This window comes from Chroococcidiopsis cubana SAG 39.79, from assembly GCF_003991895.1.
Lineage (GTDB): Bacteria > Cyanobacteriota > Cyanobacteriia > Cyanobacteriales > Chroococcidiopsidaceae > Chroococcidiopsis > Chroococcidiopsis thermalis.
The window spans coordinates 115,344-163,136 of the sequence record NZ_RSCK01000010.1; the positions used below are offsets into that span (position 1 = coordinate 115,344).

Annotated in this window: 43 protein-coding genes, 3 tRNA genes and 1 pseudogene (1 of these 47 cut by a window edge); 27 read left to right on the forward strand and 20 right to left on the reverse strand. The window is 45.1% G+C overall.

Features of this window, described 5'->3' with window-relative positions:
• The 3 genes from DSM107010_RS09290 to DSM107010_RS09300 form a co-directional block, all read left to right on the forward strand.
• On the forward strand, positions 1-91 hold the end of the coding sequence (locus DSM107010_RS09290; protein WP_015155189.1) for a ferritin-like domain-containing protein. Its footprint begins 674 nt before the window's first position; 91 of the gene's 765 nt are visible here — the last part of the coding sequence; its start codon lies off the left edge, out of view; its stop codon occupies positions 89-91.
• A 97-nt stretch (positions 92-188) separates the two neighbouring features.
• Positions 189-893 (forward strand): Nif3-like dinuclear metal center hexameric protein, encoded by a 705-nt coding sequence (locus tag DSM107010_RS09295; RefSeq protein ID WP_015155190.1) that lies wholly within the window; start codon positions 189-191, stop codon positions 891-893.
• A 456-nt stretch (positions 894-1,349) separates the two neighbouring features.
• Positions 1,350-3,056, forward strand: a complete 1,707-nt coding sequence (locus tag DSM107010_RS09300; protein WP_015155191.1) for a GspE/PulE family protein — start codon at positions 1,350-1,352, stop codon at positions 3,054-3,056.
• 49 nt (positions 3,057-3,105) lie between these two features.
• On the opposite strand, the gene DSM107010_RS09305 is transcribed toward DSM107010_RS09300, so the two are convergent.
• The 3 genes from DSM107010_RS09305 to DSM107010_RS09315 form a co-directional block, all read right to left on the reverse strand.
• The gene (locus tag DSM107010_RS09305; RefSeq protein ID WP_106168704.1) at positions 3,106-3,315 is read right to left on the reverse strand and encodes a hypothetical protein; all 210 of its coding nucleotides are present in this window, start codon (positions 3,313-3,315) and stop codon (positions 3,106-3,108) included.
• Between the two features lie 37 nt (positions 3,316-3,352).
• Positions 3,353-3,436, reverse strand: a tRNA-Leu gene (locus DSM107010_RS09310).
• The gene (locus DSM107010_RS09315; RefSeq protein WP_015155193.1) at positions 3,415-4,290 is read right to left on the reverse strand and encodes a M48 family metallopeptidase; all 876 of its coding nucleotides are present in this window, start codon (positions 4,288-4,290) and stop codon (positions 3,415-3,417) included. The genes DSM107010_RS09310 and DSM107010_RS09315 overlap by 22 nt, the downstream gene beginning before the upstream one ends.
• 46 nt (positions 4,291-4,336) lie before the next feature.
• Between DSM107010_RS09315 and DSM107010_RS42135 the strand changes: the two genes are divergently transcribed.
• Positions 4,337-4,468 (forward strand): hypothetical protein, encoded by a 132-nt coding sequence (locus tag DSM107010_RS42135; protein WP_256498136.1) that lies wholly within the window; start codon positions 4,337-4,339, stop codon positions 4,466-4,468.
• Here the strand turns inward: DSM107010_RS42135 and DSM107010_RS09320 are convergent.
• Positions 4,457-4,843: a hypothetical protein gene (locus DSM107010_RS09320; RefSeq protein ID WP_015155194.1), complete on the reverse strand. Its 387-nt coding sequence runs from the start codon at positions 4,841-4,843 to the stop codon at positions 4,457-4,459. The two genes, DSM107010_RS42135 and DSM107010_RS09320, sit on opposite strands and share 12 nt — an antisense overlap.
• A gap of 515 nt (positions 4,844-5,358) precedes the next feature.
• Between DSM107010_RS09320 and glgA the strand changes: the two genes are divergently transcribed.
• Entirely contained in the window at positions 5,359-6,837 is a 1,479-nt protein-coding gene (glgA, locus tag DSM107010_RS09325) for a glycogen synthase GlgA (protein WP_015155195.1), read from the forward strand.
• Positions 6,838-6,961: 124 nt separating this feature from the next.
• On the opposite strand, the gene DSM107010_RS09330 is transcribed toward glgA, so the two are convergent.
• Both DSM107010_RS09330 and wecB read right to left on the reverse strand, forming a co-directional pair.
• A complete protein-coding gene (locus tag DSM107010_RS09330; RefSeq protein WP_015155196.1) occupies positions 6,962-7,750 on the reverse strand; it encodes an SAM hydrolase/SAM-dependent halogenase family protein in 789 nt (262 codons plus the stop codon).
• 6 nt (positions 7,751-7,756) lie between these two features.
• Positions 7,757-8,857, reverse strand: a complete 1,101-nt coding sequence (wecB, locus tag DSM107010_RS09335) for a non-hydrolyzing UDP-N-acetylglucosamine 2-epimerase (protein ID WP_015155197.1) — start codon at positions 8,855-8,857, stop codon at positions 7,757-7,759.
• A gap of 98 nt (positions 8,858-8,955) precedes the next feature.
• On the opposite strand from wecB, the gene DSM107010_RS09340 reads away from it, so the two are divergent.
• On the forward strand, positions 8,956-9,336 hold the full coding sequence (locus DSM107010_RS09340; protein ID WP_106169146.1) for a hypothetical protein: 381 nt from the start codon (positions 8,956-8,958) through the stop codon (positions 9,334-9,336).
• A gap of 107 nt (positions 9,337-9,443) precedes the next feature.
• Here the strand turns inward: DSM107010_RS09340 and DSM107010_RS09345 are convergent, their stop codons facing one another.
• Entirely contained in the window at positions 9,444-9,824 is a 381-nt protein-coding gene (locus DSM107010_RS09345; protein ID WP_015155199.1) for a hypothetical protein, read from the reverse strand.
• Between the two features lie 626 nt (positions 9,825-10,450).
• Here DSM107010_RS09345 and DSM107010_RS09350 point away from each other — a divergent pair.
• Positions 10,451-11,839, forward strand: coding sequence for a type IV pilus twitching motility protein PilT (locus tag DSM107010_RS09350; RefSeq protein ID WP_015155200.1), 1,389 nt, complete (start codon positions 10,451-10,453; stop codon positions 11,837-11,839).
• A gap of 154 nt (positions 11,840-11,993) precedes the next feature.
• Positions 11,994-12,815 carry a circadian clock KaiB family protein gene (locus tag DSM107010_RS41155; RefSeq protein ID WP_015155201.1) on the forward strand — a complete coding sequence of 274 codons (822 nt, stop codon included), beginning with the start codon at positions 11,994-11,996 and terminating at the stop codon, positions 12,813-12,815.
• 197 nt (positions 12,816-13,012) lie between these two features.
• On the opposite strand, the gene DSM107010_RS09360 is transcribed toward DSM107010_RS41155, so the two are convergent.
• The gene (locus tag DSM107010_RS09360) at positions 13,013-13,822 is read right to left on the reverse strand and encodes an ABC transporter permease (RefSeq protein WP_015155202.1); all 810 of its coding nucleotides are present in this window, start codon (positions 13,820-13,822) and stop codon (positions 13,013-13,015) included.
• A gap of 87 nt (positions 13,823-13,909) precedes the next feature.
• A complete protein-coding gene (locus DSM107010_RS40900) occupies positions 13,910-14,062 on the reverse strand; it encodes a hypothetical protein (RefSeq protein ID WP_206751819.1) in 153 nt (50 codons plus the stop codon).
• Here DSM107010_RS40900 and DSM107010_RS09370 point away from each other — a divergent pair.
• Complete coding sequence (locus tag DSM107010_RS09370; RefSeq protein WP_015155203.1) at positions 14,007-14,534, forward strand: DUF3172 domain-containing protein; 528 nt, start codon at positions 14,007-14,009, stop codon at positions 14,532-14,534. The genes DSM107010_RS40900 and DSM107010_RS09370 overlap by 56 nt on opposite strands.
• Positions 14,535-14,604: 70 nt before the next feature.
• Here the strand turns inward: DSM107010_RS09370 and DSM107010_RS09375 are convergent, their stop codons facing one another.
• Both DSM107010_RS09375 and DSM107010_RS09380 read right to left on the reverse strand, forming a co-directional pair.
• Positions 14,605-15,168: a zinc ribbon domain-containing protein gene (locus tag DSM107010_RS09375; protein ID WP_015155204.1), complete on the reverse strand. Its 564-nt coding sequence runs from the start codon at positions 15,166-15,168 to the stop codon at positions 14,605-14,607.
• A gap of 200 nt (positions 15,169-15,368) precedes the next feature.
• Positions 15,369-17,012 (reverse strand): ArnT family glycosyltransferase, encoded by a 1,644-nt coding sequence (locus DSM107010_RS09380; protein ID WP_127022838.1) that lies wholly within the window; start codon positions 17,010-17,012, stop codon positions 15,369-15,371.
• A gap of 173 nt (positions 17,013-17,185) precedes the next feature.
• On the opposite strand from DSM107010_RS09380, the gene DSM107010_RS09385 reads away from it, so the two are divergent.
• Positions 17,186-17,962 carry a class II aldolase/adducin family protein gene (locus DSM107010_RS09385; protein WP_015155206.1) on the forward strand — a complete coding sequence of 259 codons (777 nt, stop codon included), beginning with the start codon at positions 17,186-17,188 and terminating at the stop codon, positions 17,960-17,962.
• An 11-nt stretch (positions 17,963-17,973) separates the two neighbouring features.
• On the opposite strand, the gene DSM107010_RS09390 is transcribed toward DSM107010_RS09385, so the two are convergent.
• Positions 17,974-18,684 carry a LuxR C-terminal-related transcriptional regulator gene (locus DSM107010_RS09390; RefSeq protein ID WP_106166446.1) on the reverse strand — a complete coding sequence of 237 codons (711 nt, stop codon included), beginning with the start codon at positions 18,682-18,684 and terminating at the stop codon, positions 17,974-17,976.
• Between the two features lie 116 nt (positions 18,685-18,800).
• Between DSM107010_RS09390 and DSM107010_RS09395 the strand changes: the two genes are divergently transcribed.
• Positions 18,801-19,244 carry a DUF6220 domain-containing protein gene (locus tag DSM107010_RS09395; RefSeq protein WP_106166441.1) on the forward strand — a complete coding sequence of 148 codons (444 nt, stop codon included), beginning with the start codon at positions 18,801-18,803 and terminating at the stop codon, positions 19,242-19,244.
• A gap of 95 nt (positions 19,245-19,339) precedes the next feature.
• The gene (locus DSM107010_RS09400; protein ID WP_241994167.1) at positions 19,340-19,828 is read left to right on the forward strand and encodes a protein tyrosine phosphatase family protein; all 489 of its coding nucleotides are present in this window, start codon (positions 19,340-19,342) and stop codon (positions 19,826-19,828) included.
• A gap of 79 nt (positions 19,829-19,907) precedes the next feature.
• Here DSM107010_RS09400 and bchH read toward each other — a convergent pair whose 3' ends face one another.
• Both bchH and DSM107010_RS09410 read right to left on the reverse strand, forming a co-directional pair.
• A complete protein-coding gene (gene bchH / locus DSM107010_RS09405; protein ID WP_106166440.1) occupies positions 19,908-23,714 on the reverse strand; it encodes a magnesium chelatase subunit H in 3,807 nt (1,268 codons plus the stop codon).
• 168 nt (positions 23,715-23,882) lie between these two features.
• Positions 23,883-26,666, reverse strand: a complete 2,784-nt coding sequence (locus tag DSM107010_RS09410; protein ID WP_106166439.1) for a DUF3536 domain-containing protein — start codon at positions 26,664-26,666, stop codon at positions 23,883-23,885.
• 550 nt (positions 26,667-27,216) lie between these two features.
• On the opposite strand from DSM107010_RS09410, the gene cax (DSM107010_RS09415) reads away from it, so the two are divergent.
• The 5 genes from cax (DSM107010_RS09415) (at position 27,217) to DSM107010_RS09435 (ending at position 32,066) form a co-directional block, all read left to right on the forward strand.
• Positions 27,217-28,314, forward strand: a complete 1,098-nt coding sequence (gene cax / locus DSM107010_RS09415; RefSeq protein WP_106166438.1) for a calcium/proton exchanger — start codon at positions 27,217-27,219, stop codon at positions 28,312-28,314.
• 6 nt (positions 28,315-28,320) lie between these two features.
• Entirely contained in the window at positions 28,321-29,412 is a 1,092-nt protein-coding gene (gene cax / locus DSM107010_RS09420; protein WP_106166437.1) for a calcium/proton exchanger, read from the forward strand.
• A gap of 79 nt (positions 29,413-29,491) precedes the next feature.
• The gene (locus DSM107010_RS09425; RefSeq protein WP_106166436.1) at positions 29,492-30,400 is read left to right on the forward strand and encodes a DMT family transporter; all 909 of its coding nucleotides are present in this window, start codon (positions 29,492-29,494) and stop codon (positions 30,398-30,400) included.
• Positions 30,401-30,714: 314 nt separating this feature from the next.
• The gene (locus DSM107010_RS09430; protein WP_106166435.1) at positions 30,715-31,200 is read left to right on the forward strand and encodes a globin domain-containing protein; all 486 of its coding nucleotides are present in this window, start codon (positions 30,715-30,717) and stop codon (positions 31,198-31,200) included.
• A gap of 509 nt (positions 31,201-31,709) precedes the next feature.
• Complete coding sequence (locus tag DSM107010_RS09435) at positions 31,710-32,066, forward strand: YybH family protein (protein ID WP_241994168.1); 357 nt, start codon at positions 31,710-31,712, stop codon at positions 32,064-32,066.
• Between the two features lie 86 nt (positions 32,067-32,152).
• Here DSM107010_RS09435 and pyk read toward each other — a convergent pair whose 3' ends face one another.
• Positions 32,153-33,919, reverse strand: coding sequence for a pyruvate kinase (gene pyk, locus DSM107010_RS09440; protein ID WP_106166433.1), 1,767 nt, complete (start codon positions 33,917-33,919; stop codon positions 32,153-32,155).
• Between the two features lie 191 nt (positions 33,920-34,110).
• Here pyk and crtR point away from each other — a divergent pair, with 191 nt between their 5' ends.
• Complete coding sequence (gene crtR / locus DSM107010_RS09445; RefSeq protein ID WP_106166444.1) at positions 34,111-35,043, forward strand: beta-carotene hydroxylase; 933 nt, start codon at positions 34,111-34,113, stop codon at positions 35,041-35,043.
• 7 nt (positions 35,044-35,050) lie between these two features.
• Here the strand turns inward: crtR and DSM107010_RS09450 are convergent, their stop codons facing one another.
• On the reverse strand, positions 35,051-35,695 hold the full coding sequence (locus DSM107010_RS09450; RefSeq protein WP_106166432.1) for an MBL fold metallo-hydrolase: 645 nt from the start codon (positions 35,693-35,695) through the stop codon (positions 35,051-35,053).
• 175 nt (positions 35,696-35,870) lie between these two features.
• On the opposite strand from DSM107010_RS09450, the gene DSM107010_RS09455 reads away from it, so the two are divergent.
• The 3 genes from DSM107010_RS09455 (at position 35,871) to DSM107010_RS09465 (ending at position 39,003) form a co-directional block, all read left to right on the forward strand.
• Positions 35,871-37,346, forward strand: coding sequence for a site-2 protease family protein (locus DSM107010_RS09455; protein ID WP_015155219.1), 1,476 nt, complete (start codon positions 35,871-35,873; stop codon positions 37,344-37,346).
• 87 nt (positions 37,347-37,433) lie between these two features.
• Positions 37,434-38,801: an FADH(2)-oxidizing methylenetetrahydrofolate--tRNA-(uracil(54)-C(5))-methyltransferase TrmFO gene (gene trmFO / locus DSM107010_RS09460; RefSeq protein WP_015155220.1), complete on the forward strand. Its 1,368-nt coding sequence runs from the start codon at positions 37,434-37,436 to the stop codon at positions 38,799-38,801.
• A gap of 129 nt (positions 38,802-38,930) precedes the next feature.
• A tRNA-Arg gene (locus DSM107010_RS09465) sits at positions 38,931-39,003 on the forward strand.
• Positions 39,004-39,150: 147 nt separating this feature from the next.
• Here the strand turns inward: DSM107010_RS09465 and DSM107010_RS09470 are convergent.
• From DSM107010_RS09470 to DSM107010_RS42140, 4 genes are all read right to left on the reverse strand, one after another.
• Positions 39,151-39,408: a hypothetical protein gene (locus DSM107010_RS09470; RefSeq protein WP_015155221.1), complete on the reverse strand. Its 258-nt coding sequence runs from the start codon at positions 39,406-39,408 to the stop codon at positions 39,151-39,153.
• Positions 39,401-39,733 carry a hypothetical protein gene (locus tag DSM107010_RS09475; protein WP_015155222.1) on the reverse strand — a complete coding sequence of 111 codons (333 nt, stop codon included), beginning with the start codon at positions 39,731-39,733 and terminating at the stop codon, positions 39,401-39,403. Before DSM107010_RS09475 ends, DSM107010_RS09470 begins: the two co-directional genes overlap by 8 nt.
• A gap of 572 nt (positions 39,734-40,305) precedes the next feature.
• Entirely contained in the window at positions 40,306-41,499 is a 1,194-nt protein-coding gene (locus DSM107010_RS09485; protein WP_106169517.1) for a sensor histidine kinase, read from the reverse strand.
• Positions 41,500-41,633: 134 nt separating this feature from the next.
• Positions 41,634-41,759, reverse strand: a complete 126-nt coding sequence (locus DSM107010_RS42140; RefSeq protein WP_255409918.1) for a hypothetical protein — start codon at positions 41,757-41,759, stop codon at positions 41,634-41,636.
• On the opposite strand from DSM107010_RS42140, the gene DSM107010_RS41160 reads away from it, so the two are divergent.
• From DSM107010_RS41160 to DSM107010_RS09520, 6 genes and pseudogenes are all read left to right on the forward strand, one after another.
• Positions 41,739-43,094: an efflux RND transporter periplasmic adaptor subunit gene (locus tag DSM107010_RS41160; RefSeq protein WP_158631757.1), complete on the forward strand. Its 1,356-nt coding sequence runs from the start codon at positions 41,739-41,741 to the stop codon at positions 43,092-43,094. The genes DSM107010_RS42140 and DSM107010_RS41160 overlap by 21 nt on opposite strands.
• 281 nt (positions 43,095-43,375) lie before the next feature.
• Positions 43,376-44,587, forward strand: a pseudogene (locus DSM107010_RS42885) (ABC transporter permease).
• Between the two features lie 38 nt (positions 44,588-44,625).
• Positions 44,626-44,707: transfer RNA gene (locus DSM107010_RS09505), tRNA-Leu, on the forward strand.
• A gap of 60 nt (positions 44,708-44,767) precedes the next feature.
• On the forward strand, positions 44,768-45,652 hold the full coding sequence (locus DSM107010_RS09510) for a helix-turn-helix transcriptional regulator (protein WP_181245424.1): 885 nt from the start codon (positions 44,768-44,770) through the stop codon (positions 45,650-45,652).
• Positions 45,653-45,743: 91 nt separating this feature from the next.
• Positions 45,744-46,154 carry a nuclear transport factor 2 family protein gene (locus DSM107010_RS09515; protein ID WP_106171091.1) on the forward strand — a complete coding sequence of 137 codons (411 nt, stop codon included), beginning with the start codon at positions 45,744-45,746 and terminating at the stop codon, positions 46,152-46,154.
• Positions 46,155-46,437: 283 nt separating this feature from the next.
• Positions 46,438-47,712 carry a filamentous hemagglutinin N-terminal domain-containing protein gene (locus DSM107010_RS09520; RefSeq protein WP_106171089.1) on the forward strand — a complete coding sequence of 425 codons (1,275 nt, stop codon included), beginning with the start codon at positions 46,438-46,440 and terminating at the stop codon, positions 47,710-47,712.
• Positions 47,713-47,793 lie beyond the last annotated feature (81 nt).

Consider the following 47,793-nt stretch of genomic DNA (forward strand, 5'->3'; position numbering starts at 1 on the left):
AGGCAAAGACAAACCACGTTCTTTAGTAACAGAAGGCGCTCCCGCCGAAACGCCAGCCGACTCTCAACCGCAAGAATTAGCAGCCGTTTAAATTTGTCATTTGTCATTTGTGAGTGGCTAGTGGCTAGTAGCTAGAATCTTTATCTAGTCACTAGCCACCAATCACTAGCCACTAAGAACTGACCTCCATGCCTTACTTAAACGATTTAGCTCAATTTCTGGATCGCTTTTTTGCGATCGAGCGCTATTCTGCTTCTGAAAGGGGTGGTGTTTACATACCATCACCGCGCCCAATTAGTAGAATAGGACTAGCTTTAGAGCCGTGGGAAAATTTGCCACAGTGGGTTGAGAAACAAAAATTGGATGCACTGTTTCTCCATCGTCCTTGGAAATTGCAAGCGAAATTATTGCCAGATATTGGAGTCTTATCCTATCACTTGGCATTTGACGAGTGCATGACATTGGGGTTTAATTCCCGTCTAGCGAATGTATTATCTATGTCAGACTTGGAGGTACTGGGAGAAAAACAAGGGCGAGCGATTGGTGCGATTGGTAACATACCTCAGCAAAAGATCGCGGAATATTTACATTGCATTACCGAAATTTTTGGCGGACTAGAAGAAGTACATCTAAGTAGAACAGTAGAAGTTTCGCGTATAGCAGTTGTAGGAGGAATGAACGATGAACTAGTTAGGGAAGCTGCAACACGCGGCGCTAATTTGTATGTCACTGGACAAATGCGGCAGCCAGCCGTTGAAGCTTTGAAGGAAACGGAAATTAGTGCGATCGCAGTGGGACATCGCCGTTGCGAACAATGGGGTTTAAAATCCCTCGCCGGACTGTTGCGCGATCGCTGGTCTGGGTTATCAGTCATCGGTGAAGAAAGGGAGTAGGGAGCAGGGAGTAGGGAAGAATAATTTAACTCACGCACTACGCACTACTTTCTTATCAACAACGAAACTAATTACGCGATCGGATTTGGCGGTAATATTTTCTCATACGTATATGCTTAAATTTAATGTAAAAAATGTGACTTCAGTAGGTCAAAAACGTTATAATCAAACTCATATTTGGACGAGATTTTTCTAGAATATAACTGTACATTCACGGAAGTAACGAGCAGTTGGTATAAAAAATAAAATGAAGTTACAGTAAAAGTCCGCTTGAAGATTGAATGAAAGTGAAGATAAGTTTATGAAGGAATTTTTATAAGTTCATTAAATTATGTTAGTAAATTAATTCGAGAACATCCCCTAGCGTCGGCAAGTTGGGCAATTTATAGTTTTGCTTGAAGTGTTTGGCGTGCAATATCTGTCAATGCTGCTACACAAATCTTTTACAGAGGAATCATGCAAGCTTCCCCAAACATTACCTCCGCTTGGCAACGGCTCAAAAAGAACGAATTGAGCTGTTCTGAAGCGATCGCCCTTCTAGTAGATAATGAAGGAATTGTCAACCAAACACTACTAGATAAGGAAGTTAGTAGCAGATTTTTGCGCCACTTTCCCGATAAAACTTCCTTGCCTCCAGCTATTCCCTTGCTATTGTGGCGTGGATGTTACTATCTTGGTTCGCCCGTATCCCTCGACTCAGAAACGCTAGCCCAACTACAACAGCGCACGGGTAGCCAAATCGAAGTCATCCCCATTGCTGACAAAAGCTACCGTACTTGGTTTCACTCTCAAAGCCTCAATCCCAATCGGATCAGCTCTATGCCCATAGTTAACCCAATTACGGGACAACTAGAGCAAGAAGACATCAGCGAAACTACAGAAATTTATTTAAGCAAAGCTGGCGATCAAATCGAGCGGATCAAAACGATTATCTCTGGAGCATTACGCAACCGAGCTAGCGACATCCACTTAGAGCCAATGGTAGATGGCTTGAGAGTGCGTTATCGAATTGATGGCGTGCTACGTGACATTACCACCCTACCAATAACAATGAGCCGCCGCGTCGTGATGGCGTTGAAGGTGATGTGCAACATGGACATTGCCGAACACCGCCGCCCGCAAGATGGCAGGATTGAGGAAAAGTATGCTTCAGGCGATGAAGCAGAACTCAACATGGACATGCGCGTCAGTACCCTGCCATGCGTCAATGGCGAAAAAGCAGTTATCCGCCTCTTACCCCGAGAAAACCCCTTTACTCACTTGGGTAACCTGGGCTTTGTTCCAGAAACGATGAACGCCTACAAAGCTTGGTTAGAGCAACCCCAAGGCATGATTATTCTGACAGGTCCCACGGGAAGCGGTAAAACTAGTACACTTTATACGAGTTTGCAGAATGTTGCTAAAGAACACGTTAACGTCGTCACGGTAGAAGATCCGGTTGAGTACGTCCTGCCAGGAATTACTCAAACTCAAGTCCACGAAGCCGCAGGAATGACATTTGCCGCAGGGATGCGGGCAATTTTGCGTCAAGATCCAGACATTATCATGGTGGGTGAAGTTCGCGATAGCGAAACGGCAGAAACCGCAGTCAGAGCAGCGCTAACCGGACACTTGGTATTTACCACTCTGCACACGAATGATGCACTCGGGGCAATTCCGCGTCTGAAGGATTTAGGTATAGATCCTGGTTTGTTGAGCGATGCGTTGTTGGGAGTAGTGGCTCAGCGTTTGGTACGTCGTGTTTGTCCCCATTGCAGCGAGCCTTATACCCCTACAGAAACAGATTTGAAAGTGCTGGGATTGGGACGAGACATACGTACTGATACGTGGCGTAAAGGTCGAGGTTGCTCGATGTGCTTCAATTCTGGATTTTTGGGACGGGAAGCAGTGGTCGAGTTAATTGACGTAGACGATCGCATCCGCGATATTATCTACGAAGGTACGATGACCCAGTTACAGCGCTACCTACGAGAGATTAACTATGCATCTTTCCGCAAGGCAGCGGTAGAGAAGGTGATGGCTGGGTTGACCACCGTACAAGAAGTCTTGCGCGTCCTACCTCGTTGTGCTTTGTACAACAACCATTTTGCCAGTGATAGCTTGGCTGAATCGGAATATGAATTAAACGGGCGCAAGCTGCCTGAATTGGGGAGAATGCAATAGCTCGCGGTATGTATTTCATTTGAATGTAGGGGCGCACAGCTGTGCGCCCCTACATATTTAAAAAAAGAGGGGAAGGATTTTTATTGTCCTTCCCCTCTTTCTTGCGGTTATTTTGATTATTTTCGGCTCGGTCGCCTTCTTTTAACTTTTGACGCATCATCTGCGCCTGCTTCTTCAGTTGTCTGGCTCTTGCCGCACCGCCTCTACCTTTGTCGTTTCTACCTTCGCGACGGGGCGACTCCCATCGTTTGAGTCGCATACTCTGCTCCTTTGCAGCTTTTCTGGTATTGTGCTGATGGGCAGGAGGAGAATCGAACTCCTATGGGTTTAAGCCCGCTTGATTTTGAGTCAAGTGCGTCTACCAGTTTCGCCACCCGCCCTTTTTTTCAGCTTTACCATTGTAATCTATTTTTGTATTTTCTAACAAGTTTTGATATTCGCGACTAGATGCCCAGCGATCGATCTCTCTAGCGCGTAAGACTGGCACGGGATGGGTGAGTTGAGAGGAGTGAGCCGATTTCAGCATTTCGCCAATTTCAGTATTGCTAATATTGTCGTAAGCGCGCGCTTGCTCGATAAAAGCATCGAGATTGAGCTGGGAAGCCAGAACGGGAGAACCACCAGCGAGTTTCATCAATATCGACATCACAACTTTGGGGTCTTGAGTGGCTAGCAAGGCAGCGCGATCGCAGGTAAACTCAGCACAGCGTACCCATTCTAATAGTTGCGCCTGTAGGGTTTGGACGAGTAACTGACCCACATTAGGCAGTTGTCCGGCTGCGAGGACAATCAAATTCACTAACGTCAAATAGACCCCGTGGTCGCATTTGAGATGACCCAATTCGTGAGCAATCACCGCCTGCACTTCCTCTGGTGTCAGCAGATCGATCAGTGAAGTGTGCATGACAATAAATGGCTGTTTGCCCCGCATAGCAAAAGTGTAAGCATTGGGGACTGGGTGCTGTCTGACATACAACTGCGGCGGTTCCAGATCCAAAACCCGACACGCTTCTATTAACAGTTGATGATATTGCGGTAATTGGCGATCGCTCACCAGAATACTTGAGGCAATATTTTCAATATAGAAAAATTGTTCTGCCAACTGTCCCAATAAATTTCGCACCAACAAATCGACACCAGGAATTTGTTTGAGTGCTTTAGTTGCTTCTAAGTCTAAAGGATGACGAAAAGAATCTGCTTTAAGCCCAACTAACTGCGTCTTGAGAGAAGACATGAGTATTGCGAACCAGTTTGTAGAGTAATAAAAGGTAATAAAGTAGATGCGATCGCCGACCCGCTGTCATCAGCAACATCGCAGTCAACATCTCACAGTCAGTATAGCGAATTCAGTTGTCAGCGATCGCTATGCAACTACCAACTACCAACTACCCATTACCAATTCAATCCGGTAGAGGAATTTTCATCGAACCGCAATCTTTGCGATTGCAAAGATACCATTTCGCGGGTGCAACTGCGCCTTCAGTGTCGAAGTACACGAGTCCTTCAGGAATGTTGTAGTAAATTTCCATTGTCACCTCGCAACCGAGGATGCGCTGAAGTAGTTTTTTGAGGATCTCTTGCCTGGAACCGATTGCTGCCGTCACTTCGCGGCTTTTGCAGTGTACCATCAGCTTAGGGCGGTTGGATTGTTCGCAAGACCAAACGTTAAAATCTACAGCCAGACGTAACAAAGCCCTCGTTTGAGGATCGCACATCTCAATTAAGGTATTTTCAATTTCAGCCTTTTCAATTGCGGTTGGTTTTTCTTTGTTGTAAATCAGTTTCATAACTTAATTTCCATACTACTTACCAACATTTTTGAGATTTTTTTACCAACTTTGCGTCACATCTGCCACATTTTTTATCTCGCTCAACTTTTAATATCAATGAAGGCAGGCGATCGCATTCAATCATGCAGAAGTGCTAATTGTGGCTCAGTTTCAGCCTAGCTTATTCTGTATTTTCCTGGCTATTAGTAAATCAGTAATTGTTAACTTGGTTCAAACATTTTCACAAAATTTTACTTCAAAAAATCGGAAAAAGCTGTCTTCTATCTATCGAGAGAAATGTATGACGATACCTTACATTTTTATTAACTGTTCTTTCAGTACAAGCCATCATGTGCGGAGAGTGACATTTCCCGTCAACTGGCAACTCTCCAAAACCCTATAACAATCACCACGACTAAAACACGATTAGCTATCACTTACGTCAGCTATTGTCAATGAGTACATTTTTCATATAATGGATGAAATATAAAAATGAACTTTTATTAAGCTGTTAAGCGAGGAGAAAGTTAAAGATGTATGTCGTGCAAATTGCCTCTGAATGCGCTCCCGTTATCAAAGCAGGCGGCTTAGGCGATGTCGTCTACGGGCTGAGTCGGGAATTAGAGATTCGGGGAAACAGTGTCGAGCTGATCCTGCCCAAATATGATTGTATGCGCTACGACCACATATGGGGATTGCACGATGCCTACCGCGACTTATGGGTTCCTTGGTACGACGGTAGAGTTCACTGTTCTGTCTACTGTGGTTGGGTACACGGGCGAGTTTGTTTCTTTATCGAACCGCATTCTCAAGATGACTTCTTCAATCGCGGCTGCTATTACGGTTGTAATGATGACAATATGCGATTTGCTTTTTTCAGCAAAGCCGCTTTAGAGTTTCTGCACCAGAGTAATAAGCGCCCCGATGTGATTCATTGTCACGACTGGCAAACAGGGCTAGTACCCGTGATGCTGTATGAAATCTACAAATATCATGGCATGGGGAACCAACGAGTTTGTTACACGATCCACAACTTCAAACACCAAGGGATTGCTGGAAACGAAGTCTTACAAGCAACAGGACTGAATCAGGCAGAGTATTACTTCCAATACGACAAGCTACAAGATAATTTCAATCCCTTTGCCATCAACCTGATGAAAGGGGGGATTGTCTACTCTAACGCCGTCACGACTGTATCACCTAACCATGCTTGGGAAGCTCATTATACAGAAGTTGGCAGTGGTCTAGGTCATACCCTACACCAGCATCAAGATAAATTTAGCGGCATTCTCAACGGTATTGATTACGATTTCTGGAATCCAGAAGTAGACCGATACATACCTTTTAACTACAGCTCAGACGATTTTGAGCAAAAAGTCTATAACAAAAAAGCTTTGCGAGAACGGCTTTTACTGCGCGACGAACCAAAAAAACCAGTTATTGCCTACATCGGTCGATTAGATAATCAAAAAGGGGTTCACCTCGTCCATCACGCGATCTATTATGCTCTCCAGAGAGAAGCGCAGTTCGTCTTACTAGGTTCGGCGACAGAACCAGGAATCAACGCTCATTTCAAACATGAGAAAAACTTTTTAAACGATAACCCCGACTGCCATTTAGAACTCGGTTTTAACGAAGAATTATCTCACCTCATCTATGCTGGCGCTGATATGATTCTCGTCCCCAGTAATTACGAACCTTGCGGATTGACGCAGACAATTGGGATGAAATACGGTACTGTACCGATCGTGCGCGGAGTTGGCGGGCTGGTCAATACGGTGTTCGATCGCGACTACGATCCCAACAAATCTCCAGAAGAACGTAACGGTTACGTCTTCTATCAGACCGATTACGGTGCTTTAGAATCGGCAATGGATCGGGCGATTGGTTTGTGGTACAACCATCCTCAAGAGTTTCGCCAGCTTGCCCTACAAGGCATGGCATACGACTACTCTTGGAACCATCCAGGCACGGAATATCTGAAAATTTACGATCGCATTCGGCATCAATAATTGCTTACCCAGTCAATCCTTTGAGGGCGGGTTTTTCAATCTCTTCGTAATTGACAGAGATCTTTGAAAAACCCGCCCCTACAGTAATACGACCAATTACCCATTACCCATTACCCATTACCCATTACTTGCTATAAGTCACGACGCGATCGATCCGAGGTCTGCCGAATCTCTCCCAAGCATTGCCCCCACGTAGAAATAATTCCATCCAACGAATCTGCTTTCCATTCGGATCTTGCCAGCCAGAACTCCCTGGCGCAAAAGCCAACGTCCCTTCGGGAACGCGGAAGCTACCATCCGAATACACCGCATCGCTGACCGTATCCCCTACTCGAATCGTTACCTTAGTTTCTGGTTCTAAGTTGACGCGATCGGCGGAAATGGTGGTTTTAATGTTACCGTAGCCATCGATCCACGCCACGCGATCGCTTGGTGGGTCGGGAATCTGCTGCGGATCTAACTCGTCGCCTAACAAACTCAGATCGTCAGAGGCGATCGCTGCTGCTGCTTGAGGAAATACGTCTCGCGATCGAAATTGCGAACCGCCGCGAGAAACCTTGACAATTTTGATCGTCTGTGCTGCCGACTTAATGAAAGACAGAGTATAACCTGCATTAACTCCCACAACTTTGACGTTGTTGGGTAACAGTACGTATGTCAGTCCCTCCCCTTCATTGTCTTTCCTGGGTTGTGCGTCGTCCTGGCGCGGCGCACAATTATGATAAATTAGCCTTTCTGCTGTACCGGGATTTAGTCCGAGTTGAGCCACCCAAAAGCCAGTGGCTAGCGTGCTGAATGGTGGTACGGAAACCCAATGAATTTGCGCTGTTGGTAACGACATCAATAGCCGTTGGGTAACTTCAGCAAAAGCTGGGTCGCCATTTCCATAATCTGCAATCAGGTTAATTTGCATAAGTTATTAGCATATGTAATTGGTCACAGCCTGTAAGATTCGTTCCGCTGCGTGTCCGTCTCCAAAAGGATTAATAGCTGTTGCCATTTTTTCGTATGCAGTTGGGTTACTTAACAACTCAGCCGCCGCCATCACGATTTCTGCCGTTTGAGTTCCAATCAATTTTGCCGTTCCAGCCGTCACTGCTTCAGGTCTTTCTGTCGTTTTACGCAAGACCAAAACTGGTTTACCCAAACTCGGTGCTTCTTCTTGCAAACCACCAGAATCAGTTAACAGCAAGTGCGATCGCTGGATCGCCCCTACTAATTCTCCATAATCTAGCGGATCTGTCAAGAAGACTCTCGGATGCTGACCTAAAATCTCTTGTAGCGGTTCGCGCACGATCGGATTGCGATGCAATGGCAACAATAAAGCTGTATCCTCAAACTTTTCTAGTATCTGCAAAAAACCTTGGGCAATTCCCTGAAGCGGTTCGCCCCAGTTTTCTCGCCGATGCACTGTAGTTAATAAAACTCTATATTTGTCCCACTCTAAACCATCGATCTGACAAGCTGGTTGCTGTTCTGCTACCGATAGCAATGCGTCAATGACCGTATTACCCGTTTGATGAATTTCTCCTAAAACGCCAGAACGTTGCAAATTCTCTACTGCTTGCGGCGTGGGGGCAAAGTGCAAATGTGCCAACTGAGAAATCAATCTGCGATTTGCTTCCTCTGGATATGGATCGTATATATTGTCTGTTCTCAGTCCCGCCTCTACATGTCCTACCGGAATTTTTTGATAGAATGCTGCCAAAGCAGCTGCAAAAGCCGTAGTAGTGTCCCCTTGAACTAAAACTAAGTCCGGCTGCTGCTGTTCAAACAGGGTTTCCAATCCTCGCAGACTGCGACAAGTAATATCGCTCAGAGATTGTTGCGATTGCATAATTTCCAAATCTGCATCTGCCTTAAGGTTGAATAGTTGCATGACTTGAGCAACCATTTCTCGATGCTGTCCGGTTAGAACAACTTGGGTATCAAACTGAGGTGCGCGTTGAAACACCTGAATCACTGGTGCTAGCTTAATTGCTTCTGGGCGAGTGCCTAAGATAATGCAGACTTTTTTCATTGAGCTGGTTTTGCTAGTGGTTCATTGGTCAATGGTAATTGGTCAACGGTCATTTATCGTACAGTAAATATCAATGTCTTACCCTTACTACAAAAACCATGACTCAGCTCGACCGAGCAGCTATGCAAGCTCGAAATAAATTACTCGCTATGTTTTTACTACTCTGCATTTTAGACGTTACATTAGCGATCGCAGTACGGGACAGGTGGGCTATCGGTCGTATCTTACTAACAATTGTCGTGATGTATTTTGTGATGCAGGGGCGAAAATGGGCAAAATGGCTTCTAATTGGTATCTGTAGTTTGTTTGTTGTCAGTCTAATCGTAGTGATTGTGGCACTGAGTTCAAGGCTTTCTACTATTTCGATCGTTGGAAGTTCGATCGCGATCGTTCTTAGCGCTATTATTCCGGTCTATATGGCAAGTAGCAAAGATTTAAATCGTTATTTTGCTTATAAAAGACAAGGTTATTCCCAATAGACCCGATAGTATATCGTTAGCTACTTATCGACAGCTCTACAAAAATGAAAAAACCCAGCTGGTCACTGGGCAGATGCATTATTTGGATGAAATAAACTTAGCTTCCGCTAGAACTTTGGCTCCGTATCGCAGGTCAAAGGACAAGCTGCATAGACGGAAGTATCAATGTCATCTGCCTCGCCATGCAGCCAGCTCAACCATTTAACTTCATGTGGGTGAATTCCTTTCAAAGTCAACATGCTAGCTCCAATCAGCACTGCCAAAACGTTGAAACCAATTACACTTCCTGCTACTAATAAAACCGCACTTACTGGCATCACAGATTGCAGTACCATCGACAACAAGAAGGCTACTGTAGCCATCAAAACGACTAAAGGAAAGCCCACAACGAGCAAACAAACTGCTAATGTGAAACTCCAGATTAAAAAGCTTTTGAGTGTAAATAAAGAAGAAGATGTCCCTAAATTGGAGCTTTGAGTTAAAGCCATAGTTTCTCTCCAAAGTCAATGCAAAAATTCAAATTTGTAAAATTCTGTACGCCGAGTCGGAGCCAGTTAAGCCCTATTGAAAATTAGTATACAGATACCCATAGATAAGATGATCGGATAGTTATTAATCTTTACACTAGATAATTTCTGTTTATAAATCCGAACGGAAAAGCATATGAAAATGCTTTGCAAGTCACAACATCTATCTTGAGATATATAACCTCAAAGTCTTTTAGATACTAGCTTTCACAAAGATCGAGCGATAAATCTTTTGTGAAGCAGAACCACGAGTCAATCCAGAAAACGATCGCACCCTTATTGGCTTAACATTTCGTATAAATACAGTGGTGGTTTCTCATAATTCCTCCCAGACTTATTGACCAAAAAGAAAGCGATCGCCCACCTTAATTCCTCATTTTGATAATCGTTAGATTAAAACTATCCTCAAAGCAAGTTCATGAATTTTTATAACTGAATTTTTATAACTAGTGAATAGTGAGTCACAAGTGGCTAGTAGCCAGTGGCTGAATTCTTCATCTAGTCACTAGTCACCAGTCTCTAGTCACTGAATAACTGATAACTGATTAGGGGAAAACTAAACGTGTAATCACACAGACTTGAGGCATATGACAGAACCCCAACGTCAGCCAAATTATCCACCTCCCGCACCCCGCGTTCCTCCCATACCACCACCACCGCAGCGAATGAATTCCAGTGGAGATACGGGAGTGGTGAGTTCGACGCAGCCAATCCAGCCGATACCCAGCACCCATGTAGCGGTGAATGTGACAGGGGTGAATTCGACGCAGCCAATCCAGCCGATACCCAGCACTCATGTAGCGGTGAATCCGCCGGAAGAACCGTTACCCTTACCATCTACAAGTCCTCGTCTCAACGTACCTAGACCAGCACCACCTAGTGCTGTCCGTCCCAGACAAAGTAAAATTAGTAACGCGCCTACATTAGAACAATTGGTACGAGAAGCATACGATCGCGGTATTTCCGACTTACATTTAGGAGTAGGTGAAGTACCGCGCTTTCGCGATCGCGGTCAAATTATACTTACCGATCATCCCCCGATCGACGAAGAGATTTTTTTCAGTTGGCTGCGAGAAATTCTGAGCGATCGGCAAATCGAGCAATTCAAAGAAGATTTAGAATTTGACGGTGCAACCCAATATGAAGGATTGGTGCGGGTACGGATCAATATTTTTGTTGCTCTGAATGGTCCAGCAATGGTACTGCGGCTGATTCCGTTAAAAATCTTAACAATGGAACAACTGAATTTGCCACAGGTATTTAGAGATCTATGCCACTACCACAAAGGATTAATTTTGGTGACGGGACCGACAGGTTCGGGTAAGTCTACCACGATGGCAGCAATGATCGACTTTATCAACAAGACGATGCCGAAGAATATCATTTCAATTGAAGATCCAGTTGAATTCGTGCATGTTAGTCAAAAGTCGTTGATCAAGCAACGGGAAGTAGGAATTCATACATTAAAATTCGATAACGCCCTCAAAGCATCCTTGCGAGAAGACCCAGATATCATTCTGATTGGGGAAATGCGCGATCGCGAGACAGTGAACACAGCCCTCAAAGCAGCACAAACCGGACACTTAGTATTTGGTACGTTGCACACAAACAGCGCTGTAAAAACTATCGAACGGATCTTGAACCTTTACAATCCCGAAGAACAGGGACCCATGCGAATTCAGGTGGCTGAATCGCTCGTAGCAGTCATCGCTCAAAGCTTAGTTCGTACTACAGATAGCAAACGAGCAGCCGTACACGAAATTATGATTAATACAGACGCAATTAAAGATTACATTATACGTAATCAGGTTGAAGAAATAGAGGCAATTATTCCTCGTTGTGGCTTCGAGGGTATGTGTACCATGAACCAGTCTTTGTATCAGCTATACGAACAAGGACGAATCACGGAAGAAACAGCCCTAGAAGCCTCACCCAAACCCAATGAAATGGCTATGACCCTCAGAGGTCGAGTCTAGGAAGAGGGGTGAGGAGTGAGGAGTGAGGAGTGAGGGAAATTTTAGATTTTGAATTTTGGATTGCTCATTTTGAATTGCTCCTCTGCTTCCTTGTCCCCCTTGTCTCTTTTGTTCTCCCTCGTCTCTCTTGTCCTTACTCTAACCCCCGCTAAAATTGAGTCATTCCAAATCGCTCCAAGTATTTAAAGGCATCGCCCTGTTTACGCCGGGGGGGGATCTGATTTATTGTATCGATCGCTCTAAACAGCAGCGCTGGCATTTACAGTTATGCATGGAGCTACAACAAATACTAGGACTGCCAGAGCCACCCCACTTTCTCGTTCCTTGCTACACAGCAACGCTAGATTGTTGGTTAGATCCACAGACTCAGCACATCCAAACCTTTGCTGAAGCTTATCCATTAGTGATGCGCCATCAGGCATTACTCAATGCAGTTTTTGATGTCGGAGAATTAGTGTGGCAGGCAGCTCCTTGGTCGGAAGAATTTTGCGATCCGATCGCATTAGCTACCTATCGCGCTTGTTTTCCCCAATTGTGGGACGATCGTGGTTTGATCGTGCGGTTCGATCCATCCACTGCTACCCCACATATGAGATATGATGCGACTGCTAATTTCTCTCAGACGGAGCTAAAAGCACCGGAAATAGAAACCACAGTTACAGCTACAGAGGCAACCCCAGCAGAATCTCAATATTCCGAAAAGCTAGGTTACGTGCTGCGCTTATTTGTAGCGGGACACAGTGTAAATACCGAGCGAATCCTTCAGACTTTACATCAGCTGCTAGAACAATCGCTACGCCATCCTTACACCTTAAAAGTTGTCGATGTCTTTAAACATCCAGAGCAAGCCGAACTATATCAAGTTTCTGCTACCCCTACTTTAGTCAGAGCGTGGCCTCACCCAGTCCGAAGACTCGTAGGTGACTTAGATAACACGGCTAAGATTTTGAAATTGCTGATATCGCCGGAATTATAGGAGACCAGGGAGACCAGGGAGACAAGGGGGACAAGGGAGAGAAGAGAGCTGAGGGAGCGATCGGGAGCGCAAGGTTGCTGAGGGAGCAAGACAAGTCACAAGTCACAAGTCAGAAGCGATCGCGCACCACTCACTACACCCCACACCCCACACCCTACACCCCACACCCGATTCTTCACTGCTCGTGCGCTCCCTGACTAATCCTGCTGGTGGGAGAACAAGTAAGCACCGTAAAGAGATAAGGCGATCGCGACTATGAATAAAACAAGAATGCTATACCAAGGAAACTGCGATAGTGGTAAATACGCAGCCGCTCTTAGCCCAATACTGGTGTAGGTTAGTGGTAAAAGGTAAACAACCACTTTGAGGAAACCTGGTAGCGTCCCAGGCTCGAAAAATGTGGCTCCCAGGAATGACATTGGCACGATGAGAAAGTTGTTAACCAAACCTACGCTTTCGAGCGATCGCACCTTTAACCCAACTATTACCCCCAACCCGGCAAATACAGCACAGTTCAAAATTAACAGCAGCCAGAACAAGGGATTGAGAAAACTCCAAACCTTACCAGTAAAGATCGCCGCCACTAAAACCACCGCCGCTGAAGTCATTAACCCCCTCACAACTCCAGCTAGCATTTTACCCATGTGTAAGGCAAGGGGATGAACGGGGACTAAGAGCAATTCCTCAAAGGTTTTGGCAAATAGGCGATCGCCACAAATTGAAAATGTCGTGCCACCAAAGCTAATGGTCATGGACGATAGCGCCGCCATTCCAGGCAAGATAAACTCTAGATAGCTATCACCTACAGCAGGCTTGGGCAACGAACTTCCCAAACCCAGACCAAACGCCAAAATATAAATCAAGGGCGACACTAAGCCTGAAGCAGCAACTTGGGCAATCCGCACTCGTAATTCTAGCCAATCGCCCCAAAATATCGTTAAACTATCTGCTATCAGGGTTTGTAGATAACTCTTTCTTGCTTTTAACGTGCCAACTTGAAAATCCACTTACTTTGAGTCCGAACTACGAATTCATACTTCTTAATTTTATGAAAAATCAGGGATCGGGAAGCTGGGAAAGAGAGTGACTAGTGGCTAGAATTTCTTCCTTGTCCCCCTTGTCCCCCTTGTCCCCCTTGTCTCCCTCGTCCCTAAGTCTTTCTTATCCCTACACCCTACACCCCTATCAACGATGAGACGTAAAGCTACTACTAGAACTGCACCTGCTCCGAAGTCTTCACCAGTCAAAACTGCCTTTAATTACCTTTCGGTTATGGTACTGGCGGCTGTGTTGATCTTAGGAATTGGTATTGGCATTGCTTTTAGTTCCACGACAATTACCGATACTCGAAACGTTGCCTCTCGCGAGTTTATCGATCGCGCCGCACCTAATGCCGATCTGTGCGTGCAGTATGGCGCTAGTGCAATGGTCATGGATACTAGACTATTTGTTTCTCTCAACCCCTTCAACGTGTATGTATCTCAGCCTAGTATGCGCCCAGGTTGCGTGCTGAGAACCAACAGCTGGAATCTTTTAGAAGACCGTAAATTAGTGACTAACGAACAAGTGCGAGATTGCAAAAACCGAATGAATACGTTTGGTTTTACGGGAGATTTAGGCACTTCTCCAGAAATTAATTGCGTTTATCAAAATGACGGAGCCAAGAATTTCTATCTGACGCAATCTGGCGGTACGCCTGGTCAGACCGAACAATTCTAAAAGCTAAAAAAGGCTAATAGGGTATTTATGGGGGCGTACAGCTAGCTGTACGCCCCCTAAAACTAATGAATTACTGCAAGCGATGTCCGCAAGCAGAACAGAAGCGATCGCTCGGACTGACTTCTGTACCGCACTGACTGCAAAAGCGGTGCGTACCTGAGACTGCTTTATCCATGCGCAGTTCCATGTTACCCATGCGCATTTGCATTGGATTCATACTCATTTCCATGTCACCCATTTTCATAGGCTTCATTGGCTCCATCGGTTTCATCGGCTCCATTGGCTCCATCGGTTTCATCGGCTCCATCGGTGGCATCAATGAGGTAGGAATATAATCGACCTGCTGTAGTTGAATTTGTTGAGCGCCTTGAAGTGAAGGAGATTCAGCCATCATGCCCATACTATTACCCTGGATTTGGATAAAGTATTGTCCCTGACTAGTCGTAATTTTGACGACTACACCGCTAGCATTTCGGAATGATTCTGGGGATGCTGTCCAACTTCCCGTCACAAAACTTTGACTCGATTGTTGCTGCTGTCCGAGGCTACTACTAGCAGTAGTCACAATTGTTTGCTTACCTTGATTGTCGAGGTAGGCTCTTTGACCCGTGCCAATCTCGCATACGTAAGCCATGAGAACCTCTTTACTGATTAATTCCTAATTACTATTATTATCTAATCTTCTTGCAGTTAAAGAGCGATCGCTTAACATTTATCAGTTAACAGGGAGCAGGGAGTAGAGGGCATTACTCGTGACTCGTGACTCGTGACTTGATTGTGTTTCCCTTGTCCCAATTTTGACTTTTGACTTTTGACTTTTGAATTCTCTTCTCGCTACACTCTTCTATAGAGCTGAATCTGTAATCTTTCTCTTCCTGGAATTTCCCTTTCTAGATCCACAAAAGTTTTTTCCAGCTTGTAGTTTTGTCGAAGATAGTTTTTCATTCTATCTAAAATATTTTTATTTTCAGTGCGATCGCTAGACACGATCGCATAAAGTGGTTTTTTTGCCATAATTGTATCTAGCTCTCTAGCCGGATCTTGACCGGTGATTTTTGCTAGTTTTGTGGTGATAAATAGAGGAAACGCATATCTAGTTGGTACTTGAGCTGGTACTAAGCAGTAAATTACTGCGTGATAGTTAAAGACATATATATAATCTGTAGAACTCACTCTTTGATTCAAGTATCGAGCAATTGCAGAGGGAGTGTTTCCCCAATCTTCTATTCCTTTAATACCGCGAAAGTATATATACTTTCCGCTGAGTTGAATTTGAGGATATAAATTATTAAATATCGGCGTTACTAAGATGAAAGTCAATAAAAGAATGTTTTTAAAATTCGTAAATTTATTGATTTTTAAAACTATATTGTTAATTAAATAAGCATTTAACAAAGCCAAAGAAGGTAAAACTTGAATAAAATAGTTTGCATAAAAGCTTTTAGGAGAAGAAACACCAAGAATGGCTGCAAATATCCACACAAGTATATAAACTAGCTTTTTATTCTCGCCTAAGTTATTTCTACCAATTGTTCTCATATAAAGAGGTGTTGCGAATAAACCCAATAATAGAAATAAGTTCCTCTTAATTTGAATTGTCAATCCCGATGCCAAGCTTGCCAATGTCACTCTCTCACCAGTGACACGCAATAAGTTAGCTGTGAAATTAGCAGATACATAATCGTTGAAGTGACCGTTAATCCAAAAATAAACTGCGATTAAGATAGTAGGAAGGATAAAACCAGAAAGCAGAAACACGTAGCTTCGCCAAAGGTGTTTGAATCGATACTTTTTAGTTTTTGGTGGCAAAAACCGCAAAGCGATCGCCGTTAAAATTACAATAGCAATGAACTCAAATATCACGACTTGCTTAATTGATAGTGCTATTCCCATTGCCAAACCAATAGTAAATAGCCGTAGGAAATTGCGGCGCACTGAACCCTCAGTATTTATTTGAAATAACTGGTAAAATGAGAATGTGGTAAAAACGGCAAAAAATATTTCTGTATTAGCGGCAAGTTCATCGTTCCCTGTTGAAAAAGTAGCGTAAAGCAAACCTGCTATTAATCCAAGTTGACGCTGACCGTTACCCAGTAATGTACCAAACTTATATAAGAGAAAGCAGGTCAGTGCAACAGCCAAACAAGCCATAATAGCTGTTGAAAAAACTGAATTGCCGAATAGAATTATACCCAGACAATAAATTAGGTATATCCCAATGGGTTTGTTGTCCCAAATTTCTGTATAAGGAAGTTTACCCGCCAGAAAATCTCTGGCTATCAAAAAGTACAAACCTTCATCACCGTTGTTGTTGATCCCAAACTCAAAGAAGGCTGGCAACCGTAAGAGAAAAACTAAAATCGTAAAGCCTATACAAACTAATAAATCTATCTGTTTGACTTGCTTTAATCTCATATTCATTCTGAAATTAATAAGATTTAGTCGAAAAAATAGCCGAGCTCGAATTACAAGGAACAATCAAAGCTAATACTTTTCCAAAAAAGTTAGATCAAAAATATCCCATGTAGGTTTAAAATCTCTGTAATTTTCTATACAAAAGATTGAGAAATACACTAATAAATTGTTTCTGAACGGTAAAATAGAGTTAGTTAATTTGTGCGGGTATGGCTATAAATAAAGGAGGCGATCGCATGACAGTATCCACATCAATTCCTCAGATGCCAGTACCGCGAACTTTTGCCACAGTTGCAGAAGAACGTCGCGATCGCAAACAACGCTTAGCGGTTGCTTTCCGCCTCTTCTCTCGCTACGGCTTTGATGAGGGTATCGCCGGACACATCACAGTCCGCGATCCTGAATACCGCAATTGCTTTTGGGTCAATCCCTTTGGAATGCACTTCGGACAGATTCGCGCGCGAGATTTGATTCTCGTCAACGACAAAGGTGAAGTTGTAGAAGGCAACAAACCAGTTAACGCAGCCGCCTTCGCCATCCATTCTCAAATTCACGCCGCCCGTCCCGATATCGTCGCCGCCGCCCACGCCCACTCTCTCTACGGTAAAAGCTGGTCTAGCCTCGGTCGCCTCCTCGATCCCCTCACTCAGGATGCTTGTGCTTTCTACCAAGACCACAGCTTATTTGACGACTATACCGGAGTCGTACTCGATCCAGCCGAAGGCAAACGCATTGCCCAAACTCTAGGACAAAACAAAGCCATTATTCTGAGAAATCACGGTTTACTGACTGTAGGAGAAACAGTAGACGAAGCAGCTTGGTGGTTCATTACAATGGATCGTTCCTGTCAAGCGCAACTCATGGCAGAAGCCGCTGGTATGCCTCGCGTCATCGATCCTCAACAAGCAAGTACTGCCCACAGCCAAGTAGGTTCTCACCATATCGGCTGGTTTAGCTTTCAACCGCTGTATGACAGAATTGTGCAGCAAGAACCCGACTCGCTTGATGACTAGCAACTCAGCCATCAGAATGCCCTAGATAGGGCATTTTGTAATTGTGCCACCATTTGAGCGCGGGATGAGACATTCAATTTGCGAAATATACGTTTGAGCGCTTGTTTGACAGAATTTTCAGTAATCCAAAGTTGCGTGCCAATTTCGGCATTTGTCAATCCTTGAGCCACTAAATCGGCTATTTGAATTTCACGCGGCGTAAGACGAAGAGAATTGTCAGCGCTGGATTTAGATCGATCTATCTCTAAATGGCAGCTAACAGAAGGCGATCGCATTGTTGCCATGCGAGTAGATAAATGCAAACAAATTGCACCCAGATCGGTTAAATCTTGAGTGGTAAAGGCAAGATTGCCCCGTTCGCGAGTCAATCCAATTCCACCCACTAGCTGGCTGTTGCAGACAATTGGTCCTGTCATGACATGCCAATGATCGGCGCGGGGACAAATTGCTCTCCAGGCTTTAGGTGACACGACTAATGCTTCATGTACGGGTGCGTGGTGTTCGACCAAGTAGCGTAAAACTGGATTGTATTCTACCGATGTAGCGAATTTGAGAATACCTTGCCACTTGGGATCGACAGAGGAAAGTTCATCAAAGAAAAATAGCCTACAGCGGCGGGCTGCAAAGTACTCGCTGACTGTTACCATGACACGCTGGTGTACTTCTGGAAGATTTTGCGCCTGAGCGATCGCCGTAAATAAAGATTGTAAAGAATCTCTCATCATTGTGAGTGCAAACTGTACCCGATCGAGGACTAGATGCAATTGGGAGAGCAATATTATCTTAACTTCAGTGACAGTCAATCTTTTGTCAATTCACCCTCAGAGAAAACTTTAGCATGGCATTAAGTTCTAACTTCAACTTTGCACCGACAGCATCTCGGCGCTGGACTCAAATGGGTTTTTACATAGTAGCAGTACTTTTCAACCTTTGCCTGACTATCCAAGTGTTAACCGTTGGACTTGCCTACTTTTACAATCCTCAATGGTGGAATGTTCATGTTTGGCTGGTGCGTGGTTACAGTGGATTGTCTTTAGTTTTATTGGTGTGGGTGTACCTAATTCCATATCCGCGTCGAGTGCGGAGTTTGACAACAAGTATGCCAATATTGCTGGGGTTACAATTTCTCACGATTCATCTGAAGTCACCCTTACCTTTAGGTGTACTTCATCCCTTGTTTGGATTCGCGTTATTTTCTGCATCCACAATCTTAGTTCATCATGTTTGGCGCATTTTATCTACTAAGTCTAATGTGGAAGAGACTGCTTTGACACATGATTAATGACTACCTTCACGAGTGTTCGTAACTTAAATAGACATGTTCTAGAACATATGAGAATAACAAATCCAGTAAAGACTATTTACAGTCTTCTGAAAATGGTTGTTAGTACAAACTTAGGTGTGAATGTCATGGGCGAGAAACTTGAAGATATTTTTAATTATCTCCAAATTTCAGATTTAATTGCTACATCAGGACAACCAACTGAGTCACAAATAGCAGCAATTAAAGAAGCGGGTTATCAAGTGCTAATTAATCTTGCTCCACTCGAAAAATTTGAAACTACATTACCGAACGAAGCAGCATTTGTGGAGTCTCTGGGTATGGAGTACGTTCACATTCCCGTCATTTGGAATAAACCAACTTTAGAAGACTTCGATCGCTTTGCTCAAGTCATGCAAGCTAATAGCGATCGCCCTGTTTTTGTCCACTGTGCGGGTAACTTTCGCGTTTCTGCATTTATGTATCTCTATCGACGAATTTATCAAAACATAGATGAAGAAGAAGCACAAAAAGACTTACACAAACTTTGGGTTCCTGATGATACTTGGCAGCGATTTATGAAAGAGGTCATGGGTAATGGGTAATAGGTAGTTGGTAGTTGCACCGCAAAATGATTGGCGATGGTACAGGGATCTTCAACAAAACCTGCCCCTACAAATTCTACTAACTGTTCACTCCTTCCAATTCATTTTCGGTCATTTCATACATCTGACGCAACTTTTCTAACTTTTCAGGATCTGCATTCCAAAAACCGCGTCCGTGTGCTTCGATCGCTCTACCAACAATATTACGAAAAGCTTCGGGATTTGCCTTGCGTAACTTTTCTGCCATCTCTGCATCAAGAACGTAAGTATCTGCGGCTTGGTCATAGACCCAATCATCGGTAAAATCGGCAGTCCCACCCCAACCAATTAAAGCTGTCATGCGTTGAGAAATTTCAAACGCACCTCCCGAACCTTGATTTACCATTGCCTCCGCCCATTTCGGGTTGAGTAATTTTGTACGATATTCCATTCTGAGTAAATCGTCCAAATTACGCGGTGTCGTATCCTGAGAAAAACTTTCGACAAAACTCGCAGTTACTTTTTTCCCTCGCTGCTTTTCCGCTGCCTTTTTCAAACCACCCGTATTAGCATAGTATTCTTGAATATCCGTCAGACCGTATTCGACAGAATCGATTTCTTGAACGATGCGATCGCACTTTTGCAATAATTGCGTCAAGACTTCCGGTCTAGCCCGTCCCTTATCTTGTCTACCATAACTAAATACATTGCGATCGCGCCAAGTATTGCCTAACTCATCCCCCGATTCCCAATTTCCATCCGTGACTCGTTCGTTCACCATCGAACCGAAATCGCCTGCTGGATTGGAAAATAGCCGCGCCGATGGATTTTCTACACCCTGTGCTTGCAAGGCTAAATAGTGCTTGCGGATGAAATTTTCTGTTTCCGATTCCTCAGCCATAGCTGCCCGTTGGAATAGATCGTCGAGTAATTCGATAATGTTGACAAAGCTATCGCGAAATATGCCGGAAAGATTTCCTAACACGTCAATTCGAGGATGTCCCACTTGGGCAAGCGGCTTCAATCCATAACGGACGATTCGCCCCGTACCTTCCTTGATGGGTTCCGCGCCGACTAATTCCAGTAAAATTCCTAAAGACTCGCCCCGCGTTTTAATTGCATCCAGTCCCCATAACATCACCGCCACGGTTTCGGGATATGCCCCATGTTCTTGTAGATGTTGGCTGATAATATTTTGCGCGATCGCCTTTCCTCTTTCATATGCCGCAGGTGAAGGCATTCTGTAGGGATCTAAAGCGTGAATGTTGCGTCCTGTAGGTAACACACCCATACCATCCCGCAACAGATCGCCTCCAGGTGCAGGAGGGATGTACTCACCATTGAGTCCGCGTAGTAAATTGGTTAATTCCTCATCCGTTTGCATCAATAAATCGCGGATTTGTAACGCTTCTTCTAATTGTGCGATCGCATTGACGGGCGGGTTTTGAGGAAAGCCGTCTCGTTTTGGCTGTGAATCTTGGGCTAAACCCGCCCCTACAATTTTCCCATTTGCGATCGCGTCTACCACATCTGCTGATAATTCTTCGCCAAAATATGCTTGCAGATAACTTGCTAATTGTTCTCCACTGGGCGGTTCTCCTAAAACGTGCAATCCGCTGGAAAATAGGCGGTTCTCTAATACTTGTAAATACTCGTATACCTGTAATAAATAGCGATCGAAGACAACTTTACTAAATAACCGGGCGTTCTCAGAAGTAAAAGCAATCCCTAAATGCTTTGCTTCTGTCAAGGGACAATCTGTATTAATTCCCGTATCTACAATTTTCTTACAAATTGCTTCTTTCAAAGCATAGTTCTTCTCTGGATCTTCGCGATATTCAGCAATCAAATCGCGCAACGCTACTAACTCTTTGTATAAGCCTGCCCGACCGTAAGGAGGAACGTTATGAGAAATAATCGTCCCGTATCCCCGCCGCTTTGCCAAAATTGACTCAGAGGGATTATTCGCGGCATAAATATACAAATTGGGCAGATTGCCTAACAAAATATCCGACCAAGAATAGCCTGTGTTTCCCAAAGGAGAACCAGGCAACCATTCCACCGTCCCATGCATTCCAAAATGAATCACTGCATCCGCTTGAAATTCTTGCTGCAACCATTTGTAGTAAGCTGCATATTGAGGATGGGGAGTTAAATCGCGATCGAACATCAACCGCATCGGATCGCCAGGAATACCTAAAGGCGGTTGTACGCCAATCCAAACATTACCTAACTGTACTCCACCTACAAATAACTCATCGCCGTAAGTCTTAATACCGCTGCTAGATAGAGATTTCCAATGTTTCTCAATTCGAGATGTTTGCAAGTAACCAAGCCATTTTTCTAACCTCTGCGTGGGAACGGTATTTTGTAGGGGCGCATCGGTTGGAACGATAGATTGTAGGGGCGCACGGCTGTGCGCCCCTACAGGAATATTTTCATCTGCCTGTTTTACCCATCGGATCAATTCTTCCCCGTCTTCTGGTAAATCTCCAACGGTATAGCCTCGATCTTTTAAAGTTTGAAGTAATTTCAACAGCGATCGCGGTACATTTAATAAGGCTGCCGTCCCTGTAGCTCCGTAACCAGGGGGAAAACCATAGAGAATAATGGCTATTTTCCTTTCAGCCGCAGATTTCTGACGCAAAACAATCCATTTGTGCAACCTTGCTACCAAACGCTGGACTCGTTCGGGGATCAGATAGATCTTTTCTCCCACCAAGCCACCCAAAGGCACGGTATCGATCGCGCCGTCGAGTTCTGGTAGTGCATATAATACGACACTTTGCAAGCCCCCGATTCCTTGGCGCGTCCAAGAATGGATGTCTTGAATTAAGAGTGGTGCAGCAACGATATAGGGTACGTTCTTGGCGCTGAGAATGCGCGTAGCAACTTCTACCTGTCGTCCAGCTTCCATCGAACCCGCCGGACCACCTACCAAAGGAAAGCCAATAGTAGAAACGATTGCATCGACTGTAACAGCTTCACTCGATAAAGAAGGAGTTTCGACATTTCCTAGCTGTCTTTGTGCGGTTTCATAAGTTGTCGTCATCCAATCTCTGACTGCAACGTGTCCTTCTACACCGTTAATAAAAATTGGTAAAGGGATTAATCCTGCCCGTTCAAAATAGCGAATTAATTGAGGAATATAAGGTTGTTTGGTGATGACGTGTTTGCGGTAGAGTAGAATTCCAACAATTGGTTGTGTAGAGACGTTACATGTAACCTCTCTACATTTTTGATACCAATTTATATATTCGCGGGGTGAGGTGAAAAAGCCTGAATAATCGGGGTGTAATAACCCCATATTGGGTGTTTCGATCGGGGGAGGAATATCGCCTATTCTTAACCCTAAATATTTTTCGGCTAGCGTCCAAAATAGTGCCGCAACATTATCCGATCCACCCGCATTCCAATAGCCGTAGATAACTAGCCAGTTGCGTAAGTCTTGCACTTTTTGAACTGGGACGTATTTTAATAGTTTTGGTCCCACTTTTAAAAAGCTAATATATCCTGCGAGTCGGTCTTCTTCTCGTCCTTGACTAAATTTATCCAGAATAAATTTAACTGGCTTGGGCATTCCTTTGGGTTTGTCACCGATCGCAAATGCACCGAGTTTGGTTAAACTCATTAATTCCAAGGCTGACTCAAATACCAAGCGAATTGGGATCGCGGTGAGGCGATCGCGCAACCACAAAACTTGATCGTAGTCAAATAGCAAGCTACCGAAGAAAACATCAGCGTTATCGAGTGCAGCCTCTATTTCTGTAGGTTTGGTAGAAATATCGCGATCGCTAAATACGCAAATTTCTAATTCTGGGCAGCGGGAACGTGCCAAATCTGCCGCTTGGCGGTACAAGTCAGCGTTGAAAGATTCAAACCCAGCGATCAGTACTATGCGCTTCATGCCCAGATGTCAAGAAATTTCTACTTCGATCTTAAGGAGAAATTTCTTGCCTGGGTAGAGATGCGATCTTCGATCGTGATTTTCAACCGGATGAGATACAAGACCTGTAGTAGGGGCGCACAGCTGTGCGCCCCTACCAATGTATGCCATCTTATCTCAATCTCGCCACTACCCAATTCGATCCAACCAGCCGCCAACATCTACAGATAATTTCTGCCCCAACCTCAATAGATAGCGCAGTTGAGTCAGATCCCAAAGACGATCGCCATTTCGACTTTCTGTGTCACCGTCAAGAGTTTGGAGACACTGCGGGATAATTTGACTGTGCAGACAGCGGCAGTAAACTTCTTGGACGCGCGCCAATGATAAACCGAGATTGAGCTGACAACCGATATCGATTGAACGCTCGATTTTTTGAATGTCCTCTACAGCAACATTACCGTGTAATAGTTGCCAGAGCGATCGCAGCATCAGCTGTTCTAGACTCTGTTTAACTTCTGGTAACTTCAACTGACAGCGTAACAAGTTAGCTTCTGTAGCGACTGCTTCTAATTCTGCCCAGTGTTCCCAAGTGTCGCGATCCCCAATTTCTTCACATAGCGATCGCACCAAATCTAAACAGCGACTACCCAAAGCAATCTCAGCCGCAACTTGCAATTCTTGGGGTACGGGTAAGTAATCGCGGTGGTAAGCCATGAGTACCCCATAATTATCGCGGTAAACTTGGGTGTAGAGCAAATCTAACCGTGTCAAGCTTTCCTGACTTAACATCTGGACGATCCGGTGACGTTCTTCTGCAATTAAATCTTGCAAATTGAACGAGCGATCGCCAAATATTTGAATCATCTTCTGAATTGTATGGGCAGCGCTAGCTTGTTGCAAAGACTCAAACACTTGCTCTTTCATCTGGTTGTACGATCGCCGCCCTGTAAATGGCTGAATGCAGCAATGAAAATCCCAGCCACCGAGATGCAACACGGCAAACACCAACTCCTCCTTCTCCCAGGTAATTTCTGAGGTGAGTTCCAATTGCCCTACGGCTAGAGTCAGCGTACCGACGCGCTGCCATTGGTAGTCTAGCTGATTGACTGTATAGCAGTAGATATGCGGAGTAGGCAGCGGGCAGTGGGTTGTAGAAAAGCGATCCAGTTGGCTGTTGACCGTTGAGCGTTGACCGTTAGAGCCGATCTCCTGTTTCCTAAATAAGGACGTAATGGCATATTGAGCGGCAATTTGCTGAAAGTTAACTTGAGCAGTTAACACCAACTGTCGGTAAACTTCCGCCCCATGACCGAAAAACTCGACATTACTAGGGGCAAGGCTGAGACGGTTGATAAATTCTTTTTCCAGTTGCACGCCTGCTACATCTTCGGCAAGTTCCAAAGCTCTAGCAGCATAACGCAAAATTTGCGTGCCTTCGGGACGGGAAATTTCTTCAAAGAACCAACCGCAACTCGTATACATTAACAAGGCATGACGCTGCATTTCCAACAACCGCAGGGCATCGACTCGTTCTGAGTCCGTCAGCGAATGGGATTGATGGCGAGAGAGAAAGCGTTGAACGTTAGCCACCGAGCGATCGCGAATGACTTGAATATATTCATCCCGTGCTAACCAGGGATCGCAGAATAAACTTTTAGCAGCAGTTTCGTAAACATCAATTAAGCGATCGCGCAGCCAATCAAGGGCGTTGCGTAGGGGTCGCCGCCATTTTTGATGCCACTCACCACCACCACCGCAACCACAATCATCTTGCCAGCGGTCTACACCATGCGAACAACTCCAAGCAGTGACGGGTTTGAGTTCTACTTCCCAGGTTGGCGGATCGAGGCTGAGATAATGGGCGTAGTTCGTTACCGTCCAACCTCGGCGGGAAAATTCTTCTGTAAAGGCATAGGCGAAGGTTTTTTCCGTACCACCTTTGTGATGTCCGAAAGTTTCACCATCTGTAGCAACAGAAATTAACTGTGCGGGACGGCGATCCCCGCGAATTGCCAGTCCCATCCGTCCGATAAAGTGATGGGAATTGCTGAGTGCATCGCTAAAACCCATATCCCGCGAAATTGGACCATCGTAGAAGAAAATATCGATATATGGGCGGGAGTCGGGAAGAGGGAGTCGGGAGTCGGGCTGTTTTTCTCCTCTGCTCCTCTGCTCCTCTGCCCCTCTGCTTCCTTGTCCCCTCGCTCCTCGCTCCTCACTCCTCACCCCTTCGAGAAAGCAACGATAAGGACGAGTGGGATCGATCTGGCTGCCTCCGACTTCGTGCCACTGGGTTACTGGTTGTTCGTCTGTGGGGATCGTCCGACAGCGTTGGGCTTGGGAGGGAGCGAGGATAATGAAGCGAATTCCCTCTGCTACCAAAGCCTCTAAGGTGGGATAGTCTACCGCAGTTTCCGCCAACCACATCCCTTCAGGATCGCGTCCAAAACGAGAGCGGAAATCTTCTATACCCCAGCGGATTTGAGTGTATTTGTCTCGTTCGTTAGCTAGAGGTAAGATGATGTGATTGTAAACTTGAGCGATCGCATTCCCGTGACCGTTAAGACGGGCGCAACTGTTGCGGTCTGCTTCAATAATTCGCTGATATACCTCTAAATCGTATCGCTCTAACCAAGACAGCAGCGTAGAACCGAAATTGAAGCTGAAATACTCGTAGTTATTAACGATCCCCAAAACTTCACCGCGATCGTTCAATACCCTGGCAAAAGCATTTGGACGATAGCATTCATGGTGGATGCGTTCGTTCCAGTCGTGAGCGGGTGCAGCACTAGGCTGACGCTCGATCGCATCTAAGTAAGGATTCTCGCGCGGTGGTTGATAGAAATGACCGTGAACGGTCACGTATACACCTGTAGCCGTTTGCAGGGGATTGAGACTTACTTGATGCTTGGCATCGCGATCGAGCGGAAAATTTGATTCAGCAGCTGGAAGATCGGCAGCAGAGGTCATGAAAGTTATATCCAAATTACAAATTAATTTTTACAAGCTCTACAATCTGCTACCCTACATTGCTCAAAGGAGTAGCTATGTGAAATAACGTGCTTAAGACTCTAGATTAAAACTCAAATGAAGCAGAGATCGAGATAGCTGGGCGGTAAATCGTAACTGATGGCAGATGTTGAAGTCAGTCGCACCCTAGCTTGACCTTGCTCCTCAGCATGAGATCGCACTCGATCTTATTAAACTGCAAGTTTAGGTTTATTTAAGATTGGCTTAATATTTTTGCAACTAGCTTTGGGGATCGGTTCACGAATCTACACGATTGGTTACAAATCAGTTATCAGTTGTCGTAGGGGCGGGTTTAACAACAAATTCACGCCTATAACCAGCAATCTACTTACAAAACCGCCCGTACAAGTTCAGATTTTGTCGGGGCGAGTTTAGCAAAGAGTCACGTCTATAACCAAAAATCTGCGCGCAAAACCCGCCCTTACAGGGTTTATTGTCAACAACCAACAACCTTCGCCTAAAATCGGTTGTACCGATAATTAATCTGCTAATGTCAGGAAAAAATATTCTATTCTCCGTCTTGCTGCTATTTGTCCCAGTATCGATCGCCGCTCACATACTAGAGTGGGGAGAGCTGACGGTATTTATTACGGCAGGGTTGGCTATTCTACCGCTGGCGGCTTGGATGGGAAGTGCAACTGAAGAACTTGCAGTAGTTGTGGGTCCAACTTTAGGCGGGTTGTTGAATGCGACTTTTGGTAATGCCACTGAGTTAATTATCGCAATCGTGGCGCTCAATGCTGGATTGGTTGATGTGGTGAAAGCCAGTATCACAGGATCGATTATTGGTAACTTGCTGCTGGTGATGGGTTTATCGATGCTGCTGGGAGGGTTGCGTTACAAAGAACAGGAGTTTCAGCCTGTGGTAGCGCGGGTGAATGCTTCTTTGATGAACTTAGCCGCGATCGCCATTTTGATCCCCACGGCTGTAGACTTTACCTCTAGTGGGATTAGCGAAGCTACAATTCAACATCTTTCCATTGCGATCGCGATCGTCTTGATGGCAGTGTACATAATGACATTGGTGTTTTCGATGAAAACTCATGTCTATCTCTACGATGCCGGAGTAGCAGCAGCCGAACCAAGTGAAGATGATGCAGAAGAGGCAAAATCTAAGTTGTGGGTATGGGTGGGAGTCTTATTAGGGGCGACAATTCTCGTGGCAGTGGAATCAGAATTGCTAGTTGATGCTTTAGAAGTTGCGACATCCCAGCTAGGTTTAACAGCTTTGTTTACAGGGGTGGTTCTAGTCCCAATTATCGGTAATGCCGCAGAACACGCTACAGCCGTCACCGTGGCAATGAAAAATAAAATGGATCTTTCGGTATCTGTTGCTTTGGGATCGAGCTTGCAGATTGCGTTATTTGTCGCTCCCGTACTGGTAATAACTGGCTGGATGTTGGGACAGCCAATGGATCTCAACTTCAATCCGTTTGAACTGGTAGCAGTAGCAGTATCGGTATTAATTGCAAATTCTATCAGTTCCGATGGTCGCTCGAACTGGTTAGAGGGTACATTGCTGTTAGCTGCATATGCAGTGTTGGGGTTGGCGTTTTATTTCCACCCCGTAATTGACGGTATCGGATAATCCCTCATGTCAATCAAGAATATTATCTCGCTTGGATTGTTGGTTTTCATTCCCATCTCGATCGCAGCTCGTTATTTAGAATGGGGATCGCTAACAATATTTATCACGTCAGGGATCGCGATCGTCCCTTTAGCAATTTGGCTGAGTACGGCGACGGAGGAAGTGGCGATTGTTACGGGTTCCTCAATTGGTGCGTTGTTAAATGCCGTGTTTGGCAATGCCACAGAGCTAATTATCGCCCTAGTTGCCCTTAAAGAAGGATTGGTTGATATTGTTAAAGCCAGTATTACGGGCAGTATTATCAGCAATCTACTCCTAGCTATGGGTTTGGCGATGTTGTTGGGAGGTTTGCGTTACAAAGAACAGGATTTTCAACCTGTGGTAGCGCGAGTGAATGGTTCTTCCATGACATTAGCCGCGATCGCAATTATTCTACCGACACTGGTGATTGAAACTTCTAGCGGCATAGAACCAGTAGCGATTAAAAATCTCTCCATTGCAGCCGCAGTCGTGTTGATTCTTGTCTACGGGATGACGCTGCTATTTTCGTTAAAAACCCACAGCTATCTATACGACGTGGGATTGGTAGATTTGGAAAATGAAGCTCAACCCAAGTCTGAATCGTCTACCCACAAACCTAATCTCTGGCTGTGGGTTGGCGTTCTAGCCGCCGCTACCCTTGCTGTTGCTTACGAGTCAGAGTTGTTTGTCGGTCAGGTGGAGGAAGCTACCGCTGGATTGGGGTTAACTCCCTTATTTACAGGTGTGGTGCTGTTACCTCTAGTTGGTGGTGCGGCAGAATACGTGACAGCAGTGCGAGTTGCGGTCAAAAATAATATGGACTTGTCCGTCTCGATCGCAATGGGTTCGAGCCTTTTGGTAGCATTATTTATGGCTCCTGTGTTGGTAATTGTCGGACAGGTAATCGGACAGCCAATGGATTTAGATTTCAATCCTTTTGAAGCCGTAGCTGTAGCGATCGCCGTGTTAGTTGCAAATCTGATTAGTTTAGATGGACGTTCTAACTGGTTAGAAGGAACTTTGCTATTAGCAACCTATACAGTCTTGGGCTTAGCTTTCTATTTTCATCCAGCGTGATTTAGAGCTAACAAAATCTCAAAGGTCGAGTAGAATACACACCCCTCGACCACGCTGTTATTTTCGATCTCTCACCGGTATGACTCGATCGAACCTGGACGGTAAAGGCTTAATAGCAGCACTGTGTGCCGCTGCTACGTGGGGTATGGTGGGCGTCTTTGTCCGGTGGCTTCCAGGGTGGTCTCCCTTTGCAGTTCTGGCAGGTCGCTTTTTAGCCGCTACGGCTGCGATGCTGCCGATCCTGTTGCTAGTACCAAGTTTTCGACATAATCTGGCTTTCTCCTTTCGCACTCTGCCAATCTGGTGGTTGAGTTTGCTGGCTGTTGGGGGTTATGTCTTAGGTACAACAGCTTTTCAGATGGCACCTGTGGGGGAAGTTACATTGTTATTTACGACTTCACCTTTGTTTATTATTGCTTACAAGTATGTTGCACGCTTACCCATTAAGCGAAGTGAAGGCATTGGAATGTTACTAGCTACGGCTGGAGTTAGTTCGATTTTGTTCCCTCAGTTATCTAGTTATAAAGCTGTTTCTTGGCAAACAACGACCGGCTATCTTTTGGCATTAGGTGCTGCGGGTTTGCTTGTACTTTATACGCTTTGGTTTAAGACTCTTGCCAACCAGAACATGGCACCAAAATCGATTGATGTCGTTTTCGTTACTTGTTTGCTTGGCAGTGTTTTATCTATATTGGGTGCAATTTTCTTCTCTAAACTATCAATTGGAATCGGAATTGATAGACAGGCGATCCTTGTATTGTCAGGGCTAGGAATCTTGTCCACTGCTTTGCCATTTTTGTGTTATACGGTAGCAGCTCAGCGGCTCCCAGTAGTACTGTCAACTGCAATATTGCTGCTAGAGCCAGTGTTTGCCGTGTTATTTGCCTCTATAGCTTTACAAGAAATTCCATCGCTTTGGTTTGGCATTGGTAGCATACTAGTTTTTTGGGGATTACTAACAATTACTAGAGCTACCAATTCGTCATGAGCTCGCTCGGTAGGCTCTTCGATCGCCTCTCTTTAAAACTCAGATAATTCAGAATATGCGATCGGACGATCGAATATTTTGATATAGAGCGATCGCTTTAAAAGGATTTATAGAGCGCGCAAAGCCTTCTTAATTTTTATAGAAAAATATACTGTAGTTTTCTACGCAGCAACCTAAAAAGCAATGTATAATATCGTACATACGCATTAGACAATGAATTCCTAGATCGGGGAGTTAGACAGAACAAGTCAGTTTAATCCATCGTTAGCTTCTATTCTCCAACAGTTCCGATAAGAAGAGGAGAAGTTTTAGTAATGGTTAGTCAAAAAACGATTGAAATTGTTAAAGCAACTGCACCAATTATTAAAGAAAAAGGTGAAGAAATTACCAGGCGAATGTATCAAATTGCGTTTGAAGAACGACCTGACTATAAACGCAGCTTTGAAACGACTTGGATGCAGCATCTAGACGGTGGCGGGCAAGCACGCAAGTTAGCTGCGGCTGTTTACGCCTATGCGACTCATATTGACCACCTAGATGAGTTGGCTACCGCAGTAGATAAGATTGCCCATCGTCATGTAGGAACTCGCATACTACCAGAGCAATATCCGCTGATTGGTGAAAAGCTGTTGCAGGCGATGAAAGATGTTTTGCAAGATGCCGCAACTGATGAGGTTATTGCAGCATGGGCTGAAGCCTATAATGCTTTAGCAAACATCTTTATTCAAAAAGAAAATGCGATCTATAAACAAGAAGATCGAGAACTAACTGAGCAATTGGCGAAAGCTGACCGTCCCTAGTGCATTGGACTGACTGACAGAAGCCAAAGTAACGGCTATTTTAGTCGAGAAGCTGAAACAGGCTGAGTGCCTAATAGACCGTGCGATCGCCTATCCTTAAAATCAAAGTAATCAGAATATGCGATCGCTTTACCCAATATTTCGATTCAGTTTAATGTTCTCAAAGATTTGTAATTTACTATTGCGAAAACCGCTACGAATTAAGTAGTATAAAAATATAAATATGTCACTCTGGTGGCAGTTAAGTATTTAGTTTGAGTAACTTTTGTGGAGTTTATTCTAATTACTCGCTCCAACAAGGACGCATAGCGATCTCACTCAGTTTTGACTCAAAACTAGTCTTGCGTCGATAAGTTCGACGATATTCAGCTGCACGGAGATGCTGCCATGAGATCCGGTGCGAGAAGTTGGCTTCGGTTATACCAATACTGCTCACCTGCTGTGGAATAGGAAAGAGCAACCTAACCAAGGAGCGAACTATGATTGACGCGAACGAGGTTCTCAAGGCAATGTGTGAAAAGTATCAGGCAGCTGTTAGTGCAAACGATTCGACAGCCTATCGGAAGTTATTCGCCACAGATGCGATTCGGATTCCACCAGGATCGGAGCCTGAGCGCGGTTCGGATGAGATTTCAAAGAGCGAACAGAAGGACTATGATGTTGCAAAATGGACTGTTCAGCTGACACCCCTTGATGCTCTACGGATCGACGATCGATGGGTATATGGAGTTGCACAAGGCAATGTAAACACTGTCGCCTACGCTGATGGGGTGACAAATTCATACAAAACCACGAAGACCTGGCTTTTCCATCAAGAGGACTCGGGAGAATGGCTAATTAAGAGGCAAATGTGGAACCTCAAGTAACGATCGCCAAGGTGGGGTTTCTTCTTATGAAACGCGATCGCACCCCTAACTCAATTTCTCAAATAGAATGCGATCGCCCCTTCCACTTAACCCCCCACAGCCCCAGAATAAATCAAACCCCGCTGCATATCTAAAGTCAAAATTGCCCCATCCCGAATCACTTCGGTAGCGCGTTTGACTCCTACAATGACAGGAATCCCCAAACGCAAACCCAAGACCGCAGCATGACTGGTAAGACTCTCATCTTCGGTGATAATCCCTGCGGCTTTGCGGATCGCATCGACAAAATCAGCAGAAGTGCGGGGCGCAACTAAAATTTCCCCAGGATTAAACTTACTCACATCTATCCCGGCGTGAGCTACCCTAGCGCGACCGCTGACGGAACCCTGACCGATGCCAACACCTTGACCGAGTAAAGCTGTCACCACTTCTACCTTAATCAAGTCTGTCGATCCCGATACTCCCTGAAGCGTCCCAGCCGTCATCACGACCAAATCTCCTTCTGTTAAGAGATTTTTCTCTAGCGCCACATTGAGAGCCGACTGAAACGTTTGTCCCGTCGAAGCTAAATCCAGTACCAGCAGCGGTTTTACTCCCCACACCATTTGTAGCTGTCGAGCTATATCGACATGGGGAGTGACGGCAAGAATTGGAGTCTGAGGTCGAAATTTAGACACATTTCGCGCCGTCGATCCCGTCTTCGTCATCGTCATAATTGCAGATGCTTCTAATTGTTCGGCAATCTGTCCTACTGCTTGACTGATCGCATTGGGGATCGATCGCCGCGCATCTTTGATATGAGCTGGAGGCGAGGCTAGAGCCTGTTCCTGTTCGATCCGCACGGCAATTTTTGCCATTGTCGCCACGGCTTCCACCGGATATTTCCCCACAGCCGTCTCATTTGACAGCATCACCGCATCCGTACCATCTAAAATTGCATTTGCCACATCCGAGACTTCAGCGCGAGTCGGTCGAGGGCTGTGAACCATGCTGTCTAACATTTGGGTTGCCGTGATAATTGGGATACCTAAGCGATTTGCCGTCACGATCAACCGCTTTTGCAAGATCGGCACGTCTTCCGCTGGTAGTTCTACCCCCAAATCCCCTCTAGCCACCATCACACCATCGCACAGAGGCAAAATTGCCTCCATCTGATCGATCGCCTCGTGTTTCTCAATCTTGGCAACTACAGGCACTTGCTTCCCTGCATTAGAAATAATTTCTTTAATTTCTAAGATGTCTTGAGGATTGCGCACGAAAGAAAGGGCTACCCAATCTACACCTTGATCTAGACCGAAAAGTAAATCTTCGCGGTCCTTATCTGTCATTGCCTTAATGGATAGATAGACCCCAGGAAAATTTACCCCTTTATTATTAGAAAGAATGCCCCCCACAGTGACGCAACAGTGCAATTCTTTGTTATCGCGATCGACATCTTCCACGAGCATTTCGACTCGCCCATCATCCAGTAAAATTGTCGCTCCTACGGGGACTTCATCGGCTAGCAGATCGTAAGTCACGCAACTGCGCTCTTGAGTCCCGACAATGCGATCGCTAGTTAAAGTAAAGCGATCGCCCCGACCCACTTGAATCGAGCCAGTCTCAAACTTACCCAGGCGAATTTTCGGTCCCTGTAAGTCTTGTAAAATTCCAACCGGACGATCCAATTCAAAAGCGGTCTGCCGGATCAGGCGAATGCTGCGTTGATGGTCGGCGTGAGTGCCGTGGGAAAAATTCAGCCGCAAAGTGGTTGCTCCAGCCTCAATCAATGCCTTGAGGACTTCTGGGCTACTAGTAGCGGGACCAATGGTAGCGACGATTTTAGTGCGACGAACGGAGTCTAGTGACTGCATGAAGGCAACTTTCAAGGGGATAACAAACTACAGATCGTACTGCGATCGGTATATCACCCGATCGCCAGAGAATAAATTGCTAGTAGCAGTAGTAAAAATGACTCATGCTACACAAAACTTTAGTATTCTAGTGAACGTACCATAATAATTTGCAACATAATTTGCAACAACCGATAACAAAAGGAGTCAAGATGATCGCGTCGGAGGCAAAGAAGCCACTGACAGTTCCCAAGGAGTTTTTAGCACCTCCTGAGAAAATAAATCCCGATGTGTGGATGTTTCTGGCAGCCATGACCTTATTAGTATTATCCAACTGCGGTTACTGGCTGTGGGAGTGGCAACACTGGTGCTGCTTTACAATTAACGTTCTTGCCATTCATATGTCTGGCACTGTGATTCACGATGCTTGTCACCAAGCTGCCCATCCTAATCGAATTATCAATGCAATTTTAGGGCATGGCAGCGCCATGATGTTAGCTTTCTCGTTTCCCGTATTTACGCGGGTACACCTACAGCACCACGCCCATGTTAACGACCCAGAAAACGATCCGGATCATTTTGTCTCTACTGGTGGTCCTCTCTGGTTAATTAATGCTCGCTTCTTCTATCATGAAGTATTTTTCTTTCAGCGGCGATTGTGGCGAAAATACGAATTATTAGAGTGGTTTATTAGCCGTGCAATTGTCGCAGCAATTTTTTACATCTCAATTCAATATCACTTTTTGGGCTATATCCTCAATTTTTGGTTTATCCCAACTGCTATTGTTGGGCTGACTTTAGGATTATTTTTTGATTATCTACCCCATCGTCCATTTAGCGATCGCGGGCGTTGGACAAATGCCAGAGTTTATCCCAATCCGGTACTGAATCTATTGATCGGCGGACAGAATTATCACCTCACCCATCACCTATGGCCTTCAATTCCCTGGTATAAATATCAACCCGCATACCATGCCACCAAGCATCTTTTGGATGCCAAAGGCAGTCCTCAAACTCTAGGTATCTGGCAAGGAAAAGACTTTTGGAGCTTTTTATATGATGTCTTTCTAGGGATTCGGTTGCATCGGAAAGAGGAAACGAGTGTAGAGACGTTACATGTAACGTCTCTACACAATGACCAATAACCAACTACTAACTCCCACAATTCAATCTCTCATACGCATTGCTAATAACTCGCTGACCCCGCAGAAACCCTGTATTTGCCCCAGGGCAGATATATTGCAAGGTTTCTGGGGTAAAGCGATCGCAAATGAATTTGACGCTGCGTAATTGGCGTAACCAGTGGAAAGTTTTTGCCGTTCTCAGCGGTGCTGGTTCGCCTTGAAGATTGGGGAGAATATGACGACCAGAGAATAAAATACCTCCATGCTGCGGATAGTAAAGGCAAGCAGAACCAGGCGAATGTCCGGGAGTCCAGATAATTTCAATGCCATTTCCCAGGTCAAATTCTCGCTCAAAAGTCGTAACTTTTAATCCTGGCAACAAATAGGCTTCTTGTTGTTGAATGATAATCTCGCAGTTATACGTTGCTTGCAGGTGTCGCGTTTGACCGATCGCACCTCTGTGCGTCATAAATAACCAGCGAACTCCACCAAGAGAACTGATGTATTCCCGATTCACTTCGTCCCAGCCTGGAGAGTCTATCAGAATATTGCCTTGATTTTCTACAATAAGATAAGCAGTTCCTCCTAACGTCTCTCTATTGGGTGGAAACGCAAATACGTTATGCCAAATTGCCTGTGGTAGTTTGGGAGAACGAGTAGGTTGGTTTTGCAAAGTTCGGGAACGATTAGTGAGGGGTAAAAGTTAAATTGAGAGTCTAATTGCGATCTTATGTGGCGAGTAAAATTATGGCACTGGCACGGCAAATAGGAGGTGAAAGATAAGTATTCTCAACTGACTTGTCTCCATCGCTTAAACGCGATACCCACTCAGTACAACTGCAACAGACATGGAATTTTGGTTTCTCCTCCTCCTGGGACTATTTACTTATATCATCGTGCGGCGCAGTGTCGCTGGCATGACGCGGACACCCGTTTGGCTTTTATGGCTGGTACTCATGACACCAGCCTTAATTTGGAGCATATGGATGGCAGTCTACGGTCCAGATCAACCACTGCCTATTGCTTTAGCGATCGGTCCGTTTGTCATCTGCCCAGTTTTGTACTGGCTGCTGATTCAGTGGGGACGGAGAGGAATGTCACCCGCGCCACCAACTGCTAACCCAGCAGCAGTCAATTCTAACCCAGAACCGACACCAGAACCGACACCAGTTCGCCCAATCGAGCCAGCAGAAGAAGCTCAACTGAGGGATTGCTTTCCTTGGTCAACTTTCTACATTCACAATATTGAATATCGACCTCAAGCCGTGATCTGTCGCGGACAACTCCGCACTTCTCCGACCGATGCTTACGAGAAAATTCGGCGAAATATTGAAAATCAATTTGGCGATCGCTTTTTAGTCCTGTTGCAAGAAGGACTCAACAACAAGCCTTTCTTTGCCCTAGTTCCCAATCCCCAAGCGCGAAAAGATAGACCAGCGGAGCGATCGCAGCTCTCTAGACCCTTTTTAGCCGTAGGCTTAGTTATAGCCACCTTATTTACAACTGCCGTCGTTGGCGTGCAATTAGCTAGTAGCAATAACACCACACCATCAGCAACTATTACCCAATTACATGAAGGATTGCCCTATGCCGTAGCTTTACTGGCGATTTTAGGCATTCACGAAATGGGTCACTATTTAACAGCTAGATTTCATAAAATTCTCGTTACACTACCTTATTTCATTCCCATTCCCTTTTTTCCTGGTACGTTTGGGGCATTTATTCAAATGCGCAGCCCCGTACCCAACCGTAAAGCCTTGTTTGATGTTAGTATTGCTGGTCCTGTAGCTGGATTTGTGGCAACACTACCGCTGCTGATCTGGGGTTTAGCAAACTCTCAAGTCGTGCCAATCCCAGAAAAAGCAGGAACTCTCGACCCCGATGCCCTCAACCCAGGATATTCGATTTTACTAGCAGTCCTGAGTAAATTAGCATTAGGCGCTCAACTAACCGCAGATAAAGCGATCGACCTACACCCAGTGGCGATCGCGGGATTTCTAGGACTTGTCGTTACGGCACTCAACCTAATGCCTGTAGGACAACTCGATGGCGGTCACATCGTCCATGCTATGTTTGGACAGCGTACTGGAGCCGCGATCGGTCAAATTGCTCGGTTTTTAGTTTTAGGATTGGCTTTAGTCCAACCTGGTTTTTGGTTGTGGGCGATAATTCTCTTTTTCATGCCCATAGCTGACGAACCAGCCCTCAACGATGTAACCGAACTAGACAACAAACGCGATATCATCGGTCTGCTAGTCTTAGCTTTACTCGTTTTAATTATCCTGCCAGCACCCAGATTTATTACAAATTTATTACAAATTTAGAGGGGTAAGGGATAGGACAAGGGGGGCAAGGGGGACAAGGAAGAAGTTAAAATTTACCTCTTGGCAACGACCAATGACCAACGACCAATGACCAATGACAACGTAATTCAAGTTATCGGTGGTGGATTAGCCGGGACAGAAGCGGCGTGGCAAATTGCCCAGGCGGGAATACCAGTGATTTTGCACGAAATGCGTCCTTTGCGATCGAGTCCCGCCCACCATACAGAACATTTAGCAGAATTAGTCTGTAGCAATTCTTTTGGGGCGCAAGCAAGCGATCGCGCATCGGGATTGTTGCATGAAGAACTGCGTCAATTGGGTTCTGTAGTGATTGGCAAAGCCGACAGTCACGCCGTCCCTGCTGGTGGTGCTTTAGCTGTAGATCGAGGACAATTTAGCCAAGATTTGACCGAAACGCTCTCTCGTCACCCCCTCATCGAACTGCGGCGGGGCGAACTTCACGCCATTCCAGAAGGCGTTGTTGTACTAGCGACTGGTCCTTTAACTAGCCCCGATTTAGCCGCAGATTTGCACCGCTTTACGGGAATGGAATATCTCAGCTTTTTCGATGCCGCAAGCCCAATTATTGTAGGAGAATCAATTGACCGCGATATTGCTTTTCTCGCTTCTCGCTACGACAAGGGAGATGCAGCCTATCTCAACTGTCCGATGAATAAAGAGCAATACTTGCAGTTTTGGCAAGCATTATGCACGGCAGAACAAGCAGAATTAAAGGATTTTGAGCGAGAAAATGCTAAATTCTTTGAAGCTTGTTTACCTATAGAAGAACTTGCCCGACGCGGGGAAGATACCATGCGCTATGGTCCCCTCAAACCTGTGGGCTTGTTTGATGCCCGCAAGGGAGACTTCCGCGCCCCAGAAAATCAGTCGGAACGTCCTTATGCGGTAGTACAACTGCGCCAAGAAGATAAGGCGGGGCAGTTGTGGAATATGGTTGGATTTCAGACAAATTTACGCTGGGGCGAACAAAAGCGTATATTTCAAATGATTCCAGGTTTGGAAAATGCTGAATTTGTGCGTTTGGGAGTGATGCACCGCAACACGTTTATTAATGCTCCTCAGTTGTTGCAACCATCATTACAATTTAAAAACCGTCCGACTCTCTTAGGTGCGGGACAATTAATTGGTACGGAAGGTTATACAGCAGCGGCGGCTGGCGGCTGGCTGGCGGGAACGAATGCGGCGAGAATTGCTTTGGGTAAAGATTCGTTAGTTTTACCACCCACAACGATGATGGGGGCGTTATTTGAATTTATCAGTTCTGCTGCCCCGAAACATTTTCAACCGATGCCACCTAATTTTGGCATTTTGCCTGAGTTAGGCGAGAAGATTAAGAATAAACAGCTTAGATATGGTAGGTATCGCGATCGCTCTTTGTTCGATCTTGCTAGTTGGAAAGCGGGGTTATCTTTGGGATTAGCTGGGGTAATTTAGCGATCGATCTGTAAGGGCGCACAGAGAAAGCGCCCCTACAAATTTATGTACGCCCCTACCTCAATATTCCAGGTTAAAAAGCGCGATCGCTTCCCAATTAACTTGCTATGCTATAATATCCGAGTGCAAGGGCATATAGCTCAGTGGATAGAGCATCAGATTCCGGTTCTGAGGGTCGGGGGTTCAAATCCCTCTATGCTCGTAAAAGATAAAAACCTTGATAAAACGCCAATCTACGAAAGAACAAGACTTTCAGGGAGTGGTGCTTCAGGAGTTTCTCCACCCCCTACCAAAAAAGTTTGGGTATTCTTGAGACTTTTTGGGCGCTCTTGAGTTGGCGATCTGTGATTCAAATGCCGTCTCCCCTTCTGGTAGCAGCCAGAATTGCTCCAGGGTTAGATTCTGTAATTGGTTTACGCTCATTTTCTTTAGCTTCCTGTGATGTTAACTGAATTAAACCACTGGCGATCGCATCTAGTAATTGCCCCGTCGCACCCTCGCCGTCATAGATATAACCGAGGGTATAAGCTAGATCTTTGAGCTTACTGGGGGTATCGGGAGCGGTTCTGACATTGACGACAGAACGGTTGAGTTTCTTTCTACCCATTGCTGTTCTCCAAGGGCTCTGGTCGTCCTATTCCCAATTGCTGGAGAGTTGTTTTAACATCCTGCCAATCGAGCCCGCAGTAGTAATACTGCTTAGAACGTAAATTAGCAAGGTAATATCCTCCCTTACCTGCCTCTATCCGAAATAACTCGATCGCAATTTTCGGTATGGTTAATCCAAATTGGCGCAGTCGGTCTTCTAGAGACAGAGATGCTGGCACGTTGCGGGGGTTGTAGAATATTCTGTCGCCTGTCTTGAAACACCAGGCAGACCCCTTTTTTTCAACGACTAGGTAGTGCAGTGGATGGATAATACTAGTAGACATATGTTATGTTTTTCTTGACTATCAGGAAATGCCTCTAGTAAAACTAGGGGCATGGTGCTAATTTTACTCGCCGTTGGAATCAGATTCAGAGTCCTCGTCTTCCAAGGCTTCTAGCACGTCTTTGGTATAAGCAACGTATTCGTTTCCTTGCTGGTCTATCTCGCTCCAGATATCCTCTGCAAGGTACTCGAACTCGATTTCAGGATTGTATTCCTTTTGTCCGTTGCCGTTACCGTCTTTATTTGGATTGGTTATTTTTGCATCACCTCCTTATTTTTAGGGGAGATAAAATATCTCCCCTAAATTATTATTGCCAATCTTCTTATAAGTGTCAAGCACTTTTATTGAAAACTTCGAGTAAATTCTGCTGCTTGATATATTCCAGGTTTTCCAGCGCGATCGCATTCTTAAATTTCTGCAATCTCAGGTCGATCTGCTGCTGGATAACTGCGGTGAGAGCATTTTGGCGCTGTTCCTCGTTTTGTGCTAACTGTAGGACTAAATCGGCAGTGCGTTTTTTAGAATCGCGAATTCTTTGTTCGTTAGCTTCATTTCCCTCTACGATCGCTTTTTCATGTATGTAAAGGAATCTCAGTCACAATCGTGCAACCTGAGTTAGGAGCGGTATTAATATTTAATTCACCTCCTAAGACTTGGGCGCGATCGCGCATACTTTGCAACCCAAAACCAGTGGTATTTTGACTTAATTGAAATCCCTTACCATTATCCGCAATTGTGAATTTTAAATGGTTTTTCGTAACTTGTAATTGAATTATCACTTCAGTAGCCGAAGCATATCTACTAATATTTGTCAATGCTTCTTGAGCAATGCGGTAAATAGCTGTAGAAACTTCTGTCGTTATGGAATCGGCAAGTTGAATTTGACATGAAGGAACAACACCAGTAGAGCGCCCAAAATCTTCAGCCAAAGATGCGATCGCTTGCTCTAAAGAACGTCCCAACAGCGGATCGCGCAGCGCCGAAACTGACTGGCGCACATCTTGCAAAGCTTGAGAACCTAATTTTTTTGCTTGTTTGAGGAACGTGTAAGCTCTGGTAGAATCGCTGAGCCAAAGTTTAAGTGCTGTTTCTATTTGCAGATTGAGCGCCGTTAATGAGTGTCCGAGAGAATCGTGAATTTCTCGTGCAATGCGACTGCGTTCTTGCAAAGTTGCTTGGTCTTCAATTCTCAAAGCATATTTTCGCAGTTGCTCGTTGGCGATCGCCAGTTTTTCTCGACTTTGACGCTCAGCTAAAACTGCATTCATTAATAACAACACAAAAACTAAAACTAACCCAAATAATAATGCTAGAAGGAGCGGAAAAAAACGCAACCGTTCTTGAGCCATTGGTGGTGCGGGAATGCGATGAAAACGGCGCTGTAGCGTCAATAGGAAAAAAGTAAAAGATAAACCCGTAATTAATAATCTTCCTGGTAGGTTAAAAATCAGACAACTTCGAGTGACTAGAAGTAAGTAAAGGAAAGGAAACAGACGGATTGCTCGACTACCAGTTAGAGAAGTGAATAAAATTAGTACAATTTCAAAAGCAGTATAAATAACTTTGTAAATTAACTTACCCGTGGGTAATCTCAAACCCATCAACCCAAAGCCAGTAATGCTTAACAGCGTTAGCAAAGGAAACCTTGGAAACCGCAAACTGGGATTAGGTAATAATTCAGTCCAAATTGCGATCGCCAATAATGCCCACTCTAGATAGAGCAGAAATGGAAACGGGTGATTGTGAGGTTGAATGGGACGAGTCACAAGGTTTAAAAGTCAAAGGTCAAAAGTCAAAAGTCAAAATTGGGACAAGGGAAACAAGAGAGACAAGGGAGAATTCGGAATTCGTAATTAGTATAGATTCCCTGATAACTGATAACTGATAACCATTACTAAAGTCATAGGGCGATCGTGACTTTTTCTACATGAGGTTGAGCGAACTCGTTTATAAGATAGTGGCACAGAATTGCTATGACGGGTGTATTACCGAGCGTGAAGCTAGAATGAAAACTGATTTGCCTCATTCAGAGACGTTCCCATCGCGCGTGAAAAACTTCAAGAAAGTAGGAATTACTAAGTGGGTGCTGGGGGTATTCTTGCTTGGCTTTGTAGCCGCAGGTAGCTATATTGTTTATCGTCAAATTGTCATTGTTCCCCGTCAAGCCGCCCAGCGACAAGCACTCTCCGTTCCAGTAGAACGATTAAATTTATCTGTAACTGTTGCAGCTAACGGCACAATTAAACCAGAGCGATCGATTAATGTCAGCCCTAAAAGTTCTGGACGGCTGAAAAGCTTGTTGGTAAAAGAAGGTGATTGGGTAAAGCAAGGGCAAATTATCGCCTACATGGATGATTCAAACCTACAGGGACAATTAATCGAAGCTAAGGGAAGATTAGCAGAAGCTCAAGCAAATTTACAAAAATTGCTGGCGGGGAATCGCGTTGAGGATATTGCTCAAGCGCAAGCAGAGTTACAAAATACTCAAGCAACCTTAGAAGAAGCAACCTCAAATCTGCGCCAAAACGAGCAGTTATTCGCCTCTGGAGCAATTTCCAGTCGAGATTTAATTACATCCCGCGCTGCTTACAATAGTGCCAAAGCAGCTGTGGATAGAGCGCAGCAAGCTTTAACTCTACAGCAAAACGGTTCGCGCCCTGAAGATATCGCTCAAGCCCGCGCTCAAGTTAAACAAGCACAAGGGGCATTACAGAATATTCAAACTCAATTGAATGATACGGCGATCGCGGCTCCTTTTAGTGGCGTAGTGGCGCAAAAATATGCCGATCCTGGTGCTTTTGTTACTCCCACCACCGCAGGTAGTTCCGTTTCTGGTGCAACTTCCAACTCGATCTTGGCACTGGCGGCGAACAATCAGGTTGTCGCCAACGTATCAGAAAGTAATATTGCTCAAATTCGGATCGGACAAGACATTAGCTTTCGAGCTGATGCTTATCCAGGTAAAACTTTCAAAGGGCGAGTAATTCAAATTGCCGTTCAATCTACAGTAGAGCAGAACGTAACGAGTTTTCAAGTTAAAGCTGCAATTCTCACCGCTCCTCAGCTGTTGCGATCGGGTATGAACGTTGATGTTGATTTTAAAGCAGGCGAAGTGAAAAATGCGATCGTCGTTCCCACAGTTGCGATCGCTCGTCAACCTAACGGTACGGGTGTATTTGTCGCTAGCGAGAATAACAATCCCGTCTTTACCCCCATCCAAACCGGAGTGACTGTAAATGACAAAACCCAAGTTTTATCAGGACTCACGGGAACCGAAAAAGTCTTCATCACCTTTCCACCAGGAACTCGCCCCCAAACCAGAACGCCGGGAATCCCAGGTATGGGAGGTTCGCGACGGTGAACAGGGAGTAGGGAGCAGGGAGGACAAGGGGGACAAGGGGGACAAGGGGGACAAGGGGGACAAGGGAGACAAGGGGGACAAGGGAGACAAGGGAGACAAGGGGGACAAGGGGGACAAGGGAGACAAGGGGGACAAGGGAGACAAGGGGGACAAGGGGGACAAGGGAGCGGTTAACCAACAACTATCAACCATTAACCATTAACCATCAATTATTCTTCATGCCCAAAAAACAACCCCCTCACGCCAATACTAACGCCGTGTCAACTGCTGAAGTTGTCGGGATGGCGGCGGAATCTTTATGGAATCACAAGTTACGCACGGGTTTAACGATGTTGGGCGTAATTATTGGTATTTCTTCGGTAATTTCTATTACTTCGGTAGGACAAGGCGTGCAAAAATCTACCGAGCAACAGATTCAAGCTTTGGGTACGAATGTGATGCTCGTCCTTGCGGGTGCGTCCACGACTGGTGGCGGGATTAACCAAGGAGTAGGTTCAGCTTCAACTTTGACTTGGGAAGATGCTAAAGCGGTAGCGCAACAGGCTCCAGCAGCGATTGGCGTGACTGCTTTTTTACAACGTCAGTTTCAAGTTGTTTATGGCGGACAGAATATTTCTACTAGCGTTCTCGGGACGGATTTATATTACTCTGAGGTGAAAAATATCCGCCCCCAAGTCGGGCAATTTTTTACTCAGGCAGATTTAGATGCGGCTCAACCAGTTGTTGTTTTGGGTTCTAAGGTACGAGATCAGTTATTTGGCGCAGAAGTTAATCCAGTAGGAGCCGATATTCGGATTCAGCGACAAAGTTATAAGGTTTTGGGAGTAATGGAGCCAAAAGGCGCGGTTGGAGGTCAAGATCAAGACGATCGCGTATACGTACCGTTAACGAATATGTCGGCGCGGTTGGTAGGAAATAATGCTTTAACTTGAGTTTCCATCAACGGATTTTGGTTAGCAGCCAGTAACGAGACGCAGTTAGATGCGGCACAATTCCAAGTCACGAACCTTTTACGCTTGCGTCATAATATCTACCCACCGCAAGCAGATGATTTTCGGATTATCAATCAGGTCGATATTATCAACACGTTTAGTAGTGTAGTAGGATTATTTACCATCATGGTAGTGGCGATCGCGGGGATTTCTCTGGTCGTTGGCGGGATCGGAATTGCCAATATCATGCTAGTCTCAGTTGTCGAACGCACAAAAGAAATTGGCATTCGCAAGGCTGTAGGCGCGACTAATGCAGCGATTTTAATTCAGTTTTTAGCCGAAGCAGTTGTCGTCTCTGTCGTTGGCGGAGGGATGGGAATTGGTTTGGGAGTGGCGATAGCGGCTACTGCTGCTAATATTTTCAAATTTCCCCTCATCGTATCGTTGTGGTCGATCGCGAGTGGGTTTGGGCTTTCTTTCGTCGTCGGATTGCTAGCGGGAGTTATCCCAGCTCGGAATGCTGCTAAATTAGATCCGATTGCCGCTTTGAGAAGCGAGTAAAAATATTTTTTTCTCTGCTATAATCGTAAAGCCGATATGCGGATGTGGCGGAATTGGCAGACGCGCTAGATTTAGGTTCTAGTACCGAGAGGTGTGAAGGTTCAAGTCCTTTCATCCGCATTCCCTCTCTCTTCAAGCCTTTCAAGCTTTTCTCACCGAGCGATTGGCATCAGGGTAATTGTGAGCGATCCGACTCCTAGCAATTTACCGCTAATCCTTCCCCGTTCGCCGATTCTGGCTAGCGATGGCGCTAACTGGAAAAACATTCAATTTGCTTATTTTCGAGAACCACCTTGCGATGTTCCAGAACACGTGTCGTCCCAGCACGTTATTTGTCTGAATGTCGGAAAGCCCGTGCAGTTGGAGCAAGCAGTTGGCGGACGATATGAGAAGGTAGGATCGGGATTTGGAGATTTGAAAATTTACCCAGCCTACCTCAGCCAATGGTTTCACTGGAATAAAGAAGCTGAGTTTTTCAATTTGTTGTTAGCACCGTCATTTCTCGCTACAGTTGGCTATGAGGTATTTGGCAGCGATCGCCTCGAACTGATTCCACATTTAGCTACACTATTCGATCCGTTAATTGGACAGATTGGCTTTGCACTCAAAACATCCTTAGAAATTGATGGGAGAAACAGCCATCTTTATGCTGACTCGCTAGCCCATGCACTTGTGGTTCATCTTTTATCGAGATATTCCAGCAACTCACGTCAGCGCAAAACTGTTACGGGTAGTTTTACGCAACAGCAATGGCAGCAAATTGTTGATTTTATTGAAGCAAACTTAGATAGAAATATTAGCTTAACCCAGTTAGCAGAAATAGTGCGGTTGAGTCCATATCATTTTGCACACTTGTTCAAGAAATCAACTCATATTTCACCGCATCAATATTTAATTCGTTGTCGGATCGAACGAGCCAAACAACTAATAGTTATGGGTAATTTATCATTGGCGGCGATCGCTCAGACGGTTGGTTTTGCTAGCCAAGGACATTTCACTTACCATTTCAAACGCCTTGTCGGAGTTACGCCCAAAGTTTTTTGGCAGTTGTCGCAAGAACGTTGAAAACAATCGCAAGAACCTTGAAGAGAAGAAGTTGAGAATAGTTGGATACTGAATGCGTCAGTCGATAAATTCTGACGAGAAAGGAGAATTTATGTCACAACAGAATCTAGAAAATGTTCGCCGTCTGTTCGAGGCTGTCGAAGAACGCGATATTGGTGGAGTTCTTGCAGCTTACGCTCCTGAAATTGTCATCCGCGATGCAGAGTCACTTCCTTATGGTGGAGTACATTCCGGTCTGGAAGGTGCAAAGCAACACGTTGAAGGCGCTGCTCAAACTTGGAATCATCTTCAACCGCCAGCCGAGAGGAAGATGGATGCAGTCTTTTTAGATGCAGAAGATTATGTCATCGTCCTTTGGCAGTTGAAAGGGCTGGCGGCAAGTAGCGGTAAAAAGCTTGATTCGCCAGTAGTCAGCGTGTATAAAATGCGTGATGGCAAAATTGTCGAATCACAGATGTTCTACGCAGATACAGTTGCGATCGGGCAATTCCTGTTTTCCTAAAATTAAAGCAGCCCTAGAATAACAACACACCAGGGCTGCTGACAACAAACAATACACTCACACATAAAAGTGCATTGCACACATTGGCATCATACTATAAGACATTTGTACTATGCAAGCATCAGAATGACAACCACCAAAGCAGACGAGTAAGGATGCACTAGCTAGAGCAATCGCGATCGTATTTTTATGAAATTGGGTTGATTTTTTCTCACTAGATATTTATAGTTACTGGTGCTTCGTCATTTGCGATCGATTTAACTCAAGTAATTATAAAAATAAAATGTATTTCCAATTATCTCCGATTCTCGGGTACTGGGGAGTAAGGTTAGGGCTGGTTGGTGTGGTAGTAGGGGGGGCGATCGCATTTGGGAATGCTACACTGGCTCAGGTTGTACCGGACAATACTGTTGGTTCTGCTGTCACTGGTATCAGTGGCGGCGAGCAGACAATTACTGGTGGAACTAGGCAAGGTGGTCATTTATTCCACAGCTTTCAACAGTTTTCTGTACCTACCAATGGAGCAGCTTTTTTTAACAATGCTCCAGATATTCAAAATATACTCACCAGGGTCACAGGTGGCTCAATTTCTGAGATTGATGGTTTAATTGGAGCTAATGGCGCAGCTAACTTGTTTCTACTCAATCCTAACGGTATAGTTTTCGGTCAGAATGCCAGGTTGAATATTGGCGGCTCGTTCGTTGCTACTACGGCTAGCAGTATCAATTTTGCTGATGGAACACAGTTTAGTGCTACACCTAGTACAGGTGCGCCACTGTTAACCGTGAGCGTTCCCTTGGGTTTGCAATTTGGTACTGGTTCGGGAAATATCATCAACCGTGCTAGCGGCGTAGGTTTGCAAGTCCAGCCTGGAAAGGCTATAGGAATAGTTGGTAGCAATATTAATTTAGAAGGGGGTCGATTAACTGCTGAAGGAGGACGAATTGAACTAGGTGCAGTTGCAGCCCCAGGAGTTGTAGGAATTAACCCCGATTCCACTGGTTTCCGCTTCAGCTTCCCTACAGATTTAACTCTAGGAGATATATCTCTATCCAATACAGCTTTGGTTGATGTTAGGGCTGGCGGTGGTGGTAGTATCGCTGTCAATACCCGCAATTTAGATCTGTTTGGCGGGAGTGAATTAGTTGCTGGTATCGGAGGAAATCAGGGATCTGCTGACGCAGTAGCAGGGGATGTAGATGTTTATGCTCAAGATACTATAGCTGTTGATGGTGTGGGCGAATTTCCAGAAGGGGTTTTTAGTAGTGGCATCTTCAACAATGTAGAAACAGGCAGTACGGGCAAAGGTGGCAATATTAATATCAGAACTGGCTCTCTGTCCATAACCAATAGTGGTGTAATCTCTGCTAGCATCTTTGGTTCTGGGGATGCTGGCAATGTGACTATAACTGCTACAGATGGGATTTCTATAGACAGCGGTACAATTTTCGGTAGAGTTCAAGAAAGCGCAAGAGGCAACGGCGGCAATATCAATATCAAAGCGCGATCGCTGTCTTTAACTAATAATGCTCGACTAGATGCTAGTACATTCGGGTAGTGGTAGTGATACGGAAGTAGTGGTGAGGCTCAAATCCTGTCTAGCTCTGTGTTGTAGCCATGAATGAAGTACCAAACAGCT

What these genes read in the sequence shown, in the direction of transcription:
- DSM107010_RS09295 (WP_015155190.1), top strand. Translation starts at nt 189, where the DNA reads ATGCCTTACTTAAACGATTTAGCTCAATTTCTGGATCGCTTTTTTGCG.
- DSM107010_RS09300 (WP_015155191.1), top strand. Translation starts at nt 1,350, where the DNA reads ATGCAAGCTTCCCCAAACATTACCTCCGCTTGGCAACGGCTCAAAAAG.
- DSM107010_RS09305 (WP_106168704.1), bottom strand. Translation starts at nt 3,315, where the DNA reads ATGCGACTCAAACGATGGGAGTCGCCCCGTCGCGAAGGTAGAAACGAC.
- DSM107010_RS09315 (WP_015155193.1), bottom strand. Translation starts at nt 4,290, where the DNA reads ATGTCTTCTCTCAAGACGCAGTTAGTTGGGCTTAAAGCAGATTCTTTT.
- DSM107010_RS42135 (WP_256498136.1), top strand. Translation starts at nt 4,337, where the DNA reads ATGCGATCGCCGACCCGCTGTCATCAGCAACATCGCAGTCAACATCTC.
- DSM107010_RS09320 (WP_015155194.1), bottom strand. Translation starts at nt 4,843, where the DNA reads ATGAAACTGATTTACAACAAAGAAAAACCAACCGCAATTGAAAAGGCT.
- glgA (WP_015155195.1), top strand. Translation starts at nt 5,359, where the DNA reads ATGTATGTCGTGCAAATTGCCTCTGAATGCGCTCCCGTTATCAAAGCA.
- DSM107010_RS09330 (WP_015155196.1), bottom strand. Translation starts at nt 7,750, where the DNA reads ATGCAAATTAACCTGATTGCAGATTATGGAAATGGCGACCCAGCTTTT.
- wecB (WP_015155197.1), bottom strand. Translation starts at nt 8,857, where the DNA reads ATGAAAAAAGTCTGCATTATCTTAGGCACTCGCCCAGAAGCAATTAAG.
- DSM107010_RS09340 (WP_106169146.1), top strand. Translation starts at nt 8,956, where the DNA reads ATGACTCAGCTCGACCGAGCAGCTATGCAAGCTCGAAATAAATTACTC.
- DSM107010_RS09345 (WP_015155199.1), bottom strand. Translation starts at nt 9,824, where the DNA reads ATGGCTTTAACTCAAAGCTCCAATTTAGGGACATCTTCTTCTTTATTT.
- DSM107010_RS09350 (WP_015155200.1), top strand. Translation starts at nt 10,451, where the DNA reads ATGACAGAACCCCAACGTCAGCCAAATTATCCACCTCCCGCACCCCGC.
- DSM107010_RS09370 (WP_015155203.1), top strand. Translation starts at nt 14,007, where the DNA reads ATGAGACGTAAAGCTACTACTAGAACTGCACCTGCTCCGAAGTCTTCA.
- DSM107010_RS09375 (WP_015155204.1), bottom strand. Translation starts at nt 15,168, where the DNA reads ATGGCTTACGTATGCGAGATTGGCACGGGTCAAAGAGCCTACCTCGAC.
- DSM107010_RS09385 (WP_015155206.1), top strand. Translation starts at nt 17,186, where the DNA reads ATGACAGTATCCACATCAATTCCTCAGATGCCAGTACCGCGAACTTTT.
- DSM107010_RS09390 (WP_106166446.1), bottom strand. Translation starts at nt 18,684, where the DNA reads ATGAGAGATTCTTTACAATCTTTATTTACGGCGATCGCTCAGGCGCAA.
- DSM107010_RS09395 (WP_106166441.1), top strand. Translation starts at nt 18,801, where the DNA reads ATGGCATTAAGTTCTAACTTCAACTTTGCACCGACAGCATCTCGGCGC.
- DSM107010_RS09400 (WP_241994167.1), top strand. Translation starts at nt 19,340, where the DNA reads ATGGTTGTTAGTACAAACTTAGGTGTGAATGTCATGGGCGAGAAACTT.
- bchH (WP_106166440.1), bottom strand. Translation starts at nt 23,714, where the DNA reads ATGAAGCGCATAGTACTGATCGCTGGGTTTGAATCTTTCAACGCTGAC.
- DSM107010_RS09410 (WP_106166439.1), bottom strand. Translation starts at nt 26,666, where the DNA reads ATGACCTCTGCTGCCGATCTTCCAGCTGCTGAATCAAATTTTCCGCTC.
- cax (WP_106166438.1), top strand. Translation starts at nt 27,217, where the DNA reads ATGTCAGGAAAAAATATTCTATTCTCCGTCTTGCTGCTATTTGTCCCA.
- cax (WP_106166437.1), top strand. Translation starts at nt 28,321, where the DNA reads ATGTCAATCAAGAATATTATCTCGCTTGGATTGTTGGTTTTCATTCCC.
- DSM107010_RS09425 (WP_106166436.1), top strand. Translation starts at nt 29,492, where the DNA reads ATGACTCGATCGAACCTGGACGGTAAAGGCTTAATAGCAGCACTGTGT.
- DSM107010_RS09430 (WP_106166435.1), top strand. Translation starts at nt 30,715, where the DNA reads ATGGTTAGTCAAAAAACGATTGAAATTGTTAAAGCAACTGCACCAATT.
- DSM107010_RS09435 (WP_241994168.1), top strand. Translation starts at nt 31,710, where the DNA reads ATGTGTGAAAAGTATCAGGCAGCTGTTAGTGCAAACGATTCGACAGCC.
- pyk (WP_106166433.1), bottom strand. Translation starts at nt 33,919, where the DNA reads ATGCAGTCACTAGACTCCGTTCGTCGCACTAAAATCGTCGCTACCATT.
- crtR (WP_106166444.1), top strand. Translation starts at nt 34,111, where the DNA reads ATGATCGCGTCGGAGGCAAAGAAGCCACTGACAGTTCCCAAGGAGTTT.
- DSM107010_RS09455 (WP_015155219.1), top strand. Translation starts at nt 35,871, where the DNA reads ATGGAATTTTGGTTTCTCCTCCTCCTGGGACTATTTACTTATATCATC.
- trmFO (WP_015155220.1), top strand. Translation starts at nt 37,434, where the DNA reads ATGACCAATGACAACGTAATTCAAGTTATCGGTGGTGGATTAGCCGGG.
- DSM107010_RS09470 (WP_015155221.1), bottom strand. Translation starts at nt 39,408, where the DNA reads ATGGGTAGAAAGAAACTCAACCGTTCTGTCGTCAATGTCAGAACCGCT.
- DSM107010_RS09475 (WP_015155222.1), bottom strand. Translation starts at nt 39,733, where the DNA reads ATGTCTACTAGTATTATCCATCCACTGCACTACCTAGTCGTTGAAAAA.
- DSM107010_RS41160 (WP_158631757.1), top strand. Translation starts at nt 41,739, where the DNA reads ATGAAAACTGATTTGCCTCATTCAGAGACGTTCCCATCGCGCGTGAAA.
- DSM107010_RS42140 (WP_255409918.1), bottom strand. Translation starts at nt 41,759, where the DNA reads ATGAGGCAAATCAGTTTTCATTCTAGCTTCACGCTCGGTAATACACCC.
- DSM107010_RS09515 (WP_106171091.1), top strand. Translation starts at nt 45,744, where the DNA reads ATGTCACAACAGAATCTAGAAAATGTTCGCCGTCTGTTCGAGGCTGTC.
- DSM107010_RS09520 (WP_106171089.1), top strand. Translation starts at nt 46,438, where the DNA reads ATGTATTTCCAATTATCTCCGATTCTCGGGTACTGGGGAGTAAGGTTA.